A 55,536-nucleotide genomic window follows, 5' to 3' on the forward strand; every position below is an offset into this window, starting at 1 on the left:
TGTTCTCATCAATCTGGATCCGGACGTCGCAGCCGTCGACCGGCGGAATCAGCAGCCCGCCGAGGTCGGCGCGCTCGAGCTCGTCGTCGACGTCGTCGATGTCATACGGACCTGACGCGTTCACAGCTTCCTCGGCCACGGCCACGGCTTCGGTCTCGACCGACGCCTCTGGTCCCTCGACCGACGCCTCTGGTCCCTCGACCTCGGCCGAGTCGTCTACCTCAGCGTCGGTCTTACGACGGAATCTCACGGGTTGCTCCTCGTCTCGGTGCCCGAGCGGCCAGTGTCGCTCGGGACGGGGCCGAAGCCCCCAGTAGAACCGTATCCGCCCGCTCCACGCGCCGAGTCCGGCAAGGCCTCGACCTCAACGAACGCCGCTCGCTCGAACCGCTGGATGACCAGCTGCGCGATCCGGTCGCCGCGGCGCAGCTCGATCGGCTCAGCCGGGTCGAGGTTGACCAGGCAGACCTTCACCTCACCGCGGTAGCCGGCGTCGATGGTGCCGGGCGCGTTCACGATCGACAGCCCGTGCCGCGCGGCCAGGCCGGAGCGCGGGTGGACCAGGCCGACGTACCCGTCGGGCAGCGCGAGCGCGATCCCGGTTGGGACCACCGCCCGCTCCCCCGGCTTCAGGGTCACGTCGATCGTGGTCACCAGGTCGGCGCCGGCGTCGCCGGGATGTGCGTACGACGGCGACGGCAGGTCGGCGTCGAGCCGAACCAGTGGTACCTGGACGGGCACCTCGACCGAGCCCCCGACTGAGCCTTCGAGGGGCTCGGGTGCGTTCTGGGTGGACACGTGGGCTGACCTTACCCGGCGTGGTCCAAGCACCCACCTCGGCGGCCGCACTCGGCCAGGTGACAGGCTTGCGCCGTGTCGTACGCCGAACGCCTGACCGTCCCGCTCCGCTGGTGGGCCCAGGCCACGATGCTGCTTGCCAGCCTCTGGCTCGCCTTCGTGGTCGCCCTGCCGGCGGCTGCCGCATGGACGATCGCCGCCATCGCCGCCGCGCTGGTCGCCGGCTGCCTGCTTTGGTACGGCGGCGCCCGGATCACGATCACCGACGGCGAGCTCCGTGCCGGCCGGGCCCACATCCCGACCCGGCTGGTAGGCGGCGCCGACCCGCTCGACGCGGAGGCGACCCGCCGGATCGCGGGTGTCGAGGCCGACGCCCGCGCCTACCTGCTGCTGCGCCCCTACCTCAAGCGCGCGGTGAAGGTCGAGATCGCCGACCCGGCCGACCCGACGCCGTACTGGCTGCTCAGCACCCGGCACCCGGACCGGCTCGCCAACGCGCTGGCCACGACCGCCCCCGAGGCCGGCGCTGCTGGGTAGGGTGGTCGGCTCTCCGTTGTAGCGAGCGGTGCGAGGCGCGTGCGCTGGCAAGGCGGACGAGGGAGGCGGGCCGGTGGCCCGTCGACCGAGGACAACGCAGCCAGCGTGCGTGGATCGCGCCGCGCAGCCAACGGAGTGCCGACCGCCCTGCCCTGGGTAGGGTGTGCTGCGGAAACGCTCTCGAGGAGGCAAGCACATGGCATCGGGCTCGAAGGTCTGGTCCGCGTTCTCACTGGTGTCCGCGCTCGCGGGCGCGACGGTGGCCAAGAAGGCGCTGAACACCGGTTGGAAGGCGGCAACGGGCAAGAAGCCCCCGAGCAACCCTGCCGACCCCGACGTGAAGCTCTGGGAGGCCGTCACCTGGGCCGCCGCGAGCGGCACCTTCGTCGCCATCGCCAGGATGCTGGCGACCCGACGGGCGGCGAGCTACTACCTGCGCTCCACCGGCCACCTGCCTCCCGAGCTGCGCAAGGACAGCGAGGTTGCTGCCGAGCAAGCCGCCGCCACTGCGGCCGAGGAGAAGGCCGAGCTGGAGAAGGCCGCGGCCAAGGCGGAGAAGAAGTCCAAGAAGAAGCGCTGAGACCCAAATCCCTAAGAGCCGCAACCCTCACGGGTTGCGGCTCTTTCGTTGCCTGCCGAAGGTCGCGCGGTTACGCGCAGTCCCGACAGATCAGCTTGTCGGCATCAGCAAGCTGCGACCGGTGGTGCACCAGGAAGCAGCTCATGCAGGTGAACTCGTCGTCCTGGCGGGGCTTGACCTCGACGGCCAGCTCCTCGTGGGACAGGTCGGCGCCGGGAAGCTCGAAAGCCTCGGCCGCCTCGGCCTCGTCCTCGTCAACCTTGCCCGAGTTCTTGTCGTGGCGACGGGCCTTGAGTTCCTCAATGCTCTCTTCGCTCTGGTCTTCTTCGTTTTTGCGCGGTGCGTCGTAGTCCGTCGCCATCGTCATCCACCCCTATCGAGCAGGCCCGGGTTGTCCATAAATCCGTTGTATCGCGGCGCGATTGTGCACCATTGCCGGGCGATGTGCACGTTCACGTCTCGCCGTGTCGCGGGAACGTCGGGCAGGGACCGGGTATTCCCGCTATCCGAGCGAGTTTTCGAGCAGAAATCCGCTGTCCCGGACTGCGGACAGAAACTCGTCGAAACCGTGTGACGGAGCACACACCACGGCCGGCCTGCCGCATTGACCGGCGAGGACCTCCACTCGGGCTCCCGCCTCCTCCGCAATCAGTGCGCCGGCGGCGTAGTCCCACTCGTGCACGCCCTCCTCGACGTACCCGTCGGCCGCGCCCTCGGCGACGTGACACAGATCAAGCGCACACGACCCGAGCCGCCGCAGGTCCCGGACCCGCGGCAGCAGCCGGGCCGCCGCGACCGCCTGTGCGGTGCGCACCTCGGCGTCGTAGTTGAAGCCGGTGAAGATCAGCCGGCGAGCCAGCGGCGCCGGCGCCCGTACGCCGATCGGCCGGCCGTCACGGGTGGCGCCACCGCCGCGGGTGGCGGCGTACTCGACGCCCGTGGCGGCGTTGCGGACAACGCCGGCCACCACCTGGCCGTCCAGCTCGGCGGCGATGGAGACGGCGTACTGAGGGAGGCCATAGAGGAAGTTCACAGTGCCGTCGATCGGGTCGACGATCCAGCGCACACCGGTGCTGCCGCTCGCGGCGCCGCCCTCCTCGCCCACGAAGCCGTCGTCGGGCCGCGCGGCGCGGATCAGCCGCTGGATCAGCTCCTCGCTGGCCCGGTCGGCCTCCGTGACGATGTCGACGTCGCTGCTCTTGGTGGCGGCCACGCTCACACCGGCAGCACGCCGGGCCTGGACCAGCGCCGCGGCCTCGGACGCGACCTGGCGGGCGAGCTGGAGCAGCTCGCCAGCGTTGGTATCGGTCATCAGGTCCCGGACCCGGTGGAGGGGTCGGAGAGCGCGCGGCGGCGCTCGACCAGGCCGCCGTAGTCGGTGAGCGGCAGCAGCGTCCGGAACAGGCGCAGGGCGGCCGCGACGTCGGACTTCGGGACGATCGGCTCGACGTTCGCGAGCACCTCTTCCCTGGCCACCTCGATCTTGCGAGCGAGTGCATGGCCGGAGGGGCTCAGCGACAGTACCACACGGCGCCGGTCCTCGGCCGCCGGCCGCCGCTCGACATGGCCGAGGGCCACCAGCCGGTCGACGAGGCGGCTCGGGTGGCCGGCCTCGGCCACGAGCAGGTCTCCGAGCTCCTTGAGGGACACCGCGCCCGCCTGGCCGATCACCACCAGCGCGTCCGCTTGCAGGCCGGTGACACCGAGCGGGGCGAGCGCCTCGTTGACGACGCGCTCGAGGGCTCGGTGCCCCGCCTTGACCGAGAGAGCGAGCTCGAACAGCGGATCCACGTACCGAGCCTAGCGAGAAACAAAGGATGACATCCCACCCAATACCTGGGCTCGAAACAGCCCGGCCAGGAGTGCCCTTTAGGGCAGCGCCGGCTTCTCGCCCTGGGGGTTGGGACAGCAGCTGGGCCGGCACCGGTCCCAGCACGCCGGCAGCGCGCCTTCCACCGCGCGGACGACGTCCTCGCCGCGCTCCACCGCAGCCCGCTCGAGGACCAGGTCGCGGACCAGGGCCACGAACCTCGGGTCGATGCCGGCGGTGGCCGCCCGGACGAACGGCAGCTTGAGCCGCTCCGCGGTCGCCTGGGCCTCGGTGTCCAGGTCGTAGACCACCTCCATGTGGTCGGAGACGAAACCGATCGGGATCACCACGACGCCGCTGGCATTGCGCTCGGCGATCGCCTCGAGATGGTCGTTGACGTCGGGCTCCAGCCACGGGGTGCGCGGCGAGCCGGAGCGGGAGCAGAAGACCAGCTCGTGCGGGTGTCGCCGGCCGGTCTCCTGCCGCACCCGCTCGACGATCTCGTCGATGACGCTGCGGTGCTGGGCGACGTACTCGCCGCCCTTGGGCCCGCTGGTGTCGCTCATCGTGACCGGGAGCGAGTGGGTGACGAACGCCAGGTGCGCGGCGTCGCGAGCGGCGTCCGGCAGGTCGGCGAGCGCGGTCAGCGTGGCGTCGACCATCGGCTCGACGAAGCCCGGGTGGTTGAAGTACGAGCGGAGCCGGTCCAGCACCGGAGCGTCCGGGACCGCGGCGGTCGCGGCGGCGAGGTCCTCGCGGTACTGCCGGCAGCTGGAGTACGACGAGTACGCCGAGGTCACGAAGCAGGCGGCCCGGCGGATGCCGTCGTCGCGCATCTGCCGCACCGTGTCGGCCAGCATCGGGTCCCAGTTCCGGTTGCCCCAGTAGACCGGCAGGTCCAGCCCCGCGCCCTTGAAGTCCTCGCGCAGCTCGCCCAGGAACTCGCGGTTCTGATCGTTGATCGGCGACCGGCCGCCGAACTGGAAGTAGTGCTCGCCGACCTGCTCCAGCCGCGCCTTCGGGATCCCGCGACCTCGGGTGACGTTCTCCAGGAACGGGACCACGTCCTCGGCCTTCTCCGGCCCTCCGAACGAGACGAGCAAGACGGCGTCGTACGGCGCGGGGTCCGAGGTCATGGGTCAATCGTAGGGAACCCTGACGGCCGAGAAACTCGATTGGGCGGTACTCCCTCGGCACCTAGGCTGAAGGCGATGCTCACGCCGTACCGCCGGGTCCTCTCGGAGCCGGGAACCCTCCTCTTCAGCCTCACCGGCTTCCTCGCCCGGCTGCCGATCTCGATGATCGGCCTGGGCATCGTGCTGCTGGTCGAGGATGCAACGGGCTCCTACGGACTAGCCGGCGCGGTCTCGGCGACCTTCATCATCGCCAACGCCCTCCTCTCGATCGTGCACGGGCGACTCGTCGACGCACTCGGCCAGGCGCGCGTGCTCCCGATCGTCGAGTCGGTGTTCGGCGTCGCGCTCGCGCTGATGACGTGGTCGGTCCAGGCGGACTGGCCGCTTGCGGTCACCTACTGCCTGGCCGCGGTCGCCGGCGCCGCGATACCGCAGATCGGCTCCTGCGTCCGTGCCAGGTGGAGCCACGCGCTGTCCGATCCGCACGACGTACACACCGCCTACGCGCTGGAGTCGGTGATCGACGAGGCGATCTTCATCACTGGGCCGATCCTGGTGACCGCACTCGCCACCCTCTGGCACCCGGTCGCCGGCCTCGCGGCCGCGATCATCTGCGGGGTGTCCGGGACCTACGCGCTCGCCGCCCAGCGGCGCACCGAGCCGCCCGCCCACGCCTTCGGCGCCCACGCTGGCGAGCGGCCGAGGATGCCGTGGAACCTGGTCGTGACGCTCACGGTCGTCTGCGTGGCGCTCGGGATGATCTTCGGAGCGGCCGAGGTCGCGACCGTCGGGTTCGCCGAGGAGGAGGGCGCGAAGGCCTACACCGGCGTTCTGCTCGCGATCTGGGCGCTCGGCAGCCTGATCGCCGGGGTCGTCACCGGCGCCCTGCGCTGGCGGATCGGCGCGGACGTGCGGACCCGACGCGGCATCCTCGCGCTGTCGCTGGCGATGGTGCCGCCGGTGTTCATCGAGTCGATGTGGCTGATGGGTCCCGTGCTGTTCCTCGGCGGCCTCGCGATCGCGCCGACCCTGATCGCCGCCCTGTCGCTGATGGAGCAGCACGTCCCGTCCGCGCGGCTGACCGAGAGCATGGCGGTGCTGCACACCGGGATGGCCGGCGGCGTCGCGCCCGGCGCAGCGTTGGCCGGCTACGTCATCGACCACCAGGGCGCCTCCGCCGCGTACGTCGTACCCGTCGTCGCCGGCCTCCTCGGCTCCGCCGCCGCACTGCTGCTGCGAGTCCCGGACGTCGATAGTCCAGAACGTTCGACATCATTTTCCAGCGCGAAGTGATGTAGACCGTTCTGGACTATCCGGAACCTGGGCCAACTCAGACGCTGGCGGAGCCGCCGGGCATGGGGGCGCGCCAGCCCTGCCACATCGCGAGCAGCCGCCAGACCAGGCAGACCGAGGCGCCGAGGGCGGCGACCAGCCAGACCGGCTGACCGAGGTCGTAGCCCACCACGGCGACCGCTGACCCGGCCAGCGCCGGCGTCGCATAGAGCTCGCCGCGGAAGATCATCGGCACTCGGCCGGCGAGTACGTCGCGCACCATGCCGCCGCCGATCCCGGTCACCATCCCCATCAGCGCGGCCGGCAGCGGGCTGAGGCCGTAGTCCATCGCCTTCAGCGCCCCGGCCACGCAGAACAGCGACAGCCCGAACGCGTCGAAGACGTTCACCAGCCGCTCCAGCCGGCCCAGCGTCGGGTGGAAGACGAACGTGACCAGACCGGCCCCCACCGGCACCAGCAGGTAGCGCCAGTCCGCCAGCGCGGCCGGCGGCGTCGCGTCGATGAGGACGTCGCGCAGGAACCCGCCGCCGAGCCCCGTCGTACCGGCCAGCACCAGCACGCCGAACAGGTCGAGCTGCTTGCGGACCGCCACCAGTGCACCGGAGATCGCGAAGACGAAGATCCCCGCGAGGTCCAATACCACGAGCAGGGAGGACATGGCGGGGAGGTTACCGCCACGGCGCGCCGTCGCTGGTCCGGCACGCGCACCGTGGACTGACGTAGGCTCAACGCACCGGAGACGGGGCCGAGTACACCCGAGGCCAACGAAATACGGGCAGGAGCGAGGACCGCGATGTTGCACCTCACGCTCGCAGGGCTGAGCGAGGACAACGAGCGGCTGCTGCTGGTCAGCGACAAGGGTGAGCGGTTCACGTTGGTCATCGACTCCCGGCTCCGGGCCGCACTGCGCGGCGAGCACGCACGCATCGGCCAGTTGGAGATTCAGATGGAAAGTGCACTTCGCCCACGCGATATCCAGGCGCGCATCCGAGCAGGTGACACCCCCGAGGCCGTTGCGCAGGCCGCGCAGACCACCGTCGACCGCGTGATGCCGTACGCCGGTCCGGTGCTGGCTGAGCGCGCCCACATCGCCGAGCGCGCCCAGCGTTCCTCGGTACGCCGCAAGTCGGGCGACGCGGGGGCCGCCCGTACTCTCGGCGACGCCGTGGCCGCGCTGCTGCGCTCCGAGAACACCGACCCCGAGACCGTCGAGTGGGACGCCTGGCGCCGCGAGGACGGCCGCTGGACGCTGTCCGCGGCGTACACCTCCGGCAAGCGGAAGGGCGTCGCCAAGTTCACCTACGACATGCCCGGCAACTACGTGCTGACCGAGAACGACGACGCCCGCTGGCTGGTCGGCGACGGCGTCGCGAAGGCCGCCGCTCCGGAGATGAAGGACGAGCTCCGGCAGGCCCGGCAGCGGCGGCTAGCCGTGGTCAACGAGGACGAGCTGCCGCTGGGCGACGACGCCATCGAGCTGGTCACCCGCACCGACGACGACGAGGCCACCGAAGACCTCACCGAGACCGTCGCCGAGGTACGCCGCACGCCCGACATCCACGAGATCGTCGAGCAGCCCGTCGAGGCCTACCTCGACGACGAGCCGCCCGCGCCTCGGCACGACATCGCGCACGCCAAGGCGGCGCCGGCAGCCGAGTCCGCGCCGGCCGACGCGGACGCCGAAGACGAGCCGCAGACCCGGCGCCCGGTCCGCAAGAACCGCGGCCGCGCCTCTGTCCCCAGCTGGGACGAGATTATGTTCGGCGGCGGGAAATCCGACTGACCGGTAGGGATAACCTCCGGGTATGGCCTACTTCGTCACCGGAGCCACCGGGTTCATCGGCCGCTTCCTCGTCAGCGAGCTGGTCGAGCGTCGTGAGGGCGAGATCTTCGTCCTGGTCCGCGCCGGCTCGATGGAGCGCCTGGACCGGCTCCGCAAGCGCTGGGGTGACCGGGTCACTCCCGTCGTCGGGGATCTCTCCGAGCCGGCGCTCGGCGTCGACCCGGCGTGGGTAGCCGCGAACGCCGGCGCGATCGACCACTTCTTCCACCTGGCGGCCGTCTACGACATGACCGCGGACGACGCGACCAACGACCTGATGAACGTCGCCGGCACCCGCAACGCGCTCGACCTCGCCGCCGCGCTCGACGCGGGCTGCTTCCACCAGGTCTCGTCAGTGGCGGCGTCCGGTGACTTCCACGGCCGGTTCGACGAGACCATGTTCGACGAGGGGCAGCGGCTGCCGTCGCCGTACCACCGCACCAAGTTCGAGTCCGAGCGGATCGTGCGCGAGGAGTCGCAGGTGCCGTGGCGGGTCTACCGGCCGGCGATCGTGGTCGGCCACTCCGAGACCGGCGCGATGGACAAGATCGACGGGCCGTACTACGTCTTCCCGCTGCTCAAGCGGTTCCGCGACCTGATGCCGTCGGCGCTGCCGATGCTCGGCCCGGACCTGGGCGACACCAACATCGTGCCGGTCGACTACGTCGCCGCGGCGATGGTGCACCTCGCCCACCTGCCGGACCAGGACGGCAAGGCCTTCCACCTGGTCAGCCCCCGGCCGCAGCCGGTCATCGAGATGGTCAACGCGTTCTGCGCGGCCGCAGGCGCGCCGCGGTTCGCGACACCGGTCGACCGCCGGGTCACCGACGTACTCCCCCGCCGGCTGCGCCCGGCCAACCTCGCCCAGGCGCTGGCCAGGACGCCGCTCGCCCAGCTCGCGCTCGACCAGAGCGTCGGCCGGCTCGGCATCCCCGCCGAGGTGTTCCCGCACCTCTCGTTCGCCACCGTCTACGACTCCCGGCTCACCGAGGCAGCGCTGGCCGGATCCGGGATCGTCTGCCCCGCGCTGGACTCCTACGCCCGCACCCTGTGGAGCTACTGGGAGAACCAGCTCGACCGCAGCACCGGCCGCAGCCGTGCCAACCGAGCGGCCCTGAAGGGCAGGTACGTCGTGATCACCGGCGCCTCGTCGGGCATCGGCGAGGTGACGGCGTACAAGGTCGCCCAGGCAGGAGGGATCCCGGTCCTGGTCGCCCGCGGCAAGGACAAGCTCGAGGAGGTGCGCGACAGCATCGAGAACCGCGGCGGACGGGCGGAGGTCTACCCGTGCGACCTGTCGGACCTGGACGCGATCGACGAGCTCTGCGCCCGGCTCGGCGAGGAGCTGCCGTCGGTCGACTACGTGGTCAACAACGCCGGCCGCTCGATCCGGCGCTCGCTGCGGCTGTCGCAGGACCGCTTCCACGACTTCGAGCGCACCATGCAGCTCAACTACTTCGGCGCCATCCGGCTGGTGATGGGGCTGATCCCGAGGATGCGCCAGAACCGCTCCGGCCACATCGTCAACATCTCCTCGATCGGCGTCCAGACCAACCCACCGCGGTTCTCGGCGTACGTCGCGTCGAAGGCCGCGCTGGACTCGTGGAGCAACGTGGTCTCCTCCGAGCTGGTCGGCGACGGGATCACGTTCACAAGCATCCACATGCCGCTGGTGCGGACGCCGATGATCGCGCCCACCAAGATGTACGACAAGTTCCCGGCGATCTCACCCGCGCAGGCGGCGGACCTGGTGATCAAGGCGCTGGTGGAGAAGCCGCACGAGCTGAACACGCTGCTCGGCAACGCCGGCGCGGTCGGGCACACGGTCGCGCCCAAGCTCGCGTTTCGGGTGCTGAACATGGCCTACCACGTCTTCCCGGACTCCGCGGCCGCCCGCGGCGAGCAGGCCAGCACCGGCAAGGACGCCGAGCGGGTGCTGCTGACCCGGGTCTTCAAGGGCGTGCACTGGTAGGCGGGTTGATCAGCCCGGGAGCCGGGTGAGGATCTCCTCTGCGTCGCCGGCGATCTCGGCAACGATCTCGGCGGCCGGGGTCAGCTCGGTGATCAGATCGACCGCCGCACTCGCCCACACCGCCAGGTAGTCCCGGTCCTGACGAGCCACGCCGTCGGCGTACTCGGCCAACGCGGCCTCGTCACCGCGCAGTTCGTTGACCCGGCCCTCCCACCGGTCCAGGAAGGCGTTGCGCAGCGACCGGCCCGGGTAGCGCGACGGCCAGGCCGACCGGCGGGCGGCGTCCAGCACGGTGCTGAGCACGGTGTCGTCGCCACCGCCGGTCAGCAGCGCCTTCTGCACCGCCTCCGGTACGACGGCCTCCGGGCACGCCTGGAACCGGGTGCCGACCAGCGCACCCGCCGCGCCGAGCGCCAGCGAAGCGGCCAGGCCACGGCCGTCGACCACGCCACCGGCAGCCAGCACCGGTACCGAGCCGGCCAGGTCAACGACGACCGGGACGAAGGACATGGTGCCGCGGCCGCCGCCGCTGTGACCGCCCGCGTCGACGCCCTGGGCGATGACAACGTCGGCGCCTGCGTCGAGTGCCTGCCGCGCCTCGTCGAGGTCGGTCACCTGCACGAACAGCTGCGCTCCCGCGGCGTGGATCCGGTCGGCGTACGGGGTCGGGTCGCCGAAGCCGAGGAACACCGATGCCGGTCCGTACTCCAGCAGCCGGCCGACCTTGGCGTCGTCGGCCGCCCAGGTGAGCAGGCCGGCGCCCCACGGACGGGTCGCCTTCTCGGCCGCGATCCGCAGCTGCGGCTCCAGCCATTCGGTTTGGCCGGGGCCGCCGCCCACGAAGCCGTACCCGCCGGCGTTGCTGACCGCCGCCGCGAGCTCACCGCCCGCGGAGCCGCCCATCGGCGCCGAGACGACCGGGTGGATGCAGCCGGCCAGCGTGGTGAAGGTCGTCGTCAGCGCCATGTCACCACCCCCGCGGGCCGGTGCTCCCGGCCGGGTAGGTGTTCATCGGCACCTGGTCCTTGCGCCACGCGGCCAGCACCGGCGCCACGATCCGCCAGCACGCCTCGGCGTGATCGCCGCGGACCGACAGCAGCGGGTCCCCGTCGAGCACGCCGCCGAGCACCTCGCCGTACGCCGTGAGCTCGCTGGTGCCGAAGTCGGCGACCACCTTCACCTCGTCCAGCGCGAGCGGGTCTCCGGGGCCGTTGACGTCGAGGCCGAACTCGATCCGCGGCGGCTTGAAGCCGATCACGATCGTGTCCGGCGTCTCCGCGCCCTTGAGCCCGTCTGGCAGGTGCGGGACCGGCTTCAGCGTGATCACCGCCTCCTTGCGGGCGGTGCCGAGGGCCTTGCCGGAGCGCAGCGTCACTGGGACGCCGTCCCACCGCCAGTTGCGGACCTCGACGGTCATCTCGGCCAGCGTCTCGGTGTGCCGGCCTGCGTCGACGCCCTCCTCCTTCGTGTACGCCGGGACCTTGCGCCGGCCGAGCGTGCCGGCGGTGTAGCGGGCCCGCCGCGAGTACCTCACCGGGTCGCCGTACGGCCGGGTGGCCCGCAGCACCTGCGCGGTCGCGTCCCGCAGGTCCGCCTCGTGCAGGGTGGCCGGCACCTCCATCATCAGCAGCGCCATCACCTGCAGGAGGTGGCTCTGGATCATGTCGATCAGGGCGCCGGCGTGGTCGTAGTAGCCCGCGCGCCCCTCGAGGGCTAGGTCCTCGTCGTACACAATCTCGATCCGCTCGACGTGCTGGCTGTTCCAGACCGCCTCGAAGAGCCGGTTGGCGAATCGCAGACCGAGGACGTTGAGCACGTCGGAGCGGCCGAGGAAGTGGTCGACCCGGAAGATCTGACGCTCCGGAACCAGCGAGCGGACCAGGTTGTTCAGCTCGGCGGCACTCTTCTCGTCGACGCCGAACGGCTTCTCCATCACGAGGATCGTGCCCTCGGGCAGCTCGACCGCGCGGAGTGCGTGGCAGACCTTCGCGCTGATCGCCGGCGGCAGCGCGAAGTAGATCGCGGGCGGGCCGTCGCACTCGGCCAGCAGCTTCTCCAGGTCGAGCGCCTGGGTCACGTCGGCGGTGACATAGCGGGACTGCTTGGCGGTCGCGGTGACCAGCTTGCCGCGCACCTTGGCGGTGGCGAACGCGTCCCGGACCCGCTTCTGCCAGGCGGCCGGCGTGAACTCCTCGCGCCCGGTGCCGAGCAGCAGCAGCGGCCGCCCACGGTCGCTGGCGAGCAGACCTGCGAGTCCCGGCAGCAGCAGCCGGCCCGTCAGGTCTCCGCTCGCGCCGAGCACCAACAACGTCCCGATCCGGTTGGTCATGGATCCCACGCTAGCGGTCATCAGCGCGCTCGACCGGCCGCTCCGGGTCGGTGATCCACCCGCTCCACGAGCCCGGGTAGAGCGCGGCGCGGACGCCGACCAGCTCCAGCGCGATGATGTCGTGGATGGCGGTGACGCCGGAACCGCAGTACGCCGCGACGTCGGCCCCCTCAGTGGCGCCGACCGCGGCGTACACCTCGCGGAGCTCCGAGGCGCCGCGGAACCGGCCGTGGTTGTCGAGGTTGCGGGCGGTGTGCACGTTGACCGCGCCCGGGATGCGGCCGGCGACCGGGTCGATCGGCTCGGTCTCACCGCGGTAGCGCTCCGGCGCGCGAGCGTCGATCAGCACCGCCACGTCGCGGACCGTGTCGGCCTCGACAACCGGCATCGACCCCGGCCGTCCCTCGAAGTCGCCCGGCTCGCGGTGGGACTCCTCGCCGGTCTCGACCGCGCCGCCCTCGGCCACCCACGCCGACCAGCCGCCGTCGAGGAGCCGCACGTCAAGGTGGCCGTAGTGGCGCAGCAGCCACCAGCCCCGGCCCGCGGCGTGCCCGGACCAGTCGTCGTACACGACCACGGGTCGCCTGCCGGACACGCCGGCGCGCCGCATCGCCGCCACGAACACCTCCGGATCAGGGAGCGGATGCCGGCCGCCCTCGCCCGGAGGCGCGGCCAGGTCGGCGTCGACATCGACGTACGCCGCGCCCGGGAGGTGCCCGGCCACGAACTCATCGCGGCCCGGCGGACCGCCCATCTTGTAGCGCACGTCCAGCAGCGTCACCTCCCCCACCAGGGTTCGCAGTTCGTCTGCCTCGATCAGCGGTCCGGCCATGGCTTCATCATGCCGGTGGGTGCTCCACCAGTGGTGACCGCGTGGCAGGATTCGCGGGTGGCTGAACTCCATTTCTTCACCGGCACCATGGACTCCGGGAAGAGCACGCTCGCCCTGCAGACCAACCACAACCACGCGGCGCGCGGCCGGGTCGGCCGGATCTTCACCACTCACGACCGGGCGGGCACGGCCACGCTCTCCAGCCGGCTCGGGCTCACCCACGACGCGATCGAGGTGGCGTCGGACTTCGACTTCTGGAAGTACGTCGTCTCCGCGCTGACCGCCGGCGGCCGGATCGACTACCTGATCTGCGACGAGGCCCAGTTCTACTCCCGGAACCAGATCGACCAGCTCGCCAAGATCGCGGACGAGCTGCAGATCGACGTGTTCGCATTCGGCATCCTCACCGACTTCCGCTCGCAGCTGTTCCCCGGCAGCGCCCGGCTGGTCGAGCTCGCCGACAAGACCGAGGTGCTGCAGGTCGAGGCCCTGTGCTGGTGCGGCAAGCGGGCCACCCACAACGCCCGCACCGAGAACGGCGCGATGGTCACCGAGGGGGAAGTGGTGGTCGTGGGCGACGTCGACCAGTCCGACGACGTCGACGTGTCCTACGAGGTGCTCTGCCGCCAGCACCACCGCCGCCGCCTCACCGCCGCCCGGGCCAAGGCCGTGAGCCTCGCCCCCGAGCCCCTCCCCTTCGGCTGAGCGGCGGACACAGCTAGTTGATGCGGACCAGCACCGCCTTCTGCGCGCCGCCGGTGCACGCGCGGACCTGCTCAGACATCTTGATCCCCCCCGGCCCGAGGTCGAAATTGCCACCGCCTCCGCGGATCTTGTCGCCAATCGCGAACCGGCCGAGCTCAGGGATTGTGATTCCTCGGCCATCCGGCCAGACCTTCGATCCCGCCGGCACCGACAGCGGATTGCCGCTGACGGTGAAGCAATCATGGGCGTTCACACCGAGGGTGCCGCCACTCAATGCGTCGAACTGCATCGCGCCTTCTGGCTCTGACGTCCGAACCAACAGGGTCGGCTGGCTAGCGCCGGTCGCTGGTCGCTCTGCTGGGTCCTCCGCTGCGGTCGTCTCCCCTCCGCAGCCGGCCGCAGCGAGCATGGCGGCGACCAGAGCGGTTAGGACAAGATGCCGCTTCGGGTTGAGGTTCAGGTGCATGTCGGCTCCTTTGGTACGACGCGTCGCACCGGCTTGGACGCGATCCGCGTATCGCGCGTTCCACCGGGCCGGCAACAAGGACCGTGATCCCGAACCCAGGCCACCGTTTTCGGGTCGAGCGGTGGCTACCGACGTGCGGACGCCCGCCCCGGGAGCGGCGCTGAGCGTCGTGCGCGGCCTGTTTGCACGTCCGAACCGCAGCTGATCGAGGCGCCACTCTGCCGGGATAGGGTTCACCGTCATGGACGACTTCGTCGAGACCCTCAAGAGCATCCGCGGCGCGCTGGCGCCCGAGCAGGGCCAGCGGCTGCGCGAGCTGGCGGCCGAGGTGAAGGAGGGCGCGATCATCGAGGTCGGCTCGTGGCGCGGCCGCTCGACGTACGCTCTCTCGCTGGGCTCGCGCGAGGGCAACCAGGCTCCGATCTTCGCGATCGACCCGCACGAGGCGTTCACCGGGATCTTCGGCGGCGAGTTCGGGCCGCAGGACCGGGCCGCGTTCTTCCGCAACATGCTGAAGACCGGGTCCTGGGAGAACGTCCGGCTGATCAACCTGTCCAGCGAGATCGTCACGCCCGGCTGGACGCTGCCGGTCGGCCTGCTGTGGATCGACGGCGACCACTCCTACGAAGGCGTCAAGCGCGACTACGAGTGCTGGGTGCCGTTCCTGCTGCCCGGCGCGCCGCTGGTGCTCGACGACACCATCCACCCCGAGGGCGGCCCGTACCGGCTGGTTGGCGAGCTGGAGGCCGCCGGCTGGCGGGTCACCGAGCGGGTCGGCAAGGTCGCCGTACTCCAGCGCGACTGAGCGTCGGTCGTCAGGCGACCAGGATCGGGATCAGCATCTCGTCGCGGGTGAGCGAGCCGTGCAGGCCGACCAGCAGGTTCTCGTAGGGGAAGTCGGTGGTGGACACGACCGCGGTGTCGCCGTGGCAGGCGACCACGACGTCGCCGATCCGCAGCCGGACCGAGGAGTCGATGATGCCGAACCAGCCACGCTCGGCGACCTCGTCACGGGTCAGCACCGTCGCCCGGTCACCGAGTACGCCGCGCCAGGTGGCCGCCACGTCGGCGACGGCGCCCGGCTGGCAGTAGAGGTGCCGGAACCGCGCCTCGCCACCAAGCAGGGTGACGCCGGCCCGCAGCTCCAACTGGTCGTCGACGTCGACCCGCGACTCGACCGGGCTGTCGATCATGCCGTGGTCTGCGACCACAAGCAGCCGCACCGACGACGGCAGCTCCTCGCGGAGGTGCTCGGCGGTCGCGTCGACCATCGCCAGCTGCTGCAGCCAGGCCGACGACGCGACGCCGTGCTTGTGGCCGGTCCAGTCGAGGTCGCCGTCGTACACGTAGGTCAGCGAGGGCGAGCGGCCGGCCGAGTCCAGGACGGCGGCGAGCCGCTCACCCACCCGGTCCGCTCCGACGAACTCGGCGCCGCGCTGCGCGGCAACGGTCAGCCCGGACCCCTCGAACTCACGCTTGCTCACCGACGCGACGTGGACGCCGGCCGCGGCCAGCCTGTCGAACGCCGTGGGGTGCGGCTGCCACTCGAGTGGGTCGACGGACTTGTCCCACCCGAAGAGGTGGTTGAGCAGCCGGTCGGTGCCGGGGATCCGGGCGGTGAAGCCGACCAGGCCGTGCTGGCCCGGCGTCAGCGCGGTGCCGAGCGAGGTCAGCGAGGTCGCGGTCGTCGACGGCACGCCGGCAGTCCCGTGGGAGGACGTCAACGAGGACAGGAACGGCGCCGCGTGCGAGTAGCGCTGCAGCAGCTCGTGGCCGAGGCCGTCCACCAGGAACACGACGTACGCCGGCGCGTCGGGCAGCCTCAGCGCGGAGTCCGGCCAGCCGTCGACGGCCGGCAGGTGCAGCCCGAGGGCCGAGGCGACCGCAGGCACCACGTCGCCCAGCGAGCGCTCCGCGTAGGCGGGCTCGACGAAGTTGCCGGGTAGCGGACCGGGATCGGTCACTGGAGGGACGCGCCCTGGGCGGTGGTGCCCTGGGTGTGGGCCGACAGCGTCGCCGCGAAGGACAGCAGCCCCGCCACGGCCTCCTTGCCGTCGGCCGCGGCCGACACCCGCAGCGAGAAGTCGTCGGAGGCCACCACACCGGTGTAGCCGTGGTCGGCGTCGCAGTTCGGGTCGTTGCAGGCGGCCGGCTCGAGGTCGATCCGACCGACGCCGCCCCAGCCGATCGTGACCACGGCCTCCGCCGGCGGCTGCGGTCCGGAGGTCGGGTTGGCGACCATCCGGGTGACCACGACCGACCTGACCGCCGACAGCGTGATCGCCTCGGTCGAGGTCGAGGTGTAGGCCTCCGGCAGCAGGTCGTCGCCGGCGTGCTCGTCGGTATGGGCCAGGACCAGCCGGCTCGGGGTCAGCACCGCGACCGTCAGGTGGCGGCGTACCTCGTCGCGCTCGAAGGTGGGCTCGTGGTGGACGTAGAACGACAGCACCCGCTCCCCCGCGAGCGCCGACTCCACGCCGTCCGCAACCACATCCGGGTAGTAGCCCGTCCGGTCGATCGCCTTCCTGAGGTCGCGGGATCGGTCGGCCGATCCGGTCGCCTCCGCGGTGCTCCTTCGCATGTGCGCAGTCTGTCACGGCTCCCCGAACGGCGAGCGCGGGTGGCCAACCTCGACTCGATCAGAGATCAGGCTCCGGGCTTGAAGATCGACCGTTGCTCGGCGTCGGCCGGCACCTCATCGTCGGGTGCCGCCATGTTCTGGCTGGCGGCGATCAGCCACCGCCCGTCCTCCTTCGACAGCACCCAGAGCGGGGTGCCGACGTCCAGCCCGTCCGGCGTCGTGTACACCTGCCGCAGCTTGACCGCCGCGACATCGGGCCGGATGAAGACCACGTGCTCGAGCTCGAACGCCACCGACAGACCTTGCATCCCGCCGGGCAGTACCTGGTGGGTGAACTCCGAGATCGCCTCCAGGCCGAAGAGTCGCTTGCCGCCACCGGTCGTCCAGATCGCGTCGGGACGGAACAGGGCAAGAAACTCGTCGGGTCGCTCGTTGTTCTGCGCATGCTCGACGGTCGCAACCAGGTTGCGGATCGCAGCGAGCTCTTCGGCGTGCGTCTGTTCGTCGATCGCGATTGTGCTCATGCCGCCAGTGTGAAATATCAACCTCGCTTGAGGTCAACCGGACAGCCGCTCCAGCCGGATCGGCAGCCCGTCGGCGGGCGTCGGACCGGTCCCCCAGGTGAGGGGTACGTCGTACCCGTCCGGCACGCTCCACCGGAACCGCAGCAACAGCTGGTGCATGACCGCCTTGACCGTCATGCCGCCGAAGTAGAGGCCGATGCACTTGTGCGCGCCGCCGCCGAACGGCGCCCATGCGAAGCGGTGGCTCTTGTCCTCGCGCCGTCCCTCGGCGAAGCGCTCGGGGTCGAATCGGTCCGCATCCGGCCACCAGCGATCCGACCGCATGGTAACGAAGTCGCCGAACCACACCCGGGTCCCGGTCGGGAGGTAGTAGCCGCACAGCTCGGTGTCCTTGACCGTCTCCCGCAGCTGCATGCCGACCGGGGCGTAGAGCCGCATCGCCTCGCGGAAGACCAGGTCCATGCTCGGCAGCCGGTCCAGATCCGCATAGGCGAGCTCGGTCTTGCCGAGGGCTTGCGACTCGGCCCGCAGCCACTCCTGCCACTCGGGGTGCTTGGCCAGCAGGTAGGCCATCATCGACAGGGCGATCGTGCTCGTGTCATGGGCCGCCATCATCACGAAGATCATGTGCGCGACGACCTCGTCGTCGGTGAACCGCTGTCCGTCCTCGCTCTCGGCCCGACAGAGCACACTGAACAGATCGTCACCGTCGCCTGCCCGCTTCGCCGGCAGCTCGCGGAGGAAGTACTCCTCCAGGAAGCGGCGGCCGCGCAGCCCGCGCGACCAGGTCAGGCCGGGAACCGGCGCGCGCACGATCGCCTGGCCACCGCGTACGGCGTTCACGAAGGCCCGCTCCAGCTCCGCGGCCTCCGGACCGACCTCGGTACCGACGAACACCTCGGTCGCTAGCTCGAGGAGCAGCTTCTTCGTCTCGCTGTACAGCGCGAAGTCCGGCGCCGGCTGCCAGCCGTCAAGCGCCCGCTTGATCTCGGGCGTGGTCAGGTCGAGGTAGCCCTCCAGCCGCTGCCGCGTGAACGCGGCCTGCAGGATCCGGCGGTGATGATGGTGCTCCTCCAGGTCCATCAGCATCACGCCACCGTGGAAGAACGGCCCGATGATGAAGCTCCAGCCCCGCTTCGCGGAGAACGCACGGTCCCGGTCGATCAGCATCTGCTCGGCTGCCTCGGGCCCGATTGCCAGCGCCATCTTCCCGCTGGGGCCGCCTGCCCACGAGACCTCGCCGTACTCCTCGAGCTGACGCCGGCTGAAGGCGAGCATGTCGTGCAGCGCAGCCAGCGAGGTGCCGAGCACCGGTGGGCCGAAGCTCCCCAGCACCGGCTTGAGGCCACTACCGGGCGGTGGCGCTGCCAGCGGCTTGGTAGGAGCGGGAAACCGCACGGTGGCCCTGGCGGCCAGCCGGCCGATCCTCCGGACCGTCCGGGTCCTCATCGTCATCATCGACCTCACGCTCCATTGCGGCTCGAACTGATGGCACCTGCCATCAGTTAGCCGGTCAGCGAGGTCGTTTGTCAAGATGTCCGGGTGAGTACGTCGCAGGTGTGGGGCGGTCGGACCGCCGAGGAACGCCGCGCGGAGCGGCGTGCCCGGCTGATCCATGCCGCCTTCGAGACCTGGGGCGACAGCGGGTGGGCGGCGGTGACGATGCGTGGTGTCTGCGCGAAGGCCGGCCTGACCGACCGCTACTTCTACGAGAGCTTCACCGACCGCGACGCGCTGCTGGCCGCGGTCTGGGACCAGCTCCGCGACGAGACGACGGCGGCCATCATCACGGTGCACGCCGAGATGGCCGACGCACATCCGCTCGAGCAGCTGCGCGGCGTCGCCGAGGTGGCCGTGACCCGGTTCGCCGCCGAGCCGCGCCGTGCCCGCATCCTGTTCGGCGACCACTCAGGCAGCAGCCTGCTCGAGGGCCGCCGCCACGAGCTCACCTTGTTGGTGACCCGGTTGATGGCCGAGCAGGGGCTGCCGTATCTGGCCACAGACGTCGACGAGGACGACTACCGCCATTCGATGCTGATGGCCGTGGGCGGAGTCATGGAGCTGGTGACCGCCTGGCGGGCCGGCGCGGTCGACCTGGACACCGACGGCCTGATCAACCAGATCACCCGGTTCGGCACCGCCCTGAGCAACCACTACCTGGCCGAGCCTCCCCACTGAGGCGGGTCAGGCGATGAACTGCCTGATCCTGGCCACCCGGCGACCGTCGTTGACCTGCCTCGCCAGCCTCAGGCTGCGAAGCAGCGCGGAGTGCGCGGCGCTGCCGCTGCCCGCATCCAGATGCGCCCGCCCCAGCTCCTCCAGGCACGCCGCCTGACCGGCAAGGTCGCCGATCTCCTCGCTGACGACCGCCCCGCGCGTCAACAGCTCCACCGCCTGGTGCCGATCGGTACGACGCAGCGCGCTGCCCAGCTTCAGCAGCACCTGCGGCCGCAACTGCTCGTGGCAGCCCGGACGAAGCAGGCCCAGACTCTCTCGGTAGCACTCGACCTGGCGCTCATGGTCGCCGGCCCTGCCGTGGATGTCGCCGAGATTGAGGTACGCAGTCACCCCGGTCTGGCCGTTGTCGGACAGCTCGCGGCTGAGGCTGACGCCAGCCTCGGCGTACTCCTGGGCGGCGACGAGGTCGCCGACCCGTATGTTCGTGTCGGTGATGTTGATCAGGCAGGCGGCCTCGGCGTACGGATCGCTGAGCGCGCGGAACTCCTCCAGGCTCTGCCGAAGCTGCGCCAGGCCCAGCTCCGGATCACCTTCCCAGGTAATTGCTAGGTCGACGATGGCCATGCCGTGGTCCATGCGAGCCATCGCGACGGCATCCGGACTTGCGCCGCGCTGGGCAGCGGAGTGGGCGGCACCGGTCACGACATGCCACTCCAACATGTGCCCGCGACCGAGGTAGAAGCTGAAGAGTCCGACGGACAGCCGCACGACCAACTGGTCTGCGACACCGTCGGTGGTCGCGATCTCGCTGACGTGGTGGCGGTGCTCATCCAACCACGTGAACGCCTCGGCCGAGGTGTCGAACCGAGGCGAGCCGTCAGCCCACGAGCTCTCGGCCCACGTGACCCGGTAGCTCGCCGGGCTGTACAGCACCGAGCTCCGCCAGGCGACGGCGGTAAACAGCTCGGCGACACGGTTGACTGCTGCGGTCCGCGCGGCATCGTCGAGCAGCACCTGTGCCTGCTCCCAGGCATGGGCGCGCAACAGGTCGTGCATGCGGTACCAGCCCGGCGTGACCGCCTCGACCAGGGCCAGGTCGGTCAGTCGTTCGAGCGCAGCCTCCGCGTCGTTCTCCGAGACGTCGAGCAGCCGTGCGGCGAGGAGCACCGACAGCTTCCCCGGGCCTAGCAGGCCGAGCGCGGCGTACTGGAGTCGCTGACCTTCGTCGAGCAGGTTGCTCGACATCGCGAAGCAGGCGCGTACGCCGACATCGTCGAACTGAAGCTCGTCGAGCCGGTGGTATTCGTCGGTCAGCCGCTCTGCCAGGTGCTCGATCGGCCACTGCGGCCGGCCGGCGAGCCGGGCACCCGCGATCTGGATAGCCAGCGGCAACCGGCCACACAGGCTGACCAGGAAGCCCGCCTCGCCGTACTCGGCGGCGACGCGTTCCTGGCCGAGCACGGTCGCCAGCAGGTCGAGCGCCTCGTCCAGAGGCAGCACGTCGAGGCGGACCTGGAACACATGTGGGAGCGAGTCCATGGCCCGGCGGCTGGTCACGATCGCCGCGGACCCCGGCGTGCCCGGCAGCAGGTCGGCGACCTGCTGGCTGTTCGCGGCGTTGTCGAGGATCAGCAGCATCCGACGACCCGCCATCGCGGACCGATAGGCCGCCGCCGAGGCGAACCCGTCATCGGGCAGATCGCGGATGCCGACGGCGTGCAGGACGAGGCTCATCGCGACCCGCGTGTCGAGCGGCCGGTCGTATCCGCGCAGGTCGAGGTAGACCTGGCCGTCAGGGAAGTGATCGGAAACGTGGTGTGCGACATGCAGCGCCAACGTGGTCTTGCCGACACCAGCCATACCCGTCACCGCGCACACCGGTACGCCGCCGGGTCGGGTCAGCTCGCTCACCACCGCGCCCGCCTCCGCCTTCCGGCCGGTGAACCTGGACGGCGGTGCGGGCAGCTGGCGCGGCGGCGGATGACCTTGGCGATCGGGCGTCCGGCGGGGCCTCGACACTCGTCGCGCGGCCGCGACCAGCTCGGCACGCTGCTCGTCCGTGAGCCCGAGCGCCTCCGCAAGCCTGGTGGTGGTGTGCCGGTGCGGGTGCCTGCGGTCGCCGCGCTCCAAGGCGCCGATCGCTTGCGGGCTCAGCCCGGCATTTCCAGCGAGCGCCTCCTGGGTGAGCCCTGCCGCCAGCCGGTGCTCGCGCAGCAGCCCCCCGAGATCTCGCTCCACCAGTCCTCCGCGTCAGGCATTTGTGTAAGTCAACTGTAGAGGTTGTCGCTGTTGCCCGATGTCGGCTGCCGAGACGATCGCTGCTCCTCCAACTGAGAAGAGGCAACGGCATGAAACGTGCACTCGTCCTGATCTTGCTGGCCGGCGTAGCGACCCTGCTCCCACAGGCAAGCGCATCGGCGGGCCCAGACCCCGACGGGCAGGTGGCGCCCCAGCTCACCGCGAACTGCCAGCACTCCCTCGGCGCCGGGGCTGTCCGCTCCGCGGGCGCGGTCACGCTCTACAGCGATCGCGACGTCCGAGTCGGCGCCGTGCAGCTGTGCAAGGACTCGAGCTCACGCTTCTGGGGCTACCTCACCCTCGACCAGCCGTTGGCTGCAGGGCGTTGGGCCAACGCGTACATCGACGCCTACTGGAACGGCGAGTACCGCGCGACGTACTCCTGCGCGGGCAGCGAGGGCAACGGGCACATCAAGCCGAACGAGCGATCGTGCTGGACCCGCAAGATCTACGGCACCGACCCGCGCTGGACCTACTACGTCTACGCCTTCGCCTGCTTCGGCGTCTTCGACGACACCAGTCGCTGCTACGCCGACGGCAAGACCAAGTTCACCCACCGCTGACCGAACCAGACCCACCCACTGAAGGAGAAGCACATGCATCGATCCACCAAGGTCGCTTTCGTCGCGGCCGCCCTGACCGCATCGGCTCTGTACGCCGGCCCCGGTACGGCGAGCGCCGTACCCGACGACGCCGAGCCGACCGCATCCTGCACCGCCTGGGTCAACAAGACCGGTGCATCGGCCCGCATCGAGCTCCAGGCGCCGCCGTACCCGGCCGGCGGTGGCATCCAGGTGCAGACCAGGGACTGCGCGGGCAGCGGCACCGACTGGCGCGAGTACCGGACGGCCATGCTCATCTACGGCCCGATGCGCAACGGCACCCGAGCCGTGGCCGGCGTCTACAACGGCGGCGACGAGGAGTTCTGCGTGGTCCTCCCCGGCGAGCCTGACCAGTGGTGCGCGACGCCGCCGATCAAGCACTCAGCGACCGCCGCGCGCGGCGTCGTCCAGGAGTGGCGGAACGGGACCTGGGTCACCTACGCCGTGGGCGTCTGGCCGACCGGCGGCTGACGCCGGGGGGCCACTAGGCCGTCGGCTCAAGCGTCCGGGAGGGTGTCGCCCGGGATCGTGCTGAGGCGGCGCACGAACCAGTCCGAGCGCGGGTCGAGCACCGGCTCGACCCGCGCTGCGGCTGTCAGCACCTCGCAGCCGGCGGCACCAGCGAGCACCAGCGAGAGGTCGAGGGTGCGGACCTGCGGGAGGTCGTTCTTCAGCTGGGCAACCATCCGCACCAGCCGCTCCACGTCCTCGATGTCGACCACCTCGCTGCCCCGGTAGCCGAACAGCATCGGCGAGGACTTGATCTCGCGGACCATCGAGGCGGCGTCGTTCTCGTCCAGCGGCGGGATCCGGTAGGCGCGGTCGGCGAGCAGCTCGGTCAGCGGGCCGGAGATGCCGAACTGGACCACCGGCCCGAACAGCGGGTCCTCCAGCGAGCCGATCGAGACGGGTACGCCGGGGTCGGCGTTGCGCTGGACGACGAAGCCCGCGGTCTCCGGCTCCGAGATGATCTGGTGCAGCTCATCCCACGCCTCGCGCATCTCGTCAGCCCGGTCGATCCGGCGGCGCACATGGGCCAGGTCCGGCCGCTGCCGCAGGTGCTCGGCGGTCGCCTTGAGGATGACGTTCCAGCCGAGGTCCTCCCCCGCCGCCACCGCCTCGTCGGCGGAGGCCACCGGCCGCGCCTCCCACAGGTCGATCCCGTAGCAGGCGAGCAGGCCGTGCAGCTCCTTGAACTCCAGGTCCCGGCCGTCTGGCGCGTGCATCAGCACCTCGTTGATCAACCGCCGGGCGCCGACCGCGTCGACGTCCTCCTCGGCGACCGGTGAGCCTTCCGGGGTCGCCAGCCATACGGCGTACTCGACGACCCGGGCCAGCGCCCGGACCGCCGCCTCGACCGCCGGGTACGACGGGACCGAGCCGCGGCCGGCCGTCGACCCCGCGACATCGGGCACCCGCAGCAGCTCCGGCACGCCCTCGGCACCCAGGAACGACGAGACCAGCGGCTTGTCCGACTGCTCCCCCACCGCCGCCAGCACGTTGGCGACCTCCTCGCCGGACACGTTGATCGGCGGGATGTAGAGCGCGATGACCGAGTCGACGTCCGGGTCGTCGATGGCCGCGTCCAGCGCGTCCTCGAAGTCCTCGGCGGTCGCGTCGGCACCCATCGAGACCGACTTGTTGACCACCAGACCGACAGCCGCCGCGGCGTCGGCGGCGAGCAGGCCGAGCGCGTCGGAGTTGCCGACGACCGCGACCTGCCGGCCCTTCGGCAGCGGCTGGTGGGCCAGCAGCTGCGCGACGTCGAACATCTCGTCGAGGGTGTCCACCTGGATCACCCCGGCCTGGCGGAACATCGCGTCGACAGCCTGCTGCGGCGCGGCGATGGTGCGCACGGCGTGCCCCATCGGCACGCCCTGGGTGGTCCGGCCGGACCGGACCGCGATGATCGGCTTGCGGCGCGAGACCCGGCGCGCGATCCGGGAGAACTTGCGCGGATTTCCGATCGACTCCAGGTAGAGCAGCACCACCTCGGTCGACTCGTCCTCCTCCCAGTACTGCAGGAGGTCGTTGCCGGAGACGTCGGCGCGGTTGCCGGCGCTGACGAACGTCGACAGGCCGAGTCCGCGGTCGTTGGTCTTCTCCAGGATCGCCGAGCCGAGCGCGCCGGACTGGCAGAAGAACCCGGCCCGGCCGCGGTTCGGCATCAGCGAGGACAGCGAGGCGTTCAGTGACCTTGCCGGGTCGGTATTGATCACGCCGAGGCAGTTCGGGCCGATCAGCCGCAGGCCGTAGGAGCGGGCCAGGCCGACCAGCCGCCGCTGCCGCTGTCGGCCCTCCTCGCCGGTCTCGGCGAAGCCGCTGGAGATCACGACCAGCCCGTGCACGCCCTTGGCCGCACAGTCGAGTACGACGTCCTGCACCGACTCGGCCGGCACCGCGACGATCGCCACGTCGACGTCGTCCGGGATGTCGCTCACCGTCTTGTACGCCGGCATGCCGGACACCGCGGCCGAGGTCGGGTTCACGACGTACACCCGCCCGGTGAAGTCGCCCAGCACCAGGTTGCGCACCAGCGCGTGGCCGATCGTGTCCTGCCTGCGGCTGGCGCCGATCACGGCCACCGAGCGGGCGTTGAAGAAGCGCTCGATCGAGGCCGCCTCCGCGCGGTGCTCGCGGTGCTGCATCACGCCCATCGCGGTGTCGGTGGGGTCGATCGGGAACGCCAGCTCCACCACGCCGTCGGCGAGCTCGCCGGTCACGTGGTAGCCGGCGTCGTGGAAGGTCTGCAGCATCCGCTGGTTGTCCGGGAGCACCTCGCCGATGAACTTCTCCACGCCGCGCTCGCGGCCGGCCTGGGCGAGGTGCTCGAGCAGCAGCTGGCCGATCCCGCGGCCCTGGTGCTGGTCCTCGACCAGGAAGGCCACCTCGGCCTCGGTCGGCGAGACCCGCTCGTAGCCTCCGAAGGAGATCATCTGGCCGGCCAGCAGCACCGCGAACGCCACCCGGTCGACGTGGTCGACCTCGGTGAACCGGCGTACGTCGCGCTCGGAGAGCTGCGGCATCGCGGTGAAGAAGCGGAAGTACTTCGACTGGTCGGAGACCCGCGCGTAGAACTCCACCAGCAGCCCGGCGTCCTCCGGCTGGACCGGGCGGATGTGAGCGGTGCTGCCGTCGCGCAGCAGAACGTCGGCCTCCCAGTGCCGGGGAGCCTTCACCGGCTGAGGTGCATCCGTCGCGCTCACGGCGAAAATCTACCGTGCGGACGCCGATGACGGCGTGCCAGGCGCCGAACGGTCGGTGTCGGCAGGGAGAATGCGCACATGGCACGTCGTACCTCTCAGCCACCCCTGCCCGAAGACTTTGAGGAGCACATCCTCGATATCGACGTCGGCGACGAGATGCGCTCCTCGTTCCTGGAGTACGCCTACTCGGTCATCTACTCCCGCGCGCTGCCCGACGCCCGCGACGGGCTGAAGCCCGTGCAGCGCCGGATCCTCCACACAATGAACGACATGGGCCTGCGGCCCGACCGCGGCCATGTCAAGAGCGCGCGCGTGGTCGGCGAGGTGATGGGCCGGCTGCACCCGCACGGCGACAGCGCGATCTACGACGCCCTGGTCCGGATGTCGCAGTCGTGGTCGATGCGAGTGCCGATGGTCGACGGCCACGGCAACTTCGGCTCTCCTGACGACCCGCCGGCGGCAATGCGCTACACCGAGTGCCGGATGGCACCCGCCGCGGTTGCGATGACCGACTCGATCGACGAGGACACCGTCGACTTCCGGCCCAACTACGACGGCCGGGAGATGGAGCCGTCGGTGCTGCCGTCGGCGATCCCCAACCTGATCGTCAACGGTACGACGGGCATCGCGGTCGGCATGGCCACCAACATCGCCCCGCACAACCTGATCGAGGTGGTCCAGGCGCTGCGCCACCTGATCACCCACCCGAAGGCCACCGTCGATGACCTGATGCGGTTCATCCCCGGGCCCGACCTGCCGACCGGCGGCAAGATCGTCGGCCTCGACGGCATCCGCGACGCCTACGAGACCGGCCGCGGCACCTTCCGGATGCGCGCGACCGCCCGGATCGAGTCGGTCACCGCGCGCCGCAAGGGCATCGTGGTCACCGAGCTGCCGTACGGCGTCGGCACGGAGCGGGTGGTGGAGCGGATCAAGACGCTGGTGCAGGCCAAGAAGCTGCAGGGCATCGCCGACATCAAAGACCTCACCGACAGGGCCAAGGGCCTGCAACTGGTGATCGAGGTCAAGAACGGCTTCCACCCTGAGGCGCTGCTGGAGCAGCTCTACAAGTCGACGCCGATGGAGGACTCGTTCGGCATCAACACCGTCGCGCTGGTCGACGGCCAGCCGCGCACGCTCGGGCTCAAGGAGCTGCTCGAGGTCTTCCTGCAACACCGCTTCGACGTCGTACGGCGCCGGACGACGTACCGCCGCAACAAGGCCGCCGACCGGCTGCACCTGGTCGAGGGCCTGATCATCGCGATCCTGGACATCGACGAGGTGATCCAGCTGATCCGCGCCAGCGACGACCGACCGGCGGCGCGCGAGCGGCTGATGTCGGTCTTCGACCTGACCACGCTGCAGGCCGACTACATCCTCGACATGCAGCTCGGCCGGCTGACCAAGTTCTCCAAGCTCGAGCTGGAGCGCGAGCAGGACGAGCTCAAGGAGCGGATCGCTGGCTTGGACGCGATCCTGGCCGACGACAAGCTGCTCCGGAAGGTGGTCTCCGACGAGCTGGGCGAGGTCGCGAAGACCTACGGCACGCCGCGCCGCACGGTGCTCCTGGAGTCGGCCGGTGCGCCCGTCGCCGCCACCGCCCCGCTGGAGGTGGCCGACGACCCATGCTTCGTCTTCCTGTCGTCGAGCGGCCTGCTGGCCCGCACCACCAGCGACGAGGCACCCGGCCAGGGCGGCGCCCGCGCCAAGCACGACGTGGTCACCTCGGCGGTGCGCACCACAGCGCGCGGCGAGATCGGGGTCCTCACCAGCGGCGGCCGGGTGATCCGGCTCGGCGTACTCGACCTGCCGACGCTGCCTGCGACGGCCAACGACCCGCACCTCACCGGCGGCGCGCCGGTCAGCGAGTTCGTGTCGCTGGAGTCCGGCGAGCGCGCGCTCGCGCTGACCGCGCTGCCCATCGACGGGCCCGGGCTCGCCGTCGGCACCAAGCAGGGCGTGGTCAAACGGGTGAACCCGGAGGTGCTCACCAACAAGGACGACTGGGAGTTCATCCGGCTCGCCGACGGCGACGAAGTTGTCGGCGCCCTCGACCTGACGACCGGTGAGGAGACGCTGTGCTTCATCACCACCGACGCGCAGCTGCTGCACTTCGGCGCCGACGCGGTGCGGCCGCAGGGCCGGGCAGGCGGTGGCATCGCCGGCGTCCGGGTCACCTCCGGCCAGCACGTTGCCTGGTTCGGCGCGCTCGACCCGGCGACCTCGGTCGTGGTCACCGCATCCGGCACCGGTACGGCGCTGCCGGGCACCGAGGCCGGCGCGGTCAAGGCCACGCCGTTCTCCGAGTACCCCGCCAAGGGCCGCGGCACCGGCGGCGTCCGCTGCCACCGGTTCCTCAAGGGCGAGGACGCACTGATCTTCGCCTGGGCCGGAGCCGCTCCGGCGCGAGCCGCCGCCGCCAGCGGCGCCCCGGTCGAGCTGCCCGATGCGAACGGCCGCCGGGACGGATCCGGCACCCCCGCCGCGCAGCCGATCGTGGCCTGCGCAGGTCCGGTGGTTGCGGACGCGCGCCTCGGGTTTGGTGTTTCCGACGATGTGGGAGGCTGACCGCCATGTCGACCAAGACCCACGTCCGCGCCGTGGCGCTCGCCCTCCTCGTGGGGCTCGCGATCACCGGCTGCAGCGAGCCCGAGAAGTCCGTGAGCGAGGGCCGCACTCCCGCAGAGGTCATGGACCTCGCGAAGAAGAACCTCGACGACACGTCGGGCGTCCACCTGTCCCTGAAGACCGATGACCTGCCCGAAGGTGTGACCGGCGTACTCGAGGCGAACGGCATCGCCACCCACGCCCCCGCCTTCGACGGCTCGATCCAGATCCCGCTCGCCGGCTCGTCGGCGTCGGTCCCCGTGATCGCGGTCGACGACAAGGTCTACGCGAAGATCCCGCTGACGCCGGACTGGAGCGAGGTCAACCCCGCCGACTACGGCGCGCCCGACCCGGCCGACCTGATGGACAAGGAGAACGGCGTCTCCTCGCTGCTGCCCGCGACCGAGGGCGTGAAGAAGGGCGAGGAGAAGCGCGGCGGCGAGGACAACAAGGAGACGCTGACCGAGTACACCGGCACGCTCCCGGCCGAGATCGTGAAGCGGATCATCCCGACCGCGAGCGGTGATCCGTTCGACGTGAAGTACCTGATCAACTCTGACGGCGAGCTGATCGAGGCCGACCTGACCGGCATGTTCTACAAGGACGCCGCGGAGAACACCTACCAGCTGGTGTTCAGCGAGTACGGCACCGAGAAGGACATCAAGGCGCCGTGAACAAGGTGACCGACCGGGGCGGCGCGGTGAGCGGTACCGCCCGGGTGCTGCTCGCGCTCGCCTCGGTCGCGGTCGCATTCGCTGCCGCCGACACCTACGTCGTCGTACTCGCCCTCCCCGACATGATGGAGAGCACCGGCGTCTCGGTGGAGCAGCTGCAGAAGGCGGCACCCATTATCTCGGGGTTCCTGCTCGGGTACGTCGCGATGCTGCCGCTGATCGGCCGGATCGCGGACCTGCACGGCCGGATCCCGGTGTTGGTGGCCTGCCTGCTGGTCTTCGCGGTGGGCTCGCTGGTGACCGCGCTGGCCTACGACATGCCCAGCATGGTCGCCGGCCGGTTCTTGCAGGGCGTCGGCGGCGGCGGGCTGGTGCCGGCCACGCTGGCCCTGGTCGCCGATCTCTACCCGGTCCACCGACGCGGGGTGCCGCTCGGCATCGTCTCGGCGGTTCAGGAGCTCGGCAGCGTGGTCGGGCCGCTGTTCGGCGCGGTGGTGCTGGCGGTCGCCGACTGGCGGGCGATCTTCGCGATCAACCTCGCCGTCGGCCTGCTGCTCGCCGCCGCGATCCGGACCCTGCGCACCGAGAAGGTCGAGCCGGCAGAAGCGGAACCACCACCGTCCGGCAAGGCGCGCCGACGGCGCCTGGACGCCGTGGGCCTGGCGCTGCTTACCACCGCATCGGTCGCCGCGATCCTGGTGATGGTGCGACCCAGCGCGCTGCTGAGCGACATCACGTGGGGCAGCCTGTTCATCCCGTACGTCGACGGCAGCCGCTGGCTGTCTCCGATCGGGCTGATCGCGATCATCCCCGCGCTGCTCCTGGTCGCCTGGTGCCTGTACGCCAAGCGCCCGCTGCTCGACCTGCGTGGCTGGTGGTCCAGCCTGCGCGACGCCGACCTGCTCGGCGCCACCCTGCTCGCGATCTCCCTCGGCGGCGTGATTCTCGCGTTCGCGACCGCCGACCCCGAGATCCAGGTCTTCTCCGACCAGGGCGAGTGGTACCTCGGCGGCGCGGCCGTCGCGACCGTGCTGCTCGTGCTCCACCTGCGGCGGGCCGAGAACCCGCTCGTCCCCCGCGGCGCGATCCGCCAGGTCCCCGCCTGGGGCTCGCTGGTGGTCAGCTTTTTCGTCGGCGCCGCGCTCATCGCCGCGCTGATCGACATCCCGATCTTCGCGCGCACCACGCTCTACCACACCGACCAGCTGGCCGCCGCGCTCGTGCTGGTGCGCTTCCTGGTCGCTCTCCCTGTCGGCGCGATCGCCGGCGGCTTCCTCACCCGGGTGCTGCCGTCCGGGGTGGTCACCGCCGTCGGCATGGTCTGCGCGTCGGTCAGCTTCTACCTGATGAGCCAGTGGGACTACTACGCGCTGGAGAGCTGGGAGTCCAACATCCCGCTGGTTCTCGGCGGGCTCGGCTTCGGCCTCGCGCTGGCTCCGGTGAACGCCGCGCTGCTCGCCACCACCGAGGACGCCGTACACGGGGTGGCGTCAGCGCTGGTCGTGGTCGCGCGGATGGTCGGCATGCTGGTCGGCATCTCGGCGCTCACCACGATCGCCCTGCGCCGCTACTGGGCCGAGCAGCGCGAGATCCCGCCGCCGCAGGAGGTCTGCGACGGCAAGAGCCGCTGCAGCGCCTACTTCCAGATCATCAGGGACGCCGGGATCGTGCAGGAGCAGGTGGTCTTCGAGGGCGCCGCGATCTGCGCGCTGGTGGCCGCGGTCATCGCCCTGGTGCTGTTCCGCAGCGCCCAGACCCGCGGCCTCGCGACAGACAAGATCCTTCACGTAGGTGGCTGAGAACACACCCGTTGTGGCGGCTACCAGCCGGTACGACGACTAGCCTTTCGACCGTGGGCGATTTCGACGACCTGATCAAGGCCAACGAAGACTTCGCCGAGCACTTCGAGCTCGGCGGCTTCGACGGCGTGGCGCATGCCGGCGTCGCGATCGTGACCTGCATGGACTCCCGGATCGACCCGTTGCGGATGCTCGGGCTGCACCACGGCGACGCCAAGATCTTCCGGAACCCGGGCGGGCGGGTGAACCCGGCCGCGCTCGAGGCGCTGGTGCTCGGCGTACACCTGCTCGGGGTGGAGCGGATCCTGGTGATCCCCCACACCCGGTGCGCGATGACCCAGTTCACCGAGCACGAGCTGCGGGTCAAGATCGGCCAGTCCGCGGGCGTGGACGCGTCGTGGCAGCAGTTCCACGTGATCGCCGATCAGATCGCGAGCCTGCAGGAGGACGTGCAGAAGATCCGCACCCACCCCCTGATCCCGGAGCGGGTGAAGGTCGGCGGCTTCATGTACTACGTCGACACCGGTCTGATCGACCAGAAGTTCTGAGCAGACTCAGTCGTCGAGCGACTCGCGTTTAGGCGCGCCTCGCAGCTGGGTACGTCGCAGCTTGGCGAGGTCCTGGGCGTCGATGATGCCGTCCCGGACGCCCCAGCGGACCACGAAGTAGAGCGCCACCAGGCCGAACCCGGCCATCCCGATGAGGATCGTGATGTCGTCCATGACGCCAGCCTACGACGACCATCAGCATCATGTAGAACACGTTTCAGTCTCATTGCTAGGCTGACCGGCCATGGACGTCGGCGTGGCACTCCCCCAGATGGCGGCCGACTACGGGCCGAGGACGACGGTCGACTGGGCGCGCGGGATCGACGAAGGCCCGTTCTCCAGCGTCTCTGCCGGCGAACGGGTGACCTTCTCGAACCCCGAGCTCGCGGTGACGCTCGGTGCCGCCGCCGCGGTGACCACCCGAGTCCGGGTCTTCGCGAACCTGTGGGTGCTGCCCGCCCACCCGACCGCGATGATCGCTCAGCAGATCGGCACCCTCGACCAGCTCTCCGCCGGCCGGCTCACGGTCGGCCTCGGTGTCGGCGGGCGTGAGCACGACTACCAGGCACTCGGCGCCACCTTCGAAGGCCGGCACCGGCGGCTCGAGGCGCAGGCCGTCGAGCTCCGCCAGCTGCTCGACGGTAAGCCGCCGTTCGACGGTGCCGACCCGGTCGGGCCTTCAGTGGTTCAGCCGGGCGGACCGCCACTCCTCGCCGGCGCCCTCGGCCCGAAGTCGATGGCCCGGGCCGCGCGCTGGGCGGACGGGGTGACCGGCTTCAGCGTGGGTGGGCGGCGTCGCGAGCTCGAGAACACCAACCGACTCGCCGACCGCGCCTGGGCCGACGCCGGCCGGAGTGCGCCGTACAAGGTCAACGGCTGCTTCTACGCCCTCGGCGTACCGGACTCGCTGGAGGTCCTCCGCACGTTCACCGCCCGCTACCTCGCCTGGACCGGCCCCGAGTTCGCCGAGGCGATGGCCGCCGACACCTGGGTCGCCACCGCGGACGACGTACGCAAGGTTCTCGACGACGCCGAAGCCGCCGGCTGCGACGAGTTCATCCTGGTCCCCGCCACCGCCGACCTCCAGTGCCTCGACGCGACCCAGGACGCCGTCGCCTCGCACTGAAGACCTCCCGGAACTGTCTGGCACCATGCGGTGCCATGGACCCGGATACCTGCTGCGCGCAGATGGCGCGTCAGCTGACGCTGACCTGCGAGACACACAGCGATCTCGCGGCATGTCCCGACTCCTTGATCGTCAGGACCAGGCACGACTACGGCATCCGCATCCACGACGGCGGCAGCGGCTTCCTCGTCATCGCCTACTGCCCGTGGTGTGGCCAGCACCTCTAGCCGACCTTGTAGACGCGTGCCGAGCCACCATACGAACCGGCAAAATGCGGGCGACACGCCAGGCTGCCGGCGTGTCGCACTGTGTCATCCGGTTGGTGTGGTGGCCAGGTGGCCGTCAGTCGTCCTGCGACCGGATCCGTGGGTCGGTTAGCAGGTCCAAGAGCGTTTCGGTCCGGACACCTAGCTCGTCCGAAATCTGACCGCGCACCTCAAGCAGGACCAAGCCCGCGTCGATGTCTCGCGCGAGGCGAATGGTGAGGGCGGGGTCGCCCACCAGCGGATAGTCGAACCAGCGATCGGGATCTTCCGAGTCGGTGTCGATCAGGCCGAACTCGACTGCACCCCAGTCCGACAGGTCGAAGCTGTACCCGATCCAACGCGAGATCTGCTCCAAGGCGACGTGGACGTGATCCGGAGGTAGCCAGCCTTCAACCACGCCGCTGTCGGAATCAGCCACCGCTTCTGCGATGTCCCGCCACAGCTCACTCACGACCTCGGTCCGCTCGGTCAGCTGATCCAGTGCCAGACGCTGGTCGCCGCTCGACTGGTGGTACGCGCGGTAAGCAGCGGCGTTCCAGGCCTCGGAGGCGCGTGCGACCTCGCTGACCAGGTCGACAAGTTGCGCCATCGGCCGCGAGGCACGCAAGGCATCAAGCACCGCGGCCTCGGCTGATTCGTACGCAGCGTCAGCGCGCACGAACTCCGACGCGGCGTCCGACATCAGGCGTCGAGGGACTCGACGTCGACCTCGTAGGCGCCCTGGACGATGAACTCCTTGCGGGGGGCGACGTCGGTGCCCATCAGCAGCTCGAAGACCTGCGTGGCGGCGTCGGCGTCGTCGACGGTGATCCGGCGCAGGGTGCGGTGGCGCGGGTCCATGGTGGTCTCGGCCAGCTGGTCGGCGTCCATCTCACCGAGGCCCTTGTAGCGCTGGACCGGGTCCTTCCAGCGGATGTTCTTCTTCTTGAGCTCGGCGAGCTTCCGCTGCAGCTCGTCGTCGGAGTAGGTGTAGACGTACTTGTCCATGCCCTTCTTCGGCTGCACGAGCTCGATCCGGTGCAGCGGCGGGACGGCGCTGTAGACCCGGCCGCTGGTGATCAGCTCGGGCATGTACTTGAAGAACAGCGTGGCGAGCAGGCAGCGGATGTGCGAGCCGTCGGAGTCGGCGTCGGCCATGAAGATGATCCGGCCGTAGCGGCAGGCGTCAAGGTCGAAGGTGCGGCCGGAGCCGGCGCCGACGACCTGGATGATCGCGGCGCACTCGGCGTTCTTCAGCATGTCGCCAACCGAGGCCTTCTGGACGTTGAGGATCTTGCCGCGGATCGGCAGCAGCGCCTGGAACTCCGAGTTCCGGGCCAGCTTGGCGGTGCCGAGCGCGGAGTCTCCCTCGACGATGAACAGCTCGCTGCGGTCGTTGTCGGTGGAGCGGCAGTCGGCGAGCTTGGCCGGCAGCGCCGAGGACTCCAGGGCGTTCTTGCGGCGCTGGGTCTCCTTGTGCTGGCGGGCGGCGATCCGGGTCTTGGAGGCGCCGAGCACCTTCTCCATGACCTGCTTGGCCTGAGCCTTCTCGGCCCGCTTGGAGGAGGTGAGGAACTTCTTGAGCTCGGTCGACACCACCCGGCGTACGACGTTGCGCGCGGCCGGGGTGCCGAGGATCTCCTTGGTCTGACCCTCGAACTGCGGCTCGGCCAGCCGCACGGTCACGATCCCGGTCATGCCCTCGAGTACGTCGTCCTTGATCACGTTGTCGTCGGCGACCTTGAGCACCTTGGCCGACTTCATCACCTCGTTGAAGGTGCTGGTCACCGCGGTCTCGAAGCCGCCGACGTGGGTGCCGCCCTTCGGCGTCGCGATCACGTTGACGAACGAGCGCAGCTCGGTGTCGTAGCCGGTGTCCCAGCGCAGCGCGACGTCGACGTGCAGCTCGCGCTCGACGTCCTGGGGGGTCATGTGGCCCTTGTCGTCGAGCAGCGGCACGGTCTCGGTGAAGGTCTCCATGCCCTGCAGCCGGAGTACGTCGGTGACCGGCTCGCCCTCGCTGAGGAACTCCGCGAACTCCGCGATGCCGCCGTCGTGGCGGAACGACTCCTCGACCGGCTCCTCACCGCGCAGGTCGCGGATCACCAGCTCCAGGCCCGGCACGATGTACGACGTCTGCCGGGCGCGGGTGACCAGCTCGTCGTAGACGAACGTGGCGTCCTTGGTGAAGATCTGCCGGTCCGGCCAGAACCTGATCCGAGTGCCGGTCTTGCCCTTGGCGACCCGCTTGCCCTTCCGGGTCAGCCCGGACTTCGCGCTGAACGCGCGGCCCGGACCCTCGGCGTCGAAGACGCCGGGCACGCCGCGCTGGAAGCTGAGGCCTTGGGCGGACGGGGCGCGGTCGACGTCGATGTCCATCCGCGCAGACAGCGCATTGACGACCGACAGGCCGACGCCGTGCAGGCCGCCGGTGGCGACGTACGAGCCGCCGCCGAACTTGCCGCCGGCGTGCAGCTTGGTGGCCACCACCTCGACGCCGGGTAGCCCGGTCTTGGGCTCCTTGTCGGTGGGGATGCCGCGGCCGTTGTCGTGGACCTCGACGGAGTCGTCGGGGTGCAGGATCACCTCGACCCGCTTGGCGACACCGGCCAGCGCCTCGTCGACGCCGTTGTCGATGATCTCCCACATGCAGTGCATGAGGCCGCGGGTATCCGTGGACCCGATGTACATGCCCGGCCGCTTGCGGACCGCCTCCAGGCCCTCCAGCACCAGCAGGTGCGCCGCGTTGTAGGTGTTGTCGATGGCCGTGCTCCCGCCACTCGCGCCTGCCACATGCATCCCGTCTGTCCATTCTCCCGGCGTACACCGCCATCGGAAGGTGCTGATCGTGATGCCCCTCCCGACAACTGGAATCTACCTGCGACACGCCCACGGCTGGCGCAGGCTCGCCTGCACCTGTCGCCGGGCCCGTTCCTCTACCGTGAAGGCGTGGTCAGGGAGGGCCCAGCAGAGGGCACAGCACGACACATTCCGGTCACGAACGGGCGGCTGTCCGGCTATCTGGCAACCGGAGACACCGCTTCCGCGTCAGAATCTGCAGCACCGTCCGTTATCTGGATGTCAAGCAATTCCATGCTTGGGGCCCTAGGAAACGGGGAACAACGCTCCGTGATTGGATGCTTGTGAGGTGACATGGAGCCAACCGGGAATCTTTGTACGGGCGGCTACGTTGAGCAGGACACCGAGGAGAGAGACGAGGTAAGACGTGAACACTGCGATTGCCCCTAGTTCCGCCGCGCTGAGCGCGGCCGACCGTTGTGACCGCTGCGGCGCCCAGGCCTACCTGCGCGTCGAGCTCCAGTCCGGTGGCGAGCTCCTCTTCTGCGCCCACCACGCTCGCGAGCACGGCGACAAGCTCCGCGAGATCGCGGTGACCGTGGTCGATGAGACCCACAAGCTGTCCGACACCCCGTCATCCGCCCCCGCCGAGGAACGCTGACCCCAGACTTTCCGCCACTAGTTCTCCCTCTGGCCCCCGGCGATCCGCCGGGGGCCAGGTCCATTTCAGAGCCACCTACTTGTGGCAGGGTTGCGCCGTGACCCTCACCGAAGTTGCCGTCGGCATCGCGATCCTGGTCGGCCTCGCCGGCATCATCGTTCCCGTCCTTCCCGGGTCGATCCTGGTGCTGGGCGCGATCGTGGCCTGGGCGCTGGAGGTCGGCGGCACCACCGCGTGGATCGTGGTCGCGGTGGCCACGACCTTCCTGGTCGTCGGGACGGTCGTGAAGTACCTCATCCCCGGCCGGCAGATGAAGGCCGAGGGAATCCCGAACTCCACGCTGTGGATCGGCGCGCTGTTCGCGATCGTCGGCTTCTTCGTGGTCCCGGTCGTCGGCATGCTGGTCGGCTTCGTGGCCGGCGTGTACGTCGCCGAGCGGCAGCGGGTCGGCGCGGACGACGCCTGGCCGTCGACCAAGTCCGCGCTCAAGGCGGTTGGCATCAGCATCCTGATCGAGCTCGCCGCCGCCCTCCTCGCGACCGGAACCTGGATCGTCGGCGTCGTCGTGACCTGATGGCGATCCTGCTCGCGCTCGTCGCGGCCGTCGCCTACGGCCTGTCCGACTTCATCGGCGGCCTGGTGTCGCGGCGGGCCTCGCCGTGGTCGGTGGCGACCGTCGGCATGTGCGCGTCCACGGTCTGTACGGCGCTGCTCGCGGCGTTCGTGACCGGCGAGCCCACCCGCGCCGACTTCGCGTGGGCGGCCTTCGCCGGCGTCGGGTCGGGCATGGGTGCGGGCTTCCTCTACCGCGGCCTGTCCCAGGGCCGGATGGGCGTCGTGGCGCCGCTGTCCGCGGTCGGTGCGGCCGTGGTCCCGGTCATGGTCGGCGTCGTCACCGGCGAGCGGCCCGGGGCGTTCGTGTGGGTGGGGATCGTGCTGGCCTTCCCCGCGATCTGGCTGGTGGCCAGCACCCCGGCCGACGAGGACCCCCTCCACTGCGACGAGCCGCGTGAGTCGACGACCGCCGCGGTGATCGACGGCCTGCTGGCAGGCGCCGGCTTCGGTGTGCTCTTCGCGGCACTCGGCCAGGTGCCGGACGAGGCGGGCCTGTGGCCGCTCACGCTCACCCAGGCGGTGTCGGTCCCGGCGGTCGTCGTACTCGCCCTCGCCCTGCGGGCGCCGTGGGTGCCGCGCGGCCGGTACGTGTGGTGGTCGCTGGGAACCGGGCCGCTGGGCACCGCCGCCACGCTGTTCTTCCTGCTCGCCAGCCAGCGCGGCTACCTCACGATCGCCGGAGTGCTGACCTCGCTCTACCCGGCGGCGACGGTGCTGCTGGCCTGGCTGGTCCTGAAGGAGCGGATCCACCGGGCCCAGGCGCTCGGTCTCGCATTGTGTGCGTTCGCGGTGGCGATGGTCGCGGCCGGATGAGGTTAGGCTAACCTAATCTCGCTCTCGGGCTCGTCAGCTCATCTCTTCGAAGGACCCATCATGACTTTGCGAACCTGCTTCGCGCTGATCGCCGCGCTGCTGCTCACGGCCTGTGGAGTCGCCAACAACGAGTCGAAGGACGCGTCCGACTCCAAGGACGGCACGTGGACCTTCGTCGACGGATCGGGCGAGACCGTCACCGTCGACCACACCCCGAAGCGGATCATCGCTCACGCCGGCCCGGCGGCCGTGCTGATGTCCTACGGCATCAAGCCGGTCGGCATCTACGGCGACGAGTCGGTCAAGACCGACCCCAACCTCCAGGACGTCGACCTCGACGGCGTCACCATCCTCGGCGAGGAGTGGGGCAGCATCGACGTCGAGAAGGCGGCCGGGCTGGATCCCGACCTGATCGTCGCCGACTGGTGGCCGGCCGAGAAGGCGCACTCCGGTCTGGAGTCCGGCGTGAAGGCCAAGAGCAAGAAGCTCGCCGAGCTCGCGCCCGTCGTGGGCGCCAGCCAGGGCGCGTCGATCCTGGAGCTCGCGGAGGGATACGAGAAGCTCGCGGCCAGTCTCGGTGCCGACGTCGACGACCCCGAGCTCGCGGCGGACAAGAAGCGCTTCGAGGAGGCGAAGACCCGGTTCGAGGAGGCCACGGCCGCCAAGCCCGGGCTGACCGCCCTCGCCGTCTCCCCCGCCGACGACCTGCTGTACGTCGCGAACCCGAAGTACGCGCCGGAGCTGCTCGACTTCCAGAGCTGGGGGCTCGACGTGATCAACCCGGACAGCCCCGACAAGGGCTTCCCGTACTGGGAGAACGTCAGCTGGGAGAACGCCGACAAGTACCAGCCGGACATCCTGCTGCTCGACAGCCGCACCTTCGACGACAGCCTGGCGAAGGCGCGCAAGCAGCCGACCTGGAACACGATCAAGGCGGCAAAGGCCGAGGCGGTCGTCAACTGGCCGGCGTACTGGCTGCACAGCTACGGCCACTACGCCGACGCGCTGGACCAGCTGGCCGCCGACATCGAGAAGGCCGACGAGAACATCGGGGACTGACGGCGGATGAGTCTCTCCGTCGCCGACTCGGCCGCCGAGTCCAAGACTCGGCGGTCGCGGCTGCGGGTGCCAACCCTCGGTGGCGGGCTGCTGGTGCTGCTCGGCGCGCTGGTGGTGACCGTGTTCCTCAGTGTCGCCCTCGGCTCGCGGTCGATCTCACCGCTCGACGTGCTGAACGCGTTCACGCACCTCGATCGCTCGGTCTCCACCGACGGCACGGTCACGCTGGAGATGCGGGTGCCGCGCACGCTGCTCGGCATCCTGGTCGGCGCGGCCCTCGGCGCCTCCGGCGCGATCCTGCAGGGCGTCACCCGCAACCCGCTCGCCGACCCCGGGATCATGGGCGTGAACGCGGGAGCCGCGGCCGCGATCGTGGTGGCGATCGCGCTGTTCGACCTGCACGGAGTGTCCGGCTACCTCTGGTTCGCGTTCGGCGGCGCGATCGGCGCGACGCTTCTGGTGTACGCCGTCGCGTCCCTCGGGCGCGGCGGCGCGTCGCCGCTGAAGCTGGCGCTCGCCGGCGCCGCGGTGACAGCCGCCCTGACCTCGCTGACCTCCGCCGTACTGATGACCGACGACGTGGTGCTCGACGAGATGCGGTTCTGGCAGGTCGGCTCGCTCGCGGGCCGCTACCTGCCGATCTTCTACAGCGTCGCGCCCTTCCTGCTGGTGGGGCTGGCCGCGTCGCTGCTGTGCGGCTGGGCGCTGAACGGGCTCGCGCTCGGTGACGACACCGCCCGGGCGCTGGGACTGAGGGTCGGCCAGGTCCGGGTGCTGATGTTCGCGGTGGTCGCGGTGCTGTGTGGCGCGGCCACCGCGGCCTGCGGCCCGATCGTGTTCGTCGGCCTGGTCGCACCTCACCTGGCGCGGCTGATCTGCGGGCCCGACTACCGGTGGATCCTGCCTTACTCGATGCTGCTCAGCCCGCTCCTGCTGCTGCTCTGCGACATCCTCGGCCGGCTGCTGATCAGCCCCGGCGAGCTCCAGGTCGGTGTGGTGCTCGGCGTGCTCGGTGCGCCGTTCTTCATCGCGCTGGTGCGCTACGGCAGATTGGCCGAGCTGTGAGCGTCACCCTCGACAAGCGCCCCGTCCCCGAGGACGTCCCCGCCGACATCGTCGAGGACGAGCTGCAGCGCCAGCGCCGCGGCAGACAGCTCCGGTACGCCGGCGTCACGGTCGCGCTCGGCGTGCTCGCCTTCGGTGTCTTTGTAGTCACCATGATGGTGGGCAGCTACCGGCTCACCGGCGAGCAGGTGCTGCGCTCGATCTTCGGCGTCGGCAGCACGCCAGAGGTCGACTTCATCGTGCTCGAGCTCCGGCTCCCGGTGGCCACCGCCGGCTTCGCGGTCGGGCTCGCGCTTGGCGTCGCCGGCACCCTGTTCCAGCGGCTGCTGCGCAATCCGCTGGCGTCGCCGGACTTCGTCGGCGTCTCCTCCGGCGCCAGCCTGACCGCCGTGACCGGCATCGTGATCCTGAACGCCCAGGACATCACCGTCCCCGCCCTCGCGCTCGGTGGGGCGCTGGTGTCGTCGGTGCTGATGTACCTGCTCGCGTTCAAGGACGGCATCAGCGGCTACCGGTTCATCCTGATCGGGATCGGCGTCTCGGCGTTCATGAGCGGCCTGGTCAGCTACGTCATCACCCGCGGGACCCTGCACGACGCTCGCGAGGCGATGCACTGGCTGGTCGGCTCGGTCGGCCTCTCGGGCGAGACCGAGACCCGGCTCCTGGTGGTCGCGCTGGTGGTGCTGCTGCCGCTGACCGCGGCGCTGTCCACGCAGCTGCGCTCCCTCGAGCTCGGCGACGACAGCGCGCGGGCGCTGGGCACCCGCGTCCAGCTGGCCCACCTCGCGCTGATCGCGATCTCGGTGGCGCTGACCGGGCTCGCGACCGCCGCTGCGGGCCCGATCGCGTTCGTCGCGCTGGTGGCGGGACCGGTGGCCAACCGGCTGCTCGGCCCGGCGGCCGGTGGGGTGCTCGCCGCCGGCTTCGTCGGCGCGACCCTGCTGATGAGCGCCGACCTGGTCGCCGTACATATGTTCCCGGCCGAGCTGCCGACCGGTGTGGTCACCGGGCTGGTGGGCGCGCCGTACCTGCTGTGGCTGCTGGCCACCTCCAACAAGGAAGGAGCCGGCGGATGAAGTCCCGACTCCGCGCCGAGAACCTCAGCCTGGGCTACGACGACCGCACCATCGTGCAGTCGCTCGACCTCGACATCATCGACGGCCGGGTCACCGCGATCGTCGGCGCCAACGCATGTGGCAAGTCGACCCTGCTGCGCGGCCTGGCCCGGCTGCTCCGGCCGCGCTCGGGACAGGTGCTGCTCGACGACACGCCGATGAGCCACCTGGCCACCAAGGAGGTGGCCAAGGTGCTCGGGCTGCTCCCGCAGACCCCGGTCGCCCCGGACGGGATCACCGTGGGCGACCTGGTCTCCCGCGGCCGGCACCCGCACCTGAGCTGGTTCCGGCACTGGAACGCCGAGGACAAGCAGGCCGTCGCCCGCGCCCTCGAGGACACCGACACCCAGGACCTGCTGGGCCGACCGATCCAGCAGCTGTCCGGAGGGCAGCGGCAGCGGGTCTGGGTGGCGATGGCGCTCGCCCAGGACACCGACCTGCTGCTCCTGGACGAGCCCACCACGTTCCTCGACATCAGCCACCAGGTGGAGCTGCTCCGCCTGCTGCGCAAGCTGAACGAGACGAGCGGGAAGACGATCGTGGTCGTCCTCCACGACCTCAACCTGGCCTGTCGCTACGCCCAGCACCTGATCGCCATGGCCGACGGGCACATCGTCGCCGAGGGACCGCCGTCCGAGATCGTCACCGCGAGCCTGGTCGAGAAGGTCTTCGGACTCCCCTGCGTCGTGGTCCCGGACCCGATCTCAGGGACCCCGATGGTGGTGCCGGCGGCCGACTAACTGCTGTTGACGACGATCTCGAACGTCGACGTGGTGTTCCTGATGTTCTGGTGGTTGTCGCTCATCCGCAGGTCGTTGAAGACAGCCCTGCCGACCGCCGGACCCTGTCCGGCCTCGGGCAGCTCGTTCGCCCAGATGCCGAACCCGGACTTGTGGTCGAACTCGTCGCCGCTGCGCCGGGCGCCGGTGATGGAGACGTCGGTGAGCTCGGTGTCGGTCACCGGGTTCACCGGCTGACCACCGATGTACTGGGTCTGGAACATGATCCCTGAGTACGTCGGGTCGACGATGTCGATGTCGCTCAGCCGGATCGCCCGGAACTGCTTCGAGGCCGAGAACAGCCAGATCGCCGGGAAGGTCTGCGCGCCCCAGAAGTGACCGCCGGCCCGCACCAGCGAGACGTTCTCGAACCGGGTGGTGCCCGGTCCGAAGCCCGCCATCGGGTAGCCGAAGTCCAGGGAGCTGATGGTGATGCCCGAGTAGACCAGGGTGTCGGCGATGTAGAGGTTGCGGAAGGTGTTGTTCTCGCCGCCGTACACCGCGACGCCGGCGGCACGCCAGGTGACCAGCGCGGACAGGTTCTCGTAGACGTTGCCGGTGTTCGCGCCACCGCCCGCATCGGTGGCCGAGAACAGCGCGAAGGCGTCGTCACCGGAGGCCCGCGACTCGATGTTGGCGACCCGGTTGCCGGTGCTGCCGTTGGTCATGTTGATGACGTCGGCGAACAGGTTCCGGGTCCGGGAGTCCTTGATCGTCATGTTGTCGGTGTTGGCGCCCCAGTACATGCAGACCATGTGCTCGACCCACATGTCGGAGATCGTCATGTTCGCGACGTTCTGGAAGTCGAAGACCTTGCCCGGCCCGTCGATCCGGCTGGTGTAGTTGCCGAAGTAGGCGAAGCCGGTGAACGTCGACCCGTTCGCTGCTGCCTCCGCGCGGAACCCGACATCGGTGTTCTCCTGGCCCTGCGGCGCGTGGAACCGGGTGAACCACGGGCCCGCGCCGACGACCTCGACCGGCTTGCCATAGACCTGGAGCTTGTTCGAGGTCTGGTAGTCGCCCGCGGGCAGATACACGCCCTTCAGCCGGCCGGTCGTGTCCATCCGGAACTCGTCCAGCGCGTTCTGGACGTCCTGGTGACCGAAGCCGTCGGGTACGACGTACGCCGCGGGGTCCGGGTTCGGCCTCGGGGCGACCTCCTCGAGGTCGATGAAGTCGATGGCGTACCGCGAGGTGTTGGCCGCGTCCTTCTGCAGCCGGATCCTGCTGCCGGCGGGCACGGTCCGGCCGAGCATCACGTTGGCCTCGTCGTAGATGTGCCGGGCCGGGCCCTGGCCGGGTGAGTTGCCCGGGTTGGCCTCGTTCCCGTAGAGCCACGCGAAGCGCGAGGTCAGCGTGATCGGCTTGAGCAGCTGCCCATCGACGTAGATGTTCAGCGTCGCCGTGGTGCCGCCGCCACCCGGAGCGTCCGGGATCGAGAACCGGGTGACCAGGGTGTTGGTGGCGGCCCGGGTCGTGAACTCGACGTAGCTGCCGGTGTCGTTGAGGGTCACCGCGCGGCGGCCGGAGGCCTCGCCGGCGAGGTCACCGATCGTCCGGTTCGGGCCGAGCACCTGCGCTCCCCCGCCGACCACGCCGTCCTCGGCCTGGTAGGTGTCGTAGGGCATATCGGCGCCGCGCCCGACGAACAGCGACTTCGTGGTGCTGTTGTTCTCGCGCTTCTCCGGCAGCTCCGCCGAGTCGGGCGCGATCTCCACGGTGACGGCGTACCTGCCGTCGGCGGCGGTCCAGCTGCCGAGGCTGACGGCCGCCGTCGTCTGGCCGGACCCGATGACGCCGCTGTGGCTGCCGCTGCGGGTGGCCACCACCTGCCCGGCGTCGTTGTTGACGGTCAGGGTGATGCCGTGGGCGGCCGCCGAGGAAGGCTCGCTGCCCTGGTTGGCGATCGCGACCGAGAAGGCGACGGCCTCCCCCGCGGACGGGCTGTCCGGCGACCAGGCCAGCGCTGACGGCACCAGGTCGGCACTGGCGACCGGCTCGACCACCAGCGGCGTCGGGTTCTCGAACGTGTTGTTCTCCTCGTCCTCCTCGGCCACGTCGGCGGCCGGGTCGACGCTCGCCCCGAGCCGGTAGCTCCCGGCGGAGCGTTTCCCGATGTCGACGCTCACCGCGGTCTGGGCGCCGGCGGCCAGGGCGGCCACCGGGGCGCTGTCGACGACCTCCCCGTCAAGCAGTACGTCGACGGTCGTGGCGGCCGCGGGCCGGGACCCGACGTTGTGCACCACCGCGGAGACCGAGACCGGGTCTGTCTCGACCGGCGCGGACGGGGTCCACGACATCTCACCCACCAGCAGGTCGGGGTTCGGGGCCGGCGTACCGATTACCCGGAGCTCGGCGACCTGGCCGTTGGGAGCCCCGGTGTTGCCGGTGAAGCGCAGCCGCAGCTCGGCGACGGTGGCCGTCACCGGGATCGTGACGTCGTTCCCGTCGGCGGGGTCGAACCGGTAGCCGGCCGACGGCCTGATTGTGGTGAACTCGGTGGCTCCCTGCGCCCGGCCGAGGATCTCGAAGGTCTGCGTGCGCGCTCCCCAGACCGGGTCCGGGTTGAGCGCGACCTCGACCGAGTTCACCGAGGCTTCGCTGCCCAGTTGAACCGTCAGCGTGCTCGGGTAGGCGCCCGACGCGCCTTCCCAGTACGTCGTGGCATCGCCGTCGTTGGCGTTGGCGGCCTCGAAGACGTGGACGGTCGAGGACGCGGTGATCGGCTTGCCCGCGGCCAGGTCGGTGCCGCCGGGGTCGCTGCCGTCGCCGACCCGGGTCACCTCGTTGCTCGCCGGGGACTCGTTGCCGGCGGCGTCGCGCGCCCGGACCGTGTACCTGACGGTCTCCGAGGCGCGCCGGGTGTCGGTGTGGGTGCGCACGTCGCCGGCGACGCTGGTGAGCAGGGCGCCGTTGGCGTAGACGTCGTACCCGGTCACGCCGACGTTGTCGTGGGCCGGTTCCCAGGCGAGGCGGATCCGGTCGGTGTCCGGCTCGGTGAAACTCAGGCTGCCAGGGGCGGTCGGCGCCTCGGTGTCACCGCTGGACGGGCCGTAGACCTCGAGCTCGCTCACCTGGGCGGCCGGCCAGGCGGTGTTGCCAGTGATCTGCACCCGGACGTGACGGGTGATGACGGTGTCGAACCCGATGCTGACGGTGTTGTCCTGGGCGGGCGCGAAGCCGTAGTCGGCGGCCGGCACCAGGGTGCCGAACTGCTGGCCGTCGGTGCTGCCCAGCACCTCGATCGTCTGGGTCCGCGCCTCCCAGCCCGCGGTCGGCAGCTTCAGGACCACCCGCTCGACGGGTACGCCGGCGCCCAGGTCCACCTGGATCCACTGCGGGAAGGCGTGGTTGGCGCTCTCCCAGTAGGTGGCCTGCTGGCCGTCGGCGGCGTTCGCCGCGGCGTACACGTCGTGGTGGCTCTTGGCCGACATCGGACGGCCGGCAGCGAGGTTCTCGCCGGCCACGACGACGGCGGACGAGCTGGATGAGATGGCGGCGGACGGGGCGGTCGGGACGAGCCCGAGGAGTGCGAGGCCGACGACGAAGGTGGCCAGCGCCTTGCGGGTGGCGGGTAGCGAGCGGATCCGATCCATTTTCTTGCCTTCCGAGAGTGGCCGAGGACGGCCGAGCGGCAGACGACCGGGCGGGCCGTCGTCAGGTCTAGACCGGATGCACGGATGGGCGCCGTTGCGAGCGTCGCCACGCGGGTGTGATGGCAAGGCGGCGGAGCGAAGGCGGGCCGGAGGCCCGTCGAGTCTTCGCCAACGCAGCCAGCGCGCCCGCATGGGGGCGCTCGGTAGGCGGCCATCCGTGCATCCGGTCTTTGGGGGTCACTCCTTCACCGCCCCGCCGAGGCCGGCGTTGCGGAGGAACAGATGTTGGAAGATCAGGAAGATCGCGATCGGCAGCGCCGTCGAGATCAGTAGCGAGGCCAGGAACACGTCGAGCTCGACGGTGTCGCGGATGATCGGCAGCCGCACCGAGAGCGGCTGCTTCGTCGGGTCCGGCAGCGCGACCATCGGCCAGAGGAAGTCCTTCCAGGCGTTGAGGATCGCGAAGACCGAGACCACGCCGAGGATCGGCTTCGACATCGGCAGCGCCACCGACCACAGCATCCGGAACGGCCCGGCGCCGTCGACGCGGGCCGCCTCGAAGACCTCGCGCGGCAGGTTGTCCATGAAGCGCTTGACCAGCAGCACGTTGAACGCGTTCGCTCCCGCCGGCAGCCACACGGCCCAGTAGCTGTTGACCAGCGACACGTTGAGCAGCGGCACGTCCAGGACCGTCAGGAACAGCGGGATCAGCATCACCACGCCGGGCACGAACAGCGTCGCGAACACCGCTGCCGTGACGACCGTGGCGTACCGCGGGCGCAGCACCGACAGCACGAACCCGCCGGTGGCGGCCACCAGCAGCTGAGCGATCCACGCACCTGTCGTCATCCACACCGTGTTCGCGAAGTAGTGGCTGATCTCAGCCTCGTTCCAGGCGGCGGACAGGTTGGCCAGGTCGAGGCCGCCGGGCCACAGGGCCGTCGGGCTGCGCAGGGTGTCCTGGGTGTGGCTGACCGCGGCCTTGGCCAGCCACAGCATCGGCCCCACGCAGACCACCAGCAGGCCGAGCAGCACGAGTCCGTGGACGCCGAGCATCGACCAGCGGACCCCGCGCCGCCGCCGGTCGATGCCGGACAGGATGCCGCGCTCGCCGGCGTCCTGGACCCGCGACGACGCGCTCACGACGTGCTCCAGGCGCGAGTGGCCCAGAAGAACAGCCCCGACATCACGCCGAGGAATGCGGCGAGAAGCACCGAGAGCGCCGTGGAGGCGCCGTACTCACCTGAGCGGTAGGCGTAGTTGTAGATCTGCAGCAGCACCGTCGTCGTGGAGTTGCCCGGTCCGCCGCCGGTCATCAGGTACGGCTCGGTGAACACCTGGAACGTCGCGATCACCTGCAGGATCAGCGTGATCAGCAGGATGTTGCGCATCTGCGGCAGGGTGACGTGCCAGACCTTCCGGAGGATCCCGGCCCCGTCGACGTCGGCGGCGTCGTACAGGTCGGCCCGGTGCCCGGCCATCGCCGCCAGGTAGATGAGCACCGTCCCGCCGGCGTTCGCCCAGGTGGCCTGGAGCACCAGCGACGGCATCGCTGTCGTGGCGTCCTGGATCCACGAGAACGGGCCGAGGCCGGCCCAGCCGAGGATCGTGTTGAACACGCCCTCCGCGCGGGCGTCGTAGAAGAACCGCCACAGCAGCACGGTCACGACCGGCGGCACCACGACCGGGAGGTAGGCCAGCACGCTGAACAGTCCCTTGGTCCGCCGCAGCTCGCTCATCACCAGCGCGAGCAGCAGCGGCAGCGGGTAGCCGAACAACAGCGCCAGGCCGGTGAAGTACGCCGTGTTCTTGACCGAGGTCCAGAACAGCGGGTCGCCGAGGACCAGCTCGAAGTTGTCCAGGCCCACCCAGGTCGGCTCGGTGACCAGGTTGGTCTCCTGCAGGCTCATCACCGCCGCGCGCCCGATCGGGAACCACGCGAACAGCCCGAACACCAGCAGCAGCGGAAGCAGCAGCAGGAGGGTGCTCGGGCCCTCGCCGCGAAGCCATCGGGTCACCGCGGTCATGGCGCATCAGCCGCCGAGGAGGGCGTCCACGTTGTCGTTGGCCTCGGACAGCAGCTCGTCGATGTCGGCGTTCTCGTCGGTGAGGACCTTCTGCACCACCGCGTCGAGTACGGCGTACGTCTCCTGCGCCTTCACCGCCGGCTCAGGCACGAGCGGCTGCGCCAGGATGCCCTCCTTGAACGACGCCATCTGGGCCTCGGGGACGTTGACGAACTTCTCGACCCAGGCGTCGGCCTCTGCCAGTTGCTCGGCGTCGAAGATCGGCAGCTTCGGCGTACCGACCGGGGCCTTGGTCTTCGCGAGCGCCTCCGCGTCGGCGGTGGCCGCCTGCTCGTCGGTGAGCTTGCCCAGGTAGTAGAAGTCGATCCACTTCACCGCGGCCTCGCGCTCGGCCGGTGTGGCGTCCGGCCGGACCCCCACGATGCTGCCGCCGCCGAGCACGCCCGCGTCCGCGCCGTCGAGCGGCAGCACGGTCAGGCCGTACGTCGTGGAGTCGATGCTGTTCTCGGTGACCAGGCTGTTGTAGACATCCGACCCGCTCATGTACATGCCGATCTGGCCGGCCGCGAACGCCTGGTTGATCGTGCCCCATTCGAAGAGCTGGTTCTTGCCCATCGAGTCGTCCTCCCAGCGCATGTCGTGCAGCAGCTCGAGCACCCGCTTGGTCTCCGGGTTGTCGATGGTGGCCTTGGCGTCGTCGCCGCTGCCCTCCTGGATCCGCCCACCGAGCGCGTAGGTCAGCGTGGTGAGCATCCAGCCGCCGGTGTTGTTCTGGCTCATCTGGGCGTACCCGGCCTTGCCGGTCTCCTCGGCGATGGTGTCGGAGTACTCCCGCACCTGCTCCCAGGTCGTCGGCGGCGCGTCCGGGTCCAGTCCGGCCTCCTCGAACAGGGCCCGGTTGTAGGACAGGCCGATGCCGTAGGCCTCGACGGGTACGCCGTAGATCTTCTCGTCGTCGTCCTGGACCACCTGGAGCACCTCGGGGTTGAAGTCCCCGGCGTACGGCAGCGCCTCCACCTCACTGGTGATGTCCGCGAGCTGGCCACGCTCGATCAGCGCCTGGCCGTCGGTGAACGGGAACATCACCGTGGTCGGCAGCGTCCGGCCGGCCAGCTGGGCCGCGAACGTGGTCGGGTCCCACTCGTACTCGTTGGGCTCGATGTCGATGTCCGGGTTGGCCTTCTCGAACTCCGCCACCCGGGCCAGGAACGCGTCGCGCGTCGCCTGCTCCGTCTTCGGCGGCAAGTTGCTGACGCTGATCTTCACCTTCCCGTCGCCGGCCTCGTCGTCGGAGCAAGCGGTGGTCATCAGACCCAGGGCGAGGGCGACGACCAGGGCACTGCCGGTCCGCCCCCTCCAGCTACCAGCGGTTCTCTTCATCAGTCGCTCCTCTGTGTTGCATCGCCGGCGGGCGCGGCGTTGTCGGTGTGGGTCCCGAGACGAAGCCAGACGGTGGTGTCCGGAGGAAGCCGGTCCCCCGCCAGCGGTGCGCTCGAGAGCAGCGCCCGGTCGTGGGCGGGAAGCCGGACGGGCCGGCCGGACAGGTTGGTGACGCAGGCGAGGCTGCCGCGTGCGAAGGCGAGTACGCCGGTCGCGCTGTCCAGCCAGCGCAGCTCGCCGTCGCCGAGGCCGGGTTCCTGGCGACGGATCGCCAGGCCCGACCGGTACAGCTCGAGGGTGGAGTCGGGGTCGGCGGTCTGCGCCTCGACGGTGAGGCTGGCCCAACCGTCCGGCTGCGGCAGCCAGGTCGGCCAGGCCGCGTCGTCCGGGCTGAAGCCGAACGGCCGCCGGCTGCCGGACCACGGGATCGGCACGCGTGCCCCGTCGCGGCCGGGGTCGACACCTCCGGAGCGATGGTGCATCGGGTCCTGGATCCAGTGCGGCTGGAGGTTCTCGACCTCGGGGAGGCCGAGCTCCTCCCCCTGGTAGACGTAGAGCGAGCCCGGCAGCGCCATCGCCAGCAGCGCGGCTGCTCGCGCGCGGCGCAGGCCGAGCGCCGGGTCGGTCGCCACCCCGGCCCGCTTGGTCTCGAACGCGAACGAGGTCGCCGCGCGCCCCAGCCGGGTCACCTGGCGGGTGACGTCGTGGTTGGCGAGCACCCAGGTGGCCGGCGCGCCGACCTCGCGGTGCGCGGCCAGCGTGCTGTCGATGCACTCTCGGAGGCGGTCGGCCTCCCAGGGACTGGTCAGGAAGTCGAAGTTGAACGCGGTGTGCAGCTCGTCGGGGCGTACGTAGCGAGCCATCCGGTCCGGGTCGGGAAGCCAGAGCTCGCCGATCAGCACCCGCGGCTCGGGGTAGCTGTCGGCGGCCGCGCGCCAGCCGCGGTAGATGTCGTGCAGCTCGTCGCGGTCGACGTACGGATGCGGGGCCGGTGACGCCGGGTCGAGCTCGGGCAGATCCGGGTCCTTGACCAGCAGTGCCGCGGAGTCGACCCGGATGCCGGCGGCGCCGCGGTCGAACCAGAACCGCAGCACGTCCTCGTGCTCGCGCCGTACGTCGGGGTGGTCCCAGTTGAGGTCGGGCTGCTCGGGCGCGAACAGGTGCAGGTACCACTCCCCCGGCACGCCGTCCGCGTCCTTGGTGCGGGTCCAGGCCGGTCCGCCGAAGTGGGACACCCATTCGTTCGGTGGCAGCTCACAGGACACGCCGGTTCCGGGCCGGAACCAGAACCGGCTGCGCTCCTCGGAGCCGGGCTCACTCGCCAGCGCGGCGGTGAACCATGCGTGCTGGTCCGAGACGTGGTTCGGTACGACGTCGACGATGGTCCGCAGGCCGTGCTCCCGCGCCTCGGCGATCAGCTGCTCGGCCTCGGCGAGGGTGCCGAGGACCGGGTCGATCGACCGGTAGTCGGCGACGTCATACCCGCCGTCCACCCAGGGCGAGAGGTACCACGGGTTGAACCAGAGCGCGTCCACGCCAAGGTCGCGCACGTAGGGCAGCCGGGAGCGGACCCCGGCTAGGTCGCCGACCCCGTCACCGTCGCCGTCGGCGAAGCTGCGCACGTAGACCTGATAGATCACCGCGCTCCGCCACCAGGTCATGGCGAGAACCTAGTTTGATCGAACTGATTCCCGCAAGATTCGAACGGAAAGTTGCAAAAAACGAATTTAGGCAGGAGCGGGTGCGGTTGAACCCCTGACGACCAACTCGGGCTCGAACAGCAGCTCGTCGTACTCGACGGCTCCGCCCTCGATCAGCGCGATCAGCAGATCCACTGAGGCCCGGCCCATCGCCTCGATCGGCTGGCGCACCGTGGTGAGCGGCGGGTCGGTGCAGTTCAGGAACGCCGAGTCGTCGAAGCCGACCACCGAGACCTCGCGGGGTACGGCGAGCCCGGCCCGCTTGGCGGCCCGGACGGCGCCGAGCGCCATCGGGTCACTGGCACACACCAGCGCGGTCGCGCCCTGGCGAAGCAGCCGCGCGGCCGCGACCTGCCCGCCCTCCAAGGAGTGGATCGCGTACTCGATCAGCTCATCGGGCAGCTCCAGGCCGGCGGCGGCGATCGTCTTGCGTGCGGAGTCGAGCTTGCGCAGCGAGGGCACGTGGTCGGCAGGCCCCAGCACCAGGCCGATCCGGGTGTGTCCCAGCGAGACCAGGTGGTTGACGGCCTGCTGGGCGGCCACCTCGTCGTCACAGGACACCCGAGGGAAGGGCAGCCCGTCGATGCCGGCGTTGACCAGCACCGTCGGCAGCTTGCGGTCGACCAGCAGCGAGTAGTGCTCGTGCGGGCCGTCGGTGCCGCTATAGAGCCCGCCGGCGAAGAGCACGCCCGACACCCGCTGCTGGAAGAGCTGCTCCAGGTAGATCGCCTCGGACATGCCGCCGACCGTCTGGGTGCACAGCACCGGAGTCAGGCCGTGCTGGACAAGGTTGGAGACGACGACGTCGGCGAACGCCGGGAAGATCGGGTTCTGCAGCTCGGGGAGCACCAGCCCGACCAGCCGGGCACGTTGACCGCGGAGCTTGGTCGGGCGCTCGTAGCCGAGCACGTCGAGCGCCGTCAGCACCGCCAGCCTGGTCGCCTCGGAGACGCCGTCGCGGCCGTTGAGCACCCGGCTCACCGTCGCCTCGCTGACCCCGACCTTCTCCGCTACCTCTGTGAGTCTGCCCGCCATGCCCGAAATACTACGACGTAATCACGCAAGAATCTTGCAGGCTCCACGCGCGGCCCGGCGGGCTACCGTGGCGGCATGCTCGCTGTCCGGGTGGTACGGCGCGGCGCCGTGGTCGCGGCGGTGCTGGCGATGACCGCCTGCAGTACCCCCGACAACGTCGAGCCGGCCCCGTCAGAGCCGAGATCGTCGGCACCGAGACCGTCGGGCCCGCCCAGCCGGACGGCATCACCACCGGAGGCCGAGCCCGAGCCGGAGATCACGCTGACCGTGGTCGGCGACATCATGCTCGGCCGCGGCGTGGCCGAGGCCCACCGCGACCCGACCGACACGCTGAGCGCGCTCCGGCCGCTCCTGCGACGTGCCGACATCACGGTCGGCAACCTGGAGGGCACGCTGTCGACCAACGGGGCGCCGACCCAGGGCGACGACTCGTTCGCCGCGTCACCGGCCGTCCTGGACGGGCTGGCGGACGCCGGCTTCGACGCGATGTCGCTGGCCAACAACCACCTCGGCGACTATGGCGAGCGGGCACTGGTCGAGACCGTCCACGCCTTCGACGGCAGCGGGATCGCGCCCTTCGGTGCCGGGTCGGACCTGGCGGGCGCGATCCGTCCGGCGGTCGTCTCGCGCCGACGGGGTGAGCGTCGGGTTCGTCGGCTTCAACGCGATCGGCGAGACGCCGATGGCCGGGCCGGGCACGCCTGGTGCGCTGTCGGTGCGGATGCCGCCGCGCACCGGTCCGCTCGACGACGGCGACCTGGCCCGGGTGCTGCGGGCGGTGCGGCGCCTGGCGGACCGGGTCGACGTGGTCGTCGTACTCCCCCACTGGGGCACGCAGTACACCCATGTCGCCGAGCCGGTCCAGCGCCGGGTCGCGCGGCGGCTGGTGGACGCCGGCGCGGACCTGGTGGCCGGCGGTCATCCGCACTGGGTGCAGGGCCTGGAGCGGTACCGCGGCGCGGTGATCGCGCACTCGCTGGGCAACTTCGTGTTCGACATGGACTTCATGGAGCAGACCATGGAGGGCGTCGCGCTGACCGCCACCATCCGCGGCTCCCGGGTGGTCGGCGTCCACCTCACGCCGTACCGACTGGACGCGGGGTTCACGCCGCGGCTACTCCGCGGCGCCGCCGCCAGGGCGGTGCTGGACGACGTCCACGACAACAGCTGGTCAGCGCGCTAGCCACGCCAGCACCAGCCGACCGGTACGCGCCAGCTGGGCCTGGTCGACGACGGCCGGCACGTCGTCGGGGCTGTGGTAGGCGGCGTACGGCGTGCTGCCGAGGCGGACGCCGGGCATCCCGCCGAGCACGAACTGCCAGTGGTCGCTGGAGCGGTTCAGGTCCGGGCGCACCGGTACGCCGGCCCGGCGCGCGGCCGCCAGCACCGCACGGTGGGCGGGGTCCGGGCCGGATCGGGCCTGCCCGACCGGCACGACCGACCCGACACCGACGCGATCGAGGGAGAGCATCCCGCGGACCGCACGACGCTGGGCGGGACCGAACGAGGCGACGTAGGCGCGCGAGCCGTAGTGGTGGTCGGCGTCGGTGGGGCCGCGTGGCTCCTCGGCGCCGAAGGCGACCAGCACCACCGGCAGCCTGGTCCGCCGGTCCGCGATCGCCTCGGCGACCGCGAGCAGTACCCCGACGCCGGACGCGTTGTCCTCCGCGCCCGGCGCCTGCGGCACCGTGTCCAGGTGCGCGCCGACCAGCAAGTGGGGCGCGGCCGGGTCCAGGCCGTTGGGGCTGGCGATGACGTTCTCGGAGCGGCCGGCGTCGACGGGTACTCCCCACGAGTCGCCTCCGGGCACCGCAACCGGCTGGCGGCGTACGTCGTAGCCGAGGCTGCTGAAACGCCGGGCCACCCAGTCGGCCGCCGCGCGGTAGGCGGGGCTGGTGGCGTGACGAGGCCCGATCTCGCCGGCGAGGTGCCGGACCGCTGCCATTGCGACGGCCGCGTCGAGATCGGCGGGTCGTACGGCGCGGGCCTGGGGCGTCGGCTCGGCGGTGGCGGTCGGGGCCGACGGCGGCTCCGCATTCGAGGCTTCGGGACCGGATGCAGCGGGCGGCGAAGGCCGCTCGGTGTCCGAGCAGCCCATAGCCGCCAGCGCAAGCGCCAGGGCGGCGACTACCAGTCGCGCGCGCTCATACACGGCGTACGCCGGCCGTAGCGCGGCAGGTCGAGCTCGAACCGGGCGGTGTTGAAGTGGCGCTTGCGCGAGTCGCGGCAGATCGTCCGCCAGCGCTTGGCCCGGGGCTTCTCGTACTCCGCGACGAAGACCGCCTTGCCCGCCCGGACGTACAGCTGCAGCCCCGGGAAGACCTTGCCCAGCCGCGGGTCGTACGGCCGGATGCACTCGCGGAACTGGAAGCACTCTTCGTTCAGGGTCCAGTCGAAGTGGCTGACCAGGTCGCGGGTCTGGATCAGGTCGCCCTTCTGCCCGATCGAGAGGCCGAGCTCGTGCGCCCACCGCGCCAGCGCCCGGTTGTAGCGCAGCTGGTGCCGGCGGCTGATCGGGAAGCCGGTGAGGCCGTGCTTCGCGCTCGGCTTGTGGGTGCGCGGGTGCATGCTGTTCTCCCAGCCGTCTATCTGATCGGGCTCGACCGCGTCGAAGCCCTTGCGCTTGCACATCCGCATCCGCGCTTTCATGATCGGCTCGAGGTCGTCGACACGGCGGATGTCGAGCCAGTACGAGTCGTTCCAGCCGAGGTCGGGCTTGCCCCAGATACGTGGCTCGATCCGCCTGAACTTCCAGGCGTCGCGCCGGTAGGTCTCATAGGCACCGGCGTCGAAGTAGCAGATCGCCTTCTTGCCCCGGCGGTGCAGCAGGTCGACGGTGGACTTCGGGTTGAGCTCGCCGTCGATGTCGTACACGTCGGGCGCCGGCAGCTTGCGGCCGCGGTGGTCCCGCAGCCCCATCGACCGCGGGTCGTGGACGTCGAGGCGGTCGCCCAGCACCCAGTGCAGGGTGAGCGGACGCGCCGCGGACGGACGCCACCAGCCGGGCTCGGAGTGGGCCTCCCGCAGCTGGGGCGGGTCCGCGGCACGCGCGGGTGCCGGCAGGCCGAGCATCGTCAGTCCGAGGAGGACGGCGAGCAGGCGTGCGGACACGGTTGCTCAGTCCAGGTAGTCGCGCAGAACCTGCGAGCGGCTCGGGTGCCGGAGCTTCGACATCGTCTTCGACTCGATCTGGCGGATCCGCTCGCGGGTCACGCCGTACACCTTGCCGATCTCGTCGAGGGTCTTCGGCTGGCCGTCGGTGAGGCCGAAGCGCATGCTGACCACGCCGGCCTCGCGCTCGGACAGCGTGTCGAGTACGGCGTGCAGCTGCTCTTGCAGCAGCGTGAAGCTGACCGCGTCGGCCGGCACGATCGCCTCGGAGTCCTCGATCAGGTCGCCGAACTCGGAGTCGCCGTCCTCGCCGAGCGGGGTGTGCAGCGAGATCGGCTCGCGACCGTACTTCTGGACCTCGATGACCTTCTCCGGGGTCATGTCGAGCTCCTTGGCGAGCTCCTCCGGCGTGGGCTCCCGGCCGAGGTCCTGCAGCATCTGGCGCTGGACGCGCGCGAGCTTGTTGATGACCTCGACCATGTGCACCGGGATCCGGATGGTGCGGGCCTGGTCGGCCATCGCGCGGGTGATCGCCTGCCGGATCCACCAGGTGGCGTACGTCGAGAACTTGTAGCCCTTGGTGTAGTCGAACTTCTCGACCGCACGGATCAGACCGAGGTTGCCCTCCTGGATCAGGTCGAGGAAGAGCATGCCGCGGCCGGTGTAGCGCTTGGCGAGGCTGACCACGAGTCGCAGGTTGGCCTCGAGCAGGTGGTTCTTCGCGCGCCGGCCGTCGTCGGCGATCCACTCGAGCTCCTCGTGAACCTTCGGGGTGAGCTTGCCGCCCTTGGCGAGCTTCTCCTCCGAGAACAGGCCAGCCTCGATCCGCTTGGCGAGCTCGACCTCCATCTCGGCGTTCAGCAGCGGCACCTTGCCGATCTGCTTGAGGTAGTCCTTGACCGGGTCGGCGGTCGCGCCGGCGACCATGACCTGCTGCTCGGGCTCGTCGGTGTCGTCGGCCGCGGAGACGGTGAAGGCCTGCTTCTCGTCTTCCTTGATGGTCGGGTCGGCGACGACGTCCTTCTCGAACTGCTCATCGGGGAGGTCAGGCAGCACCTTCTTGCCGTCCGGACCGATCACCGTTGCCTCGACCTCGTCGAGTACGACGGGAGC

53 protein-coding genes and 1 pseudogene (2 of these 54 cut by a window edge) are annotated in these 55,536 nt (G+C 70.5%); 24 read left to right on the forward strand and 30 right to left on the reverse strand.

What is annotated here, in order from left to right; all coding sequences use genetic code 11:
• Positions 1 to 250: the 5' end (the start) of a DUF3710 domain-containing protein gene (locus DDV73_RS05685; RefSeq protein WP_109506255.1), read on the reverse strand. 425 nt of this gene lie to the left of the window's left edge; the window shows 250 of its 675 coding nt (coding positions 1–250); it begins with the start codon at positions 248 to 250; its stop codon lies beyond the left edge, outside the window.
• Positions 247 to 741 carry a dUTP diphosphatase gene (gene dut / locus DDV73_RS05690; RefSeq protein ID WP_109506407.1) on the reverse strand — a complete coding sequence of 165 codons (495 nt, stop codon included), beginning with the start codon at positions 739 to 741 and terminating at the stop codon, positions 247 to 249. Before dut ends, DDV73_RS05685 begins: the two co-directional genes overlap by 4 nt.
• 132 nt (positions 742 to 873) lie before the next feature.
• On the opposite strand from dut, the gene DDV73_RS05695 reads away from it, so the two are divergent.
• Both DDV73_RS05695 and DDV73_RS05700 read left to right on the forward strand, forming a co-directional pair.
• Positions 874 to 1,335: a DUF3093 domain-containing protein gene (locus DDV73_RS05695; protein WP_109506256.1), complete on the forward strand. Its 462-nt coding sequence runs from the start codon at positions 874 to 876 to the stop codon at positions 1,333 to 1,335.
• Positions 1,336 to 1,531: 196 nt separating this feature from the next.
• Complete coding sequence (locus DDV73_RS05700) at positions 1,532 to 1,915, forward strand: DUF4235 domain-containing protein (protein ID WP_109506257.1); 384 nt, start codon at positions 1,532 to 1,534, stop codon at positions 1,913 to 1,915.
• 70 nt (positions 1,916 to 1,985) lie between these two features.
• Here DDV73_RS05700 and DDV73_RS05705 read toward each other — a convergent pair whose 3' ends face one another.
• The 4 genes from DDV73_RS05705 to DDV73_RS05720 form a co-directional block, all read right to left on the reverse strand.
• Positions 1,986 to 2,276, reverse strand: a complete 291-nt coding sequence (locus DDV73_RS05705) for a DUF4193 domain-containing protein (protein ID WP_109506408.1) — start codon at positions 2,274 to 2,276, stop codon at positions 1,986 to 1,988.
• Positions 2,277 to 2,417: 141 nt separating this feature from the next.
• Positions 2,418 to 3,227, reverse strand: coding sequence for an inositol monophosphatase family protein (locus DDV73_RS05710; protein WP_109506258.1), 810 nt, complete (start codon positions 3,225 to 3,227; stop codon positions 2,418 to 2,420).
• Positions 3,227 to 3,706 (reverse strand): MarR family winged helix-turn-helix transcriptional regulator, encoded by a 480-nt coding sequence (locus tag DDV73_RS05715; protein ID WP_109506259.1) that lies wholly within the window; start codon positions 3,704 to 3,706, stop codon positions 3,227 to 3,229. The genes DDV73_RS05710 and DDV73_RS05715 overlap by 1 nt, the downstream gene beginning before the upstream one ends.
• A 78-nt stretch (positions 3,707 to 3,784) precedes the next feature.
• Entirely contained in the window at positions 3,785 to 4,861 is a 1,077-nt protein-coding gene (locus DDV73_RS05720) for a ferrochelatase (protein WP_109506260.1), read from the reverse strand.
• 75 nt (positions 4,862 to 4,936) lie between these two features.
• On the opposite strand from DDV73_RS05720, the gene DDV73_RS05725 reads away from it, so the two are divergent.
• Positions 4,937 to 6,154, forward strand: coding sequence for an MFS transporter (locus DDV73_RS05725; RefSeq protein WP_109506261.1), 1,218 nt, complete (start codon positions 4,937 to 4,939; stop codon positions 6,152 to 6,154).
• Between the two features lie 37 nt (positions 6,155 to 6,191).
• Here DDV73_RS05725 and DDV73_RS05730 read toward each other — a convergent pair whose 3' ends face one another.
• Entirely contained in the window at positions 6,192 to 6,812 is a 621-nt protein-coding gene (locus DDV73_RS05730) for a trimeric intracellular cation channel family protein (RefSeq protein WP_109506262.1), read from the reverse strand.
• A gap of 135 nt (positions 6,813 to 6,947) precedes the next feature.
• On the opposite strand from DDV73_RS05730, the gene sepH reads away from it, so the two are divergent.
• Both sepH and DDV73_RS05740 read left to right on the forward strand, forming a co-directional pair.
• The gene (gene sepH, locus DDV73_RS05735; RefSeq protein ID WP_109506263.1) at positions 6,948 to 7,937 is read left to right on the forward strand and encodes a septation protein SepH; all 990 of its coding nucleotides are present in this window, start codon (positions 6,948 to 6,950) and stop codon (positions 7,935 to 7,937) included.
• A gap of 22 nt (positions 7,938 to 7,959) precedes the next feature.
• Positions 7,960 to 9,948, forward strand: coding sequence for an SDR family oxidoreductase (locus DDV73_RS05740; protein ID WP_109506264.1), 1,989 nt, complete (start codon positions 7,960 to 7,962; stop codon positions 9,946 to 9,948).
• A 9-nt stretch (positions 9,949 to 9,957) separates the two neighbouring features.
• On the opposite strand, the gene DDV73_RS05745 is transcribed toward DDV73_RS05740, so the two are convergent.
• Genes DDV73_RS05745 through DDV73_RS05755 form a run of 3 tightly spaced genes read right to left on the reverse strand, consistent with a single transcriptional unit; the run spans position 9,958 to position 13,109 of the window.
• Positions 9,958 to 10,914, reverse strand: a complete 957-nt coding sequence (locus DDV73_RS05745) for an NAD(P)H-dependent flavin oxidoreductase (protein ID WP_109506265.1) — start codon at positions 10,912 to 10,914, stop codon at positions 9,958 to 9,960.
• A gap of 1 nt (position 10,915) precedes the next feature.
• A complete protein-coding gene (locus DDV73_RS05750) occupies positions 10,916 to 12,277 on the reverse strand; it encodes a glucose-6-phosphate dehydrogenase (RefSeq protein ID WP_109506409.1) in 1,362 nt (453 codons plus the stop codon).
• A 10-nt stretch (positions 12,278 to 12,287) separates the two neighbouring features.
• On the reverse strand, positions 12,288 to 13,109 hold the full coding sequence (locus DDV73_RS05755) for a sulfurtransferase (RefSeq protein ID WP_109506266.1): 822 nt from the start codon (positions 13,107 to 13,109) through the stop codon (positions 12,288 to 12,290).
• Positions 13,110 to 13,166: 57 nt separating this feature from the next.
• On the opposite strand from DDV73_RS05755, the gene DDV73_RS05760 reads away from it, so the two are divergent.
• Entirely contained in the window at positions 13,167 to 13,814 is a 648-nt protein-coding gene (locus DDV73_RS05760) for a thymidine kinase (protein WP_109506267.1), read from the forward strand.
• A 13-nt stretch (positions 13,815 to 13,827) separates the two neighbouring features.
• Here the strand turns inward: DDV73_RS05760 and DDV73_RS27745 are convergent, their stop codons facing one another.
• Complete coding sequence (locus DDV73_RS27745; RefSeq protein WP_154402621.1) at positions 13,828 to 14,280, reverse strand: hypothetical protein; 453 nt, start codon at positions 14,278 to 14,280, stop codon at positions 13,828 to 13,830.
• A 241-nt stretch (positions 14,281 to 14,521) separates the two neighbouring features.
• Between DDV73_RS27745 and DDV73_RS05770 the strand changes: the two genes are divergently transcribed.
• Positions 14,522 to 15,085, forward strand: coding sequence for a class I SAM-dependent methyltransferase (locus DDV73_RS05770; protein WP_109506269.1), 564 nt, complete (start codon positions 14,522 to 14,524; stop codon positions 15,083 to 15,085).
• Between the two features lie 10 nt (positions 15,086 to 15,095).
• Here the strand turns inward: DDV73_RS05770 and DDV73_RS05775 are convergent, their stop codons facing one another.
• The 4 genes from DDV73_RS05775 to DDV73_RS05790 form a co-directional block, all read right to left on the reverse strand.
• The gene (locus tag DDV73_RS05775) at positions 15,096 to 16,244 is read right to left on the reverse strand and encodes an alkaline phosphatase family protein (protein ID WP_109506270.1); all 1,149 of its coding nucleotides are present in this window, start codon (positions 16,242 to 16,244) and stop codon (positions 15,096 to 15,098) included.
• Positions 16,241 to 16,861 carry a DUF5998 family protein gene (locus DDV73_RS05780; protein ID WP_109506271.1) on the reverse strand — a complete coding sequence of 207 codons (621 nt, stop codon included), beginning with the start codon at positions 16,859 to 16,861 and terminating at the stop codon, positions 16,241 to 16,243. Before DDV73_RS05780 ends, DDV73_RS05775 begins: the two co-directional genes overlap by 4 nt.
• Before the next feature lie 65 nt (positions 16,862 to 16,926).
• A complete protein-coding gene (locus DDV73_RS05785; RefSeq protein ID WP_109506272.1) occupies positions 16,927 to 17,385 on the reverse strand; it encodes an SgcJ/EcaC family oxidoreductase in 459 nt (152 codons plus the stop codon).
• 33 nt (positions 17,386 to 17,418) lie between these two features.
• Positions 17,419 to 18,843 (reverse strand): cytochrome P450, encoded by a 1,425-nt coding sequence (locus DDV73_RS05790; RefSeq protein WP_206050727.1) that lies wholly within the window; start codon positions 18,841 to 18,843, stop codon positions 17,419 to 17,421.
• Positions 18,844 to 18,927: 84 nt separating this feature from the next.
• Between DDV73_RS05790 and DDV73_RS05795 the strand changes: the two genes are divergently transcribed.
• Entirely contained in the window at positions 18,928 to 19,563 is a 636-nt protein-coding gene (locus tag DDV73_RS05795) for a TetR/AcrR family transcriptional regulator (RefSeq protein WP_109506273.1), read from the forward strand.
• 6 nt (positions 19,564 to 19,569) lie between these two features.
• On the opposite strand, the gene DDV73_RS05800 is transcribed toward DDV73_RS05795, so the two are convergent.
• Entirely contained in the window at positions 19,570 to 21,801 is a 2,232-nt protein-coding gene (locus DDV73_RS05800) for an XRE family transcriptional regulator (RefSeq protein ID WP_109506274.1), read from the reverse strand.
• Positions 21,802 to 21,911: 110 nt separating this feature from the next.
• Here DDV73_RS05800 and DDV73_RS05805 point away from each other — a divergent pair, with 110 nt between their 5' ends.
• Both DDV73_RS05805 and DDV73_RS05810 read left to right on the forward strand, forming a co-directional pair.
• Positions 21,912 to 22,424 (forward strand): hypothetical protein, encoded by a 513-nt coding sequence (locus DDV73_RS05805; RefSeq protein WP_109506275.1) that lies wholly within the window; start codon positions 21,912 to 21,914, stop codon positions 22,422 to 22,424.
• A 33-nt stretch (positions 22,425 to 22,457) separates the two neighbouring features.
• The gene (locus DDV73_RS05810) at positions 22,458 to 22,934 is read left to right on the forward strand and encodes a hypothetical protein (RefSeq protein WP_109506276.1); all 477 of its coding nucleotides are present in this window, start codon (positions 22,458 to 22,460) and stop codon (positions 22,932 to 22,934) included.
• A gap of 26 nt (positions 22,935 to 22,960) precedes the next feature.
• On the opposite strand, the gene DDV73_RS05815 is transcribed toward DDV73_RS05810, so the two are convergent.
• Entirely contained in the window at positions 22,961 to 25,669 is a 2,709-nt protein-coding gene (locus DDV73_RS05815) for a bifunctional acetate--CoA ligase family protein/GNAT family N-acetyltransferase (protein ID WP_170126010.1), read from the reverse strand.
• Between the two features lie 78 nt (positions 25,670 to 25,747).
• On the opposite strand from DDV73_RS05815, the gene DDV73_RS05820 reads away from it, so the two are divergent.
• The 4 genes from DDV73_RS05820 to DDV73_RS05835 are packed head-to-tail and all read left to right on the forward strand — an operon-like array spanning position 25,748 to position 31,297.
• Positions 25,748 to 28,237, forward strand: coding sequence for a DNA gyrase/topoisomerase IV subunit A (locus tag DDV73_RS05820; protein WP_109506278.1), 2,490 nt, complete (start codon positions 25,748 to 25,750; stop codon positions 28,235 to 28,237).
• Positions 28,238 to 28,242: 5 nt separating this feature from the next.
• Positions 28,243 to 28,950: an LppX_LprAFG lipoprotein gene (locus DDV73_RS05825; RefSeq protein ID WP_109506279.1), complete on the forward strand. Its 708-nt coding sequence runs from the start codon at positions 28,243 to 28,245 to the stop codon at positions 28,948 to 28,950.
• A complete protein-coding gene (locus tag DDV73_RS05830; protein ID WP_240617141.1) occupies positions 28,947 to 30,749 on the forward strand; it encodes an MFS transporter in 1,803 nt (600 codons plus the stop codon). The genes DDV73_RS05825 and DDV73_RS05830 overlap by 4 nt, the downstream gene beginning before the upstream one ends.
• 53 nt (positions 30,750 to 30,802) lie before the next feature.
• Positions 30,803 to 31,297 (forward strand): beta-class carbonic anhydrase, encoded by a 495-nt coding sequence (locus DDV73_RS05835; RefSeq protein ID WP_109506280.1) that lies wholly within the window; start codon positions 30,803 to 30,805, stop codon positions 31,295 to 31,297.
• A gap of 6 nt (positions 31,298 to 31,303) precedes the next feature.
• On the opposite strand, the gene DDV73_RS27750 is transcribed toward DDV73_RS05835, so the two are convergent.
• A complete protein-coding gene (locus DDV73_RS27750) occupies positions 31,304 to 31,471 on the reverse strand; it encodes a DUF6019 family protein (protein WP_154402622.1) in 168 nt (55 codons plus the stop codon).
• Between the two features lie 70 nt (positions 31,472 to 31,541).
• Here DDV73_RS27750 and DDV73_RS05840 point away from each other — a divergent pair, with 70 nt between their 5' ends.
• Together DDV73_RS05840 and DDV73_RS05845 are read left to right on the forward strand one after the other, a co-directional pair.
• On the forward strand, positions 31,542 to 32,423 hold the full coding sequence (locus DDV73_RS05840) for an LLM class flavin-dependent oxidoreductase (RefSeq protein WP_109506281.1): 882 nt from the start codon (positions 31,542 to 31,544) through the stop codon (positions 32,421 to 32,423).
• A 35-nt stretch (positions 32,424 to 32,458) separates the two neighbouring features.
• Complete coding sequence (locus DDV73_RS05845) at positions 32,459 to 32,650, forward strand: DUF6980 family protein (RefSeq protein WP_109506282.1); 192 nt, start codon at positions 32,459 to 32,461, stop codon at positions 32,648 to 32,650.
• A 115-nt stretch (positions 32,651 to 32,765) separates the two neighbouring features.
• Here DDV73_RS05845 and DDV73_RS05850 read toward each other — a convergent pair whose 3' ends face one another.
• Positions 32,766 to 33,371 carry a hypothetical protein gene (locus DDV73_RS05850; RefSeq protein WP_109506283.1) on the reverse strand — a complete coding sequence of 202 codons (606 nt, stop codon included), beginning with the start codon at positions 33,369 to 33,371 and terminating at the stop codon, positions 32,766 to 32,768.
• Positions 33,371 to 35,461 (reverse strand): DNA gyrase/topoisomerase IV subunit B, encoded by a 2,091-nt coding sequence (locus DDV73_RS05855; protein ID WP_240617142.1) that lies wholly within the window; start codon positions 35,459 to 35,461, stop codon positions 33,371 to 33,373. The genes DDV73_RS05850 and DDV73_RS05855 overlap by 1 nt, the downstream gene beginning before the upstream one ends.
• 433 nt (positions 35,462 to 35,894) lie before the next feature.
• Here DDV73_RS05855 and DDV73_RS05860 point away from each other — a divergent pair, with 433 nt between their 5' ends.
• The 7 genes from DDV73_RS05860 to DDV73_RS05890 all read left to right on the forward strand — a co-directional run bounded on the left by DDV73_RS05860 (position 35,895) and on the right by DDV73_RS05890 (position 41,535).
• Positions 35,895 to 36,128, forward strand: coding sequence for a DUF7455 domain-containing protein (locus DDV73_RS05860; RefSeq protein ID WP_109506285.1), 234 nt, complete (start codon positions 35,895 to 35,897; stop codon positions 36,126 to 36,128).
• Positions 36,129 to 36,225: 97 nt separating this feature from the next.
• Positions 36,226 to 36,702, forward strand: a complete 477-nt coding sequence (locus DDV73_RS05865; RefSeq protein WP_240617143.1) for a DUF456 domain-containing protein — start codon at positions 36,226 to 36,228, stop codon at positions 36,700 to 36,702.
• Positions 36,702 to 37,556: a DMT family transporter gene (locus DDV73_RS05870; protein WP_109506287.1), complete on the forward strand. Its 855-nt coding sequence runs from the start codon at positions 36,702 to 36,704 to the stop codon at positions 37,554 to 37,556. The genes DDV73_RS05865 and DDV73_RS05870 overlap by 1 nt, the downstream gene beginning before the upstream one ends.
• Positions 37,557 to 37,616: 60 nt before the next feature.
• A complete protein-coding gene (locus tag DDV73_RS05875; protein ID WP_109506288.1) occupies positions 37,617 to 38,615 on the forward strand; it encodes an ABC transporter substrate-binding protein in 999 nt (332 codons plus the stop codon).
• Between the two features lie 6 nt (positions 38,616 to 38,621).
• Positions 38,622 to 39,680 (forward strand): FecCD family ABC transporter permease, encoded by a 1,059-nt coding sequence (locus DDV73_RS05880; protein ID WP_109506289.1) that lies wholly within the window; start codon positions 38,622 to 38,624, stop codon positions 39,678 to 39,680.
• On the forward strand, positions 39,677 to 40,756 hold the full coding sequence (locus DDV73_RS05885; protein ID WP_206050728.1) for a FecCD family ABC transporter permease: 1,080 nt from the start codon (positions 39,677 to 39,679) through the stop codon (positions 40,754 to 40,756). Before DDV73_RS05880 ends, DDV73_RS05885 begins: the two co-directional genes overlap by 4 nt.
• A complete protein-coding gene (locus DDV73_RS05890; protein ID WP_109506290.1) occupies positions 40,753 to 41,535 on the forward strand; it encodes an ABC transporter ATP-binding protein in 783 nt (260 codons plus the stop codon). Before DDV73_RS05885 ends, DDV73_RS05890 begins: the two co-directional genes overlap by 4 nt.
• Here the strand turns inward: DDV73_RS05890 and DDV73_RS05895 are convergent.
• The 7 genes from DDV73_RS05895 to DDV73_RS29055 form a co-directional block, all read right to left on the reverse strand.
• A complete protein-coding gene (locus DDV73_RS05895; RefSeq protein WP_109506291.1) occupies positions 41,532 to 45,170 on the reverse strand; it encodes a discoidin domain-containing protein in 3,639 nt (1,212 codons plus the stop codon). The two genes, DDV73_RS05890 and DDV73_RS05895, sit on opposite strands and share 4 nt — an antisense overlap.
• Positions 45,171 to 45,407: 237 nt before the next feature.
• Positions 45,408 to 46,313, reverse strand: a complete 906-nt coding sequence (locus DDV73_RS05900; RefSeq protein ID WP_240617144.1) for a carbohydrate ABC transporter permease — start codon at positions 46,311 to 46,313, stop codon at positions 45,408 to 45,410.
• A complete protein-coding gene (locus tag DDV73_RS05905; protein WP_109506292.1) occupies positions 46,310 to 47,197 on the reverse strand; it encodes a carbohydrate ABC transporter permease in 888 nt (295 codons plus the stop codon). The genes DDV73_RS05900 and DDV73_RS05905 overlap by 4 nt, the downstream gene beginning before the upstream one ends.
• A gap of 6 nt (positions 47,198 to 47,203) precedes the next feature.
• Positions 47,204 to 48,577, reverse strand: coding sequence for an ABC transporter substrate-binding protein (locus tag DDV73_RS05910; RefSeq protein ID WP_109506293.1), 1,374 nt, complete (start codon positions 48,575 to 48,577; stop codon positions 47,204 to 47,206).
• Positions 48,577 to 50,238, reverse strand: coding sequence for a glycoside hydrolase family 13 protein (locus DDV73_RS05915; protein ID WP_109506294.1), 1,662 nt, complete (start codon positions 50,236 to 50,238; stop codon positions 48,577 to 48,579). The genes DDV73_RS05910 and DDV73_RS05915 overlap by 1 nt, the downstream gene beginning before the upstream one ends.
• A gap of 66 nt (positions 50,239 to 50,304) precedes the next feature.
• Positions 50,305 to 51,312: a LacI family DNA-binding transcriptional regulator gene (locus tag DDV73_RS05920; protein WP_109506295.1), complete on the reverse strand. Its 1,008-nt coding sequence runs from the start codon at positions 51,310 to 51,312 to the stop codon at positions 50,305 to 50,307.
• A 62-nt stretch (positions 51,313 to 51,374) separates the two neighbouring features.
• A complete protein-coding gene (locus DDV73_RS29055) occupies positions 51,375 to 51,683 on the reverse strand; it encodes a hypothetical protein (RefSeq protein ID WP_240617152.1) in 309 nt (102 codons plus the stop codon).
• On the opposite strand from DDV73_RS29055, the pseudogene DDV73_RS29060 reads away from it, so the two are divergent.
• A pseudogene (locus DDV73_RS29060) lies at positions 51,595 to 52,495 on the forward strand (CapA family protein). The gene DDV73_RS29055 and the pseudogene DDV73_RS29060 sit on opposite strands and share 89 nt — an antisense overlap.
• Here the strand turns inward: DDV73_RS29060 and DDV73_RS05935 are convergent.
• The 3 genes in view from DDV73_RS05935 to DDV73_RS05945 are tightly spaced (at most 6 nt apart) and all read right to left on the reverse strand, a layout consistent with a single transcriptional unit that may run on beyond the window.
• On the reverse strand, positions 52,484 to 53,464 hold the full coding sequence (locus tag DDV73_RS05935) for a M28 family metallopeptidase (protein WP_240617145.1): 981 nt from the start codon (positions 53,462 to 53,464) through the stop codon (positions 52,484 to 52,486). The pseudogene DDV73_RS29060 and the gene DDV73_RS05935 overlap by 12 nt on opposite strands.
• Positions 53,440 to 54,423, reverse strand: a complete 984-nt coding sequence (locus DDV73_RS05940; RefSeq protein ID WP_109506298.1) for an endo alpha-1,4 polygalactosaminidase — start codon at positions 54,421 to 54,423, stop codon at positions 53,440 to 53,442. Before DDV73_RS05940 ends, DDV73_RS05935 begins: the two co-directional genes overlap by 25 nt.
• Before the next feature lie 6 nt (positions 54,424 to 54,429).
• Positions 54,430 to 55,536 carry the 3' portion of an RNA polymerase sigma factor gene (locus DDV73_RS05945; RefSeq protein ID WP_109506299.1) on the reverse strand. 381 nt of this gene lie beyond the right edge of the window, so the window shows 1,107 of its 1,488 coding nt (coding positions 382–1,488); its start codon lies off the right edge, out of view; its stop codon occupies positions 54,430 to 54,432.

Origin of the sequence: Nocardioides speluncae, assembly GCF_003121585.1 — a bacterium.
Taxonomy (GTDB): Bacteria; Actinomycetota; Actinomycetes; order Propionibacteriales; family Nocardioidaceae; genus Nocardioides; species Nocardioides speluncae.

What these genes read in the sequence shown, in the direction of transcription:
- DDV73_RS05700 (WP_109506257.1), top strand. Translation starts at nt 1,532, where the DNA reads ATGGCATCGGGCTCGAAGGTCTGGTCCGCGTTCTCACTGGTGTCCGCG.
- DDV73_RS05705 (WP_109506408.1), bottom strand. Translation starts at nt 2,276, where the DNA reads ATGGCGACGGACTACGACGCACCGCGCAAAAACGAAGAAGACCAGAGC.
- DDV73_RS05710 (WP_109506258.1), bottom strand. Translation starts at nt 3,227, where the DNA reads ATGACCGATACCAACGCTGGCGAGCTGCTCCAGCTCGCCCGCCAGGTC.
- DDV73_RS05720 (WP_109506260.1), bottom strand. Translation starts at nt 4,861, where the DNA reads ATGACCTCGGACCCCGCGCCGTACGACGCCGTCTTGCTCGTCTCGTTC.
- DDV73_RS05725 (WP_109506261.1), top strand. Translation starts at nt 4,937, where the DNA reads ATGCTCACGCCGTACCGCCGGGTCCTCTCGGAGCCGGGAACCCTCCTC.
- DDV73_RS05730 (WP_109506262.1), bottom strand. Translation starts at nt 6,812, where the DNA reads ATGTCCTCCCTGCTCGTGGTATTGGACCTCGCGGGGATCTTCGTCTTC.
- sepH (WP_109506263.1), top strand. Translation starts at nt 6,948, where the DNA reads ATGTTGCACCTCACGCTCGCAGGGCTGAGCGAGGACAACGAGCGGCTG.
- DDV73_RS05740 (WP_109506264.1), top strand. Translation starts at nt 7,960, where the DNA reads ATGGCCTACTTCGTCACCGGAGCCACCGGGTTCATCGGCCGCTTCCTC.
- DDV73_RS05745 (WP_109506265.1), bottom strand. Translation starts at nt 10,914, where the DNA reads ATGGCGCTGACGACGACCTTCACCACGCTGGCCGGCTGCATCCACCCG.
- DDV73_RS05750 (WP_109506409.1), bottom strand. Translation starts at nt 12,277, where the DNA reads ATGACCAACCGGATCGGGACGTTGTTGGTGCTCGGCGCGAGCGGAGAC.
- DDV73_RS05755 (WP_109506266.1), bottom strand. Translation starts at nt 13,109, where the DNA reads ATGGCCGGACCGCTGATCGAGGCAGACGAACTGCGAACCCTGGTGGGG.
- DDV73_RS27745 (WP_154402621.1), bottom strand. Translation starts at nt 14,280, where the DNA reads ATGCACCTGAACCTCAACCCGAAGCGGCATCTTGTCCTAACCGCTCTG.
- DDV73_RS05770 (WP_109506269.1), top strand. Translation starts at nt 14,522, where the DNA reads ATGGACGACTTCGTCGAGACCCTCAAGAGCATCCGCGGCGCGCTGGCG.
- DDV73_RS05780 (WP_109506271.1), bottom strand. Translation starts at nt 16,861, where the DNA reads ATGCGAAGGAGCACCGCGGAGGCGACCGGATCGGCCGACCGATCCCGC.
- DDV73_RS05785 (WP_109506272.1), bottom strand. Translation starts at nt 17,385, where the DNA reads ATGAGCACAATCGCGATCGACGAACAGACGCACGCCGAAGAGCTCGCT.
- DDV73_RS05790 (WP_206050727.1), bottom strand. Translation starts at nt 18,843, where the DNA reads ATGATGACGATGAGGACCCGGACGGTCCGGAGGATCGGCCGGCTGGCC.
- DDV73_RS05805 (WP_109506275.1), top strand. Translation starts at nt 21,912, where the DNA reads ATGAAACGTGCACTCGTCCTGATCTTGCTGGCCGGCGTAGCGACCCTG.
- DDV73_RS05810 (WP_109506276.1), top strand. Translation starts at nt 22,458, where the DNA reads ATGCATCGATCCACCAAGGTCGCTTTCGTCGCGGCCGCCCTGACCGCA.
- DDV73_RS05820 (WP_109506278.1), top strand. Translation starts at nt 25,748, where the DNA reads ATGGCACGTCGTACCTCTCAGCCACCCCTGCCCGAAGACTTTGAGGAG.
- DDV73_RS05825 (WP_109506279.1), top strand. Translation starts at nt 28,243, where the DNA reads ATGTCGACCAAGACCCACGTCCGCGCCGTGGCGCTCGCCCTCCTCGTG.
- DDV73_RS27750 (WP_154402622.1), bottom strand. Translation starts at nt 31,471, where the DNA reads ATGGACGACATCACGATCCTCATCGGGATGGCCGGGTTCGGCCTGGTG.
- DDV73_RS05840 (WP_109506281.1), top strand. Translation starts at nt 31,542, where the DNA reads ATGGACGTCGGCGTGGCACTCCCCCAGATGGCGGCCGACTACGGGCCG.
- DDV73_RS05845 (WP_109506282.1), top strand. Translation starts at nt 32,459, where the DNA reads ATGGACCCGGATACCTGCTGCGCGCAGATGGCGCGTCAGCTGACGCTG.
- DDV73_RS05850 (WP_109506283.1), bottom strand. Translation starts at nt 33,371, where the DNA reads ATGTCGGACGCCGCGTCGGAGTTCGTGCGCGCTGACGCTGCGTACGAA.
- DDV73_RS05870 (WP_109506287.1), top strand. Translation starts at nt 36,702, where the DNA reads ATGGCGATCCTGCTCGCGCTCGTCGCGGCCGTCGCCTACGGCCTGTCC.
- DDV73_RS05875 (WP_109506288.1), top strand. Translation starts at nt 37,617, where the DNA reads ATGACTTTGCGAACCTGCTTCGCGCTGATCGCCGCGCTGCTGCTCACG.
- DDV73_RS05880 (WP_109506289.1), top strand. Translation starts at nt 38,622, where the DNA reads ATGAGTCTCTCCGTCGCCGACTCGGCCGCCGAGTCCAAGACTCGGCGG.
- DDV73_RS05890 (WP_109506290.1), top strand. Translation starts at nt 40,753, where the DNA reads ATGAAGTCCCGACTCCGCGCCGAGAACCTCAGCCTGGGCTACGACGAC.
- DDV73_RS05895 (WP_109506291.1), bottom strand. Translation starts at nt 45,170, where the DNA reads ATGGATCGGATCCGCTCGCTACCCGCCACCCGCAAGGCGCTGGCCACC.
- DDV73_RS05905 (WP_109506292.1), bottom strand. Translation starts at nt 47,197, where the DNA reads ATGACCGCGGTGACCCGATGGCTTCGCGGCGAGGGCCCGAGCACCCTC.
- DDV73_RS05910 (WP_109506293.1), bottom strand. Translation starts at nt 48,577, where the DNA reads ATGAAGAGAACCGCTGGTAGCTGGAGGGGGCGGACCGGCAGTGCCCTG.
- DDV73_RS05915 (WP_109506294.1), bottom strand. Translation starts at nt 50,238, where the DNA reads ATGACCTGGTGGCGGAGCGCGGTGATCTATCAGGTCTACGTGCGCAGC.
- DDV73_RS05920 (WP_109506295.1), bottom strand. Translation starts at nt 51,312, where the DNA reads ATGGCGGGCAGACTCACAGAGGTAGCGGAGAAGGTCGGGGTCAGCGAG.